Consider the following 57,671-nt stretch of genomic DNA (forward strand, 5'->3'; position numbering starts at 1 on the left):
CTTGCGTGTCGGGCCTGTACTCCTAGGCGGAGCGGGCTTCGACGCGGCGCCTCGCTTCGCTCGGTGCCGGCTCAGCCGGCGGGGGTGGTGGAGGGGGCTTCGACGCGGCGCCTCGCTTCGCTCGGTGCCGGCTCAGCCGGCGGGGGTGGTGTCGGCGCTCTGGGCCTGCTCGTCACTCCCCGGTGCCTCGGCCTGCTTCGCGAGAGCCTGCGCCTTCACCAGCTTGAGCAGGTCGATGAGCGCGTCGATCGTCGCTGGGCACAGTGACCCCAGATCGATACCGGCCAGGTGGCTGCCGGTGACCTCGAGCATCTCGACATAGTTCTGCTGCTGTTTGACGCGCTCGAGATCCTCGTCGGGGTTGGAGAGGAAATAGGTGACGCTCACGTCGAACGCGCGTGAGATGGCCTCGACGGTGCGGAACGACGGAGTACGTGCTTTGCCGGTGCGGAGCTGCGAGATGTACGCGTCCGACAGTGAGTAACCCAACCGGTTCGCCTTCTCGGCGATCTTCTTGCCGGTGTAGCGGACCCCGTTCTCGTCACGGCTGTGCTCGAACAGGTAACCGATCTTGTCGGCGAAGCTCAGGTCGTCATCGGTCGACGCCCCTTGCGGAGATCGTCCGGGGTTCAACGGCGCCTTCTCTCGGATCATCCATCGTGGAGTCGATGATGAGAGGGACGTTACCCTACCCTTGGGTATGTTCTGGTGAGACCCTGAATCGCGTCTCACGATTTCGTATACGAACTCTGGCCCGACGACACGTGTCAGAGTTCGTCGGCCTCGCCGCCGTTGGTGCCGCGCGTGCGATTGTCCAGGTCACGGAGGAAATCGGGGTCGTCATCGGGGCCGACCGGCCCACGGGTGCGACGGCGGTGACCGCCGGAAGGGGAGGCCGTGCCGCCGTCGGATTGCGGTCCGAACGCCCGCCACATCAGGAAACCGATGGCGAGCAAACCGAGAACGGCGAACAGATATGTCATGACAACCTCCCGTCACCAGCGTACGTCAGTTCGCGCGGCGGCCGGTGAGGGTCGCTCGTTGGGTTGACCACCGGGTGGGCAGGGACTGTGGCGCCGGCCCGGACTAGTGGGTGCGACGATTGAGCAGCGCCACCACGTCCTCTTCGCGGAAGCGTCGGTGGCCGCCCGGGGTGCGGATGGAGCCGAGGATGCCCGAGCTGGCCCAGCGTGCGACTGTCTTGGGATTGACGTTGAACATCGCGGCCACCTGACCCGGGGTCAGGGTGTGCTGGCTGGCGAGTCCCGGGGTGATGTAGGTGGACGCGGTTGTTTCGATGCTGGTCACGTTTCCCCCTGAAACGATGGTGCCCTGTCGGTGCGCCGCGGTTTGGCGAATCGGCCCGGCACTTGATGGACGCGTACTCCATGAATACACGCAAATCGCCCAGGTACTCGAACCGTCAGTGGCAGGTAAAGAGCGGGCAAAGGCCCACGACCTGCAGGTCATCAGAGGGCGACAAGTATCCTGTGGGGGTGAGTGAAGCGCAAGACCCTGCCCCCGATACCCCTCAGCCAAGCGGTCGTCCCGCCACCCTGGCGCTTGCCCTGTTCGGCTACACCGTCGCGCGCATGTTGCTCGTCGTCGTGATCGCGGCCGTCATCCTCTTCGGCGGAAAGCTCGTGGGCGTCGATGTGCCGTTCCTCGTCGCCGCCGTCTTCGGCGTGCTGATCGCGCTCCCGCTGGGCATGTACCTGTTCAAGTCGCTCCGCCTGAAGGTCAACAGCGAGATCTCGGCGATCGAGGCCGATCGTCGGGCACGCCACGACGACCTCCAGTCGCGGCTGCGCGGGGACAAGTGAGGTCGCCGGCCAAAGGGACGCTCGCGTGAGGCCGACGCGGGTCGTCGACCATCGGGAAGACCGCGACTGGGCGCAGAACGCGGTGCGGCTCATCGAGGCCGACGCCCGCCGAAGTGCCGACACGCACCTGCTGCGGGTCCCACTGCCGGCGTGGTCACGATGGTCCGGACCCGACGGTGAGGCCGGCGTCGACCTGTACCTGAAGGACGAGTCGACGCATCCGACCGGATCGCTCAAGCACCGCCTGGCGCGGTCGCTGTTCCTCTACGCGATCTGCAACGGCTGGGTCACCGAGGGCACGCCCGTGATCGAGGCGTCGTCGGGCTCGACGGCGGTGAGCGAGGCCTACTTCGCGGAGCTGATCGGGGTGCCGTTCATCGCGGTGATGACGTCGAGTACGTCGCCGGCGAAGACCGCGCTGATCGAACGACACGGTGGCCGATGCCATTTCGTCGAGCGCCCGGGTGAGGTCTACACCGAGGCGTTGCGTCTCGAGCGCGAGCTGGGCGGACACTTCATCGACCAGTTCACGATGGCCGAACGTGCCACCGACTGGCGTGGGAACAACAACATCGCCGAGTCGATCTTCGCGCAGATGGCCGACGAGGAGCACCCCATCCCGACCTGGATCGTCGTGGGTGCCGGTACCGGCGGCACGTCGGCGACGCTCGGACGCTACGTGCGGTACCGGCGGCACGACACCTGGCTCGCGGTTGTCGACCCGGAGAACTCGGTGTTTCTGCCGGCGTACGAGACCGGCGACGGAACGCTGACCGGCGAGGTGGGTTCGCGGATCGAGGGGATCGGCCGTCCGCGTGTCGAGCCGTCGTTCATCTCGCAGGTGATCGACCGGATGATCGGTGTCCCCGACGAGGCCTCCATCGCCACCGCGCACCGGGTGTCGGACATGCTGGGTCGCCGCGTCGGCGGATCCACCGGCACCAACATGTGGGGTGCGTTCTCGCTTGTCGCGGAGATGGCCGCCGAACGCCGGGCGGGCAGCGTCGTGACACTGCTGTGCGATCCGGGTGACCGCTACGCCAACACCTACTTCGACGAGAACTGGCTCGCCGCACAGTCTTTCGATCTCGACCCGGCGAACGCGATCCTCGACGAGTTCTTCGCGACCGGTCGCTGGACGGCCTGATCCTTAGGCCGTACTAACTCGGTGGGCTACCATCCGGGGGTGCCGACCGAAACCGTGCGTCCACTCGTCGAGGCCGTCGACCTGGTGCGTGAGTACCAGATGGGTGAGGAACGTGTCCGCGCCCTCGACGGACTGAATCTGAACATCGACGGAGGGCAGTTCGCGTCCATCGTCGGCCCCTCCGGCGCGGGCAAGTCCACGCTGCTGCACATCCTCGGCGCTCTCGACACGCCGACATCGGGCCGGATTTCCATCGACGGAGTCGATCTCGTCTCACTCGACGACACCGCCGCGTCGGCCTTCCGGCGTCATCGCGTCGGATTCGTCTTCCAGTTCTTCAATCTCGTCCCGACCATGTCGGCGTGGGAGAACGTCGCGCTGCCGCGACTGCTCGACAACCAGTCGCTGCGCAAGGCGAAGCCGCGCGCCGTCGAACTCCTCGAGCAGGTCGGACTCGGCGACCGGGTCGACCATCGGCCGTCGGAGTTGTCGGGCGGACAGATGCAGCGCGTCGCCACCGCGCGGTCGCTCATCATGGACCCGACGATCCTGCTCGCCGACGAACCCACCGGAAACCTCGACTCCAAGACCGGGGAATCGGTGCTGCAGTTGCTCGCCGACGTCGCGCACGCCGCGCCGGACCGCCTGGTGGTCATGGTGACCCATGACCCGAAGGCGGCCGCGTTCGCCGACACCACGATCACGGTGCGCGACGGAAAGATCGCGGAGTGAGCGACACCCCGCCGGTTGGGCAGCCGCGGCGTGTCGAAGCCCTTCTCGCCGGCTTCACCCGTATCCGCTTGCTCAACATTCGGGAGATCCGCACCCACCGGCTGCGGTTGTTCACCTCGCTCGCGGTGGTGATCGTCTCGTCGGCCCTGCTCGTAGCGGTCCTGGGGACCTTCGGTTCGACGTCGGAGTCGGTGCGCGCGTTCAACAATGCGATCTCCGGTTCGGCCGATCTCGAGGTCGCCGCGATCGCCGACAGCGGCGTCGACCAGTCGCTGGCCGGTCAGATCCGCCGCGAGGTCGACGGTGCGAAGGCCGTCGTCCCGATGATCCGCGGGTCGGTCGTGGTCGATGATTCGTCGATACCGCTCATCGGCTCGGATCAGCGGGTGACCTCGCTGTCGGGGAGTCTGCGTTCCGCCGTCCAACAGGAGAACTCCGGCACGATCGACTTCGACCGGCTGCGATCCGGGGTGTTCGTCGGACCGGGACTCGGTCTCGAGGCCGGTCAGAAGCTGACCGTCAACGGCGTCGACGTCGAGGTCCTGGAAGTAATCGACAACGAGCAGGCGGCCGGACTCAACAACGGCCGCTTCATGTTCGCCTACCTCGACCTCGCGCAGCGACTCGTCGGTCTGGAGGGTCGGCTCGATTCGATCCTCATCGTCACCGAGCCGGGGATCGACGTCGGATCGGTGCGATCGCAGGTCGAGGAGATCGTCGGCGGCCGCGCGGTGGTGGTCGATCCGGACTTCCGCGCCAAGCAGGCCGAGGTCGCCAGCTCGGTGACGCGCGATGCGACTCTCCTGGTCTCGCTGGTCTCGCTGGTGATCGCCGCGTTCCTGGTCTTCAACACGATGAACATGGCGGTGGCGTCGCGGCGCGGTTCGCTGGCGATGATCCGGGCATTGGGCGCCAAGCGATCCCACCTGGTCGGCGACATGCTGGGCGAGGCCGCGCTGATGGGTCTGGTCGGCGGCGTCGTCGGTGTCCCGTTCGGAATCCTCGCCGGCCGCGCCGTGATCGCGAGCCTGCCCGATCCGCCGCCCGACACCGTGGGCACGGTCATCAACTATCACCTGCCGTCGTATGCGCCGGTGGTCGCGGTCCTCGCGTGTGTGATCGCCTGTGTCGCAGCCACATCGCTGGCGGCGCGGTCGGTGTTCGCGGTGTCGCCGGTGGAGGCGATGGCGCCCGTCGAGGTGTCCGACGCGTCGAAGCGTCGCGGGCCGGTGGTCGTGATCACCGCGATCCTGGGTGTTGCGGGGGTGATCGCGTCCTGGGTCATCGTGGCGACGGTGCCCGGCCGGCCCGCGATCCTCGCCGGCGTCGTGTTTCTCGTCGGCTCACTGCTCGTGTGCTTCGCGCTGTCGAATCCGTTGACGTGGCTCGTGGTTCGAGTCGCACGCTGGTTCCGCGGGCCGGGGCAGCTGGCATCGGTGAACACCGAACGCGCGCCGCGTCGTGCGTGGGCGACGCTGATGACGGTCGCGGTGGCGATCGCGGTGGGTATGGGAATATCCGGCGCGCTGGACAACCTCGTGTCGTCGATGTCGAAATCGCTGGAAGGCCTGGGAGATCCGGACTTCTACGTCTCGTCCTCGTCGGCGGCGAGTCTGCCGCTCGGCCCGATCTTGCCTCCGTCGATCCGCGGCGAGGTCGCGAAAGTGCCGGGCGTCACCGAGGTCGTCGGTGGCCAGTGGGCGGCGGTCAACATCGGCGAGAGTCGCGCGAATGTGCAGGGGCTGGAGCCCGGGTCGCGGGCGCCGTTCATGCGGAAGGCGACGCCGGAGGCGGTGGCGCAGGTGCTCGCCGGTGACGGCATCCTGTTGTCGAATGTGCTTGCGCGCGTGCTCGATGTCGGTACCGGTGACACCGTGACGCTGGCGACGCCGACCGGGCCGCATGACGTGGTCGTCCGCGACACCGTCGACTACGTGTCCGTGGACTCCGGGGTGGCCGCCCTGTCGCAGCGACAGCTCGGGGAGTGGTTCGGTCGCGAAGGCGACACGTATCTGCAGGTGATCACCGCGCCCGACGCCGATCCGGAGCAGGTGCAGAAGTCCCTCGAGGCGCTCGTCGCCGATGTGCCGACGACCGGCAACAAACCGATCAGCGTCTACACCGGTGCCGAAGCGCTCGCCGCGACCCAGGCGACGGTCCAGCAGGCGGGTTCGTTCACGGTGGCCATCCAGTGGATCGTGGCCGGTGCCGCGGCCATCGCGTTGCTGAACACGCTGCTGCTGTCGGTCATCGAGCGTCGTCGTGAACTCGGGGTGCTGCGCGCGATGGGTGCATCCCGGAAGTTCATCTCACGCATGGTGCTCGCCGAGGCCGCCGCGGTCGCGGTGGTGGGCGCGCTGGTCGGCGTGATCCTCGGTGCGATGATGCACCTGCTGAGCGACCGAATCCTCAGCGTGACAACATCGTTGACCGTGATCTACTCGCCGCGTCCGTCGGCGGCGTTGTTCGTCGGGATCGCGGTGGCGTTGTGCCTGGTGGGTGCGTTCCTGCCGGCAGTGCGTGCGGCGCGGATGAACATCAGCGAGTCGATTCTGAACGAGTAGCGGCGGTACCCCTCCCGATTTCTCGAGGCAGTTTGATCCGGCAGGCGGATCAAACTGCCTCAATGTTTCGGGGGGGGTGACACCCGCATCGCGTCAACAATTCTTGACGAATAGCACGGTGTCAACATAACCTGACACCATGCACGACGACCAGAAGACCGAGACGCCGGACCGCGCCCAGGGCGCTGACCTCGCAGGAGATGCCGCGAGCAGCGACCCGGCGAAGGGCCTGGCGGCGGTGCGGGCCCTGCGCACGCTGGCCGACCGGCTCGAAGAAGTGCAGGTCGCCAATGCTCGCGCCAACGGCTGGAGCTGGCAGTCGATCGCAGAAGTACTGCAGATCAGCCGGCAGGCCGTGCATCAGAAGCACTCGCAACGTGAGGTCCGCGAGAACGGGCCTGAAGGAGAGAACAATGTTCGAACGAATCACTCGTGACGACAAGATGCTGCTGGCTTTCGCCACGCAGGAGGCCGCCGACCTCGGACATCGGCGGCTGGGCAACGACCATCTGATGCTGGGCATGCTCTGCAATGCCCGGAGTCCGCTGTTCACCATCCTGGCCGATCAGGGACTCACCCTGGCATCGGCGCGGGAGGTGGTGCGCAAGTATCACGACGAGCACGCCGACACGACGGACGCCGACGAGGAGTCGGCCCGTCAACGGTATGAGGAAGACCGAGAAGCCCTGCGCAGCATCGGGATCGACCTCGACAAGGTACGCGAGGCGGTCCGCGGACGCTTCGGTGAGGACGTGTCCGAGGGCTGGGGTGACCGCCCCGGACGCAGCGCCGGTCGCAAGGGGCGTCCCGACGGAGGTCGTGGACGGGGCCGAGGACATGGCCGCCGGCACGGACACGGTCATGGTCATGGTCCGCACCGTGCTCGAGGACCCCGCCCCGATTGCGGCCCAGAAGGTTTCGGCCCAGAAGGTTTCGGTGGTTTCGGACCCGAGGGTCCGGGTGGATTCGGACCCGGCGGCTTCGGTCCGGGTCCGTTCGGAACCGGCGGACCGTTCGCCGGTGACGAGGGCCCCTGGGAGCCCGGTCGTGGACGCCGCGGACCGCGCGGACGGGGTAGCCGCCCGCGGTTCGCCTCGGAAACCCGCGCGGTGTTCTCCCGGGCGGTCGAGATCGCCCGCGAACGCGGAGACCGTCACCTCCGCGGCGAGTACCTGCTGCTCGGCATCATCGACACCGCCGACGACGCGTCGCGGGCGCTGATCGAATCGGCTACCACCGCAGACGAACTCAAGGCCGCCGTGTGGGCGAGCCTGCCCGAGGTCGACGCCGAGGTCTGAGCCCCGGACACGAAACACCATGACGACAAAGCCCGCCTCTGAGAACAGAATTCGGGGGCGGGCCCTGTCGCGAGGATCGTCAGGTCAGCGCCAACGCCACCGCGGTGACGACGGCCCAGCCGAGCATCGCCTTGCCGGTGGTCCCGATCGACGGGATGAGTCCCGGGCCCTGTGCGCCGGTGCGGACCGGCTTGTACGCCTGCCACAGCAGCGGGAACGTCAGCAGTCCGACGAGCGCCCACGGGGTCGCGAAGGCCAGCGCCGCGCTCATCATGAGCGGGGTCAGCAGCAGTACGGCGAACAGGGTTCGGGTGCGGGCGTCGCCGAGTCGGACGGCGAGGGTGATCTTGCCGCTCTCGGTGTCGGTGGGGATGTCGCGCAGGTTGTTGACGACCAGCACGCTGCTGGAGACCGCGCCGACGCCCACTGCGCAGGCCAGGCCGACGAGGTCGACCCGGTCCGACGTCACGAACTGCGTTCCGAGGACCGCGACCAGGCCGAAGAACACGAACACCGCGACCTCGCCCCAGCCGGCGTAACCGTAGGGTCGTTTGCCGCCGGTGTAGAACCAGGCACCCGCGATGCAGACCGCGCCCACCACGACCAGCCACCAGGCCGTCGCGATCGCCAGCACGAGACCGCACACCGCGCCGATACCGAAGCAGATGAACGCCGCCGCCTTCACCGAACCCGGTGACGCCAGACCCGCGCCGACGAGGCGCAACGGACCGACACGGTCGTCGTCGGTGCCGCGCACGCCGTCGGAGTAGTCGTTCGCGAAATTGACGCCGATGATGAACGCCACCGCCACGACCAGCGCGAGTACGGCCTTCCACCACGAGATCCCGCCCCACCCCGAGGTGCCGTGCAGCGCCGCTCCGACACCGGCGACCACTGGGGCCACGGCGTTGGGGAGAGTCCGGGGGCGTGCGCCCTGAATCCACTGCGATGCGGTTGCCACGGATCGATCCTGCCACGACCCCGGATGTCCGCCGCCAGGTGTCGCGGATCGTTGCACCGTCCGCCACGACACGCGACATCTGGATTCGGCCGCACGCGGCCGGAACCGCATCGACCCGCGGATACGTCTGAAGAGGGTGCAGACTCCACCGAAACTGCGGGCCGTCGCCCTCGAACACGACGGTGTTGTCACCGCTGCCGAAGCACGTGAGCACGGATTGGATCGCTCGGCGGTGCACCGCCGGGTGGCCATCGGCGATTGGGTGCGTGTGGGGCCTCGGCTGTATCGGCTCGCGGACCATCCCGTCACCGATCGGACCACCACACGGATCGCGACGCTGTCGGTAGGTCCCTCCGCGATCCTGTCGGGATCGGCGGCAGCCTGGTGGCACGGCATCGTCGACGACCGGCCCGGGACGATCACCGTCACCGCTCCCCGCGGGCGGCACGGTCCGCCGGTGAAGGGAGTGCGGATTCTCAACCGGTCCCTCGACGACGCGGATGTCCTCATCCGCCGTGACCTGCGGGTCACCGGGGTCGCGCTGTCGGCGCTCGAAGGGGCCGTCGAACTCGGTGCCGAGGTCATCGACTCGGCGCTGCAACAGCGTCGGATCACCGTCGAACGTCTGGAGGAGGCCTACGGGCGTCGACACCGCTGTGTCGGAGCGGCCGAGATGGGCCCGATGGTGGCACTGCTGGAGTCCGGGGCGCGGTCGGCTGCAGAAAGATTCGCGGTGGCGATCCTCGACGCGGCGGGGATCGATGGTTGGGTCGCGAACCATCCCAGTTGTGGGTACGAGATCGATCTCGCGTTCGTCGCCCACATGCTGGCGGTGGAGATCGACGGTTTCGCATTCCATCGCGACGCCGGCACGTTCCAGCGTGACCGGACCCGCCGGAATGCCCTGATCGCGGCCGGCTGGACCGTTCTCAACTTCACCTGGGCCGATCTGACGGAACGGGCCGACCACGTCGCGTCGTCGATCCGTCAGGCGCTGAGCGTCGCGGCCTGACTGCAGATGTCGCGAATCGTGTTGCAGCCCGCCACCATACGCGACACCTACGGCGAGAAACGACGCCGTAGCGCGCGCCGGTCGGGTTTGCCCGGTCCGCGCAGCGGCAGCTCGTCGACCTCGATGACCTCCCGCGGCGCCGCGTACCGGCCGAGTCGCTCGGCGACCGACCCGCGAATCCGGTTGACGTCGACCGGATCTCCGCGTCGTGCGACGACCACCGCGACGACCTTCTCGCCGAGACGGTCGTCGGGGAGTCCGACGACCACGCATTCGGCGACCGTCGGGTCCTCGGCGATCACCGCCTCGACGACCTGCGGCACCACGGTGAGTCCGCCGGTGAGGATCGCCTCGTCGGCACGCCCGACGATCGACAGGACACCGTCGTCGAGGCGTCCGAGGTCATCGGTGCGGAACCAGCCGGCCTCGGCGAAAGCGGGATGATCCGGCAGGTTGCGGTAGCCGTGCGCCACCATCGGACCACCGAGGACGACGCGCCCCACACCGTCCGGCGACGGCTCATCGATGCGGATCACCACGCCGTCGAGCGGGACGCCGTCGTAGACGCAACCACCGGCGGTCTCACTCATCCCGTAGGTGCGGACGATGGGGAGTCCCGCGTCGACGGCGCGGCGCAACAGGGGAGCGGGGGTCGCCGCACCGCCGACGAGCAACCCGTCGGCGGAGCGGAGCGCGGCGGTGGCACGCGGCGAGTCGAGGACCTTGATCAGCTGCGTCGGCACGAGTGACGTGTAGCGGCGCGGCCCGTCGAGCCGGTCCAGAGCTTCGGCGAAACCCTCGGCGTCGAAGCCCGCGGTCAGGTCGAGCACGGTGGGTGTGAATCCGGAGGCGAAGGCGCGCAACAGGACCTGCAGCCCCGCGATGTGATGCGGGGCGAGGGCGAGGAGCCAGTTGCCCGGGCCACCGAGGCGATCCGCGGTCGCCCGCGCCGATGCGGACAGCGTCGCCGGGGTGTGCTGCGCCCCCTTGGGGACACCGGTCGAACCCGAGGTGGAGACCACCAGCGAGACCTCGTCGGCGATCGGCTCACCGACGGCGAGGGCGGCCCGGAGAAGCGCTGTCTCCCGGGCGTCGTCGGAGGTGGGCACGATCGCGGTCGAACCGTCGAGCACGGCGAGCAGCTCATCGCGCCGGGCGACGACCTCTGGTCGAGCGGGAAGATGAAGGGTACGAAGGGTTTTCAGGACAGGTTCCGGTTCGGGTCGGTGCTGTCCGCGTCGGGTCCGTCGAACGGCCAACCGGACGACTCCAGGTGACGGCGGACGCGGGCGATGTCGTCCTCGTGCGCGAGTTCGTGGGTGACCTTCGTGATCGCGACCGCGGCGTCGATCCTGGAGATCGGCTCGGGCGGCGGCGACTGCCGGACCAGCCGCGACGACACTTCCTGCACCTCGTCCTCGCTGAGCTGACGCCGCAGGAGAGCGACGAGGGGGATGTAGTCGCCTTGCGGCACACCGTCGGGGTAACCGGCACGCAGCCATTCGATGATGCGGTAGAGCAACTGTGGGTGGTCCACGCTCGTCACCCCCTTTCCTCCGACGGGACTCGGCTGGGTCCTCTCGATGCGGCGATGCCGCTGGGTCCTCTCGATGCGGCGACGCGAGCGCGGCCGCTCAGCGCGATTGTAGGTTTCGGCCCGGACCCCGGCAGTCCTCGGCGCGTGCGGGTCGCCGGGTTCACGTTCGGCTGGACACCAACGGCCAGCCGAACGCGGCCAGACGCCCCGCGACCTGGTTGATCTCCTCCGGGGTCGGCGGTTCGTTGGTGACCCGGGTGATGGCGTCGCTGATCTGCTGCTCGGTCACCGGCTCCCGGGGTCCGTACTCCTTGACGAGCCGGAACGCCACCGCGGTGACCTCCTCATCGGTCAGAACACGCGTGAGGAGCGCCATCAGCGGCGGGAAGTCGGTGCGCGAGACACCTTGGGGATAGCCCTTGCGAATCCAGTTGATCACGGATTCGAAGAGGGGGATCTCAGTGCTCATGGTTGATCGCGTCTCCGGCTCGTGCACATCTGTGGTCACCGTTTACCCAGGTGGGCATCACTTGTAACCAAATGGGAAGAGCTTGATTCCGGTGTGGAAGTAGATGGTCTGACGGGTGATCCACAACAGTGCGGTGAGGATGACCAGTAGGACGACGGCGAAGATCGGGTAGCTGAGCACGCGCAACGCCGGCCTGCCCCTGACGAGCGAGCCGTCGACGACCTCGTCGGAACCCTGCTCGTGACATCGCAGGCCGAACGCGAACAGTGCGGGCAGACCGGCGCCGAAGAGCAGGCCGATGATCAGCACCTTGCCGATCGCCTCGACGATGTCCATCTCCGCTGGGTCCTTTCGTGTGTTCGCGCGTGGTCGTTGTGATGCCGGCGGTCAGGCCGAGCGCGCAGGGGTGTCGGGGGTGGTTCCGGGATCGGTCGACAGGTCCGCGGGCAGCACCGATCCGGTGGTCTCGTCCCAGTCGTCGTTGACGTTGCCGGCGTCGACCTTGTTCTGCTGGGCGCGCCAGTACATGTAGGCCGAGCCGGCGATGAGCAGACCGAAGATCGCCACCGCTCCCGCCACGTCGCCGAGCAGGTGAGCGATGTTAGAACGACGCCGCGCCGACGAGCCCCGCCGCCGGCAGGGTGGTGAGCCACGCCACGGCCATCCGGCCGGCGACGCTCCAGCGGACCTGCGCACCGCGCTTGCCGATACCGGAGCCGAGGATCGAACCGGTGGCCACCTGTGTGGTGGACAGCGCCATCCCGGCCGCGCTGGAGGTCAGGATGATCGCGGCCGACGAGGCCTCGGCGGCCATGCCCTGCGGGGAGCTGATCTCCACCAGGCCTTTTCCGAGGGTCCGGATGATGCGCCAGCCACCGAGGTAGGTTCCGATCGCGATGGCGGCGGCGCAACTCGCCACGACCCAGAGCGGCAGGCCGTGACTCACGGTCGAGGCGTCGAGGTGTCCGGTGACGATCAGCGCCATCGCGATCACACCCATGGTCTTTTGTGCGTCTCCGGTGCCGTGGGCGAGGGAGACCAGTGAGGCGCTGGCGATCTGGCCGTACAGGAAGCCCTGTTCCTTGCGGCTCTCCGCGAGACGACGCGTGATGGTGAAGACGAGCCAGGTCCCGCACGCGGCGACGACACAGGCGATCACCGGGGCCAGCAGCGCGGGCACGATGATCTTGCCGAACACACCGTGCCAGTTCACGCCCGAGAGGCCGATGGCCGCGATCCCGGAACCGATGAGCCCGCCGAACAGCGCGTGCGAGGAACTCGACGGGAGGCCGAAGAGCCAGGTGAAGAGGTTCCAGAGGATGCCGCCGATGAGTCCGGCGAAGATGATCAACAGCGCGGTCGCGGGAGTGAGGCCGGTCACGATCTCGCCGGCGTCGGCGCCGGAGGTCTGCTGGATGTTCAGGACGTCTTTGGTGATGGTGGCGGCGACCTCGACCGAGAGGAAGGCGCCGACGAGATTGAGGACGGCGGAGAGCCCGACGGCTGTCTTGGGTTTCAGCGCACCGGTGGCGATCGAGGTTGCCATGGCGTTGCCGGTGTCGTGGAAACCGTTGGTGAAATCGAAGCCGAGGGCCGTGATCACCAACAGCACCAGGATCAGCATCTCGCCGCTCATGGTTTTCATGATGAGGGCTCGGCTCCGAATTTCCTAAACGTTCCGGCGCGGTTCGGCCGGTATTCGCTGTGTCGTCGGTGTGTCGGGCTAGGTCACCGCACTTCAGTGCAGGTGTGGTGGGTATCGCTCCGGGGAGCGATGGAACGTTCGGCTGATCATGGTCCAACGGGTGGTTGCTGTGGAAGAATCCGACGCCATGACATCGATGAAGCTGGGCATGCCGATCAACTACGCAGGCGCCTTCCGCGAGACCATCAACAACCTCGCCGACTTCGAGGCCGCGGGCGTGGAACGCATCGCGGTCCCGGAGGCCTACAGCTTCGACGCCGTCTCCCAGCTCGGTTACATCGCCGCGAAGACCGAGACGATGGAACTGCAGACCGCGATCCTGCCGATGTACTCGCGCACCCCCACCAATCTCGCGATGACCGCGGCCGGTCTCGACTACATCAGTGGCGGCCGTGCGGTACTCGGTATCGGCGCCTCCGGACCGCAGGTCATCGAGGGCTTCCACGGCGTGAAGTACGACTACCCGCTGGGCCGGGCCCGCGAGCACGCAGAGATCTGCCGCATGGTCTGGCGTCGCGAGAAGCTCGATTACCAGGGCAAGCACTACACGCTTCCGCTCGACGAGGAGCACGGCGGTTCCGGACTCGGCAAGTCGCTCAAGATCATCAACCATCCCGTCCGCGACAACATCCCGCTCCTGCTGGCCGCCATCGGCCCCAAGAACATCGAGCTGGCCGCGGAGATGTTCGACGAGCTGCAGCCGATCCTGTTCCACCCGGAGCACATCGACGCCGCGTTCGGTGAGTCGCTCGCCGCCGGCAGGGCCAAGCGCGACCCGTCTCTGGGCGACCTCGGCATCGTCGTCCAGGCCACCGCCCGGATCTCCGACGATCCGGAGCAGATCAACAACTCGAGGGAACTCGTCCGCCATCACGCCGCGCTGTACATCGGCGGCATGGGCGCGCGGGACAAGAACTTCTACAACCAGCTCGCCATCCGGTACGGCTATGCCGACGAGGCGAAGCTCATCCAGGACCTCTACCTCGACGGCAAGAAGGTCGAGGCGGCCGCGGCGGTCCCCGACGACCTGGTGAGCGCCATGTCGCTCATCGGGTCCAGGGCCCAGGTCGCCGAGCGCGTGGCCGCGTTCCGCGAGGCGGGCGTCACCTGCATCCTCGCCTCGCCGACCGCGCCGACCCACGCCGAGCGGGTCGCCGAGGTGGAGGCGTTGCGCGACATCTTCAACGGCTGATCGCAGGTTCCCTCGAGGGACTCAGTCACACCCGAGTACGGCGGCCTTTCCGAGGCCGCCGTACTGGTATGCGTACACCGCACCCCAGAGCACGGGGTTGGGGCTGTAGTCACGTGGTACCGCGTGCATGACGACGTCGCCGTCGAAGCACTGGCCGAAGATGAATCGGGCCCGCACCAGGTGATAGCTCCAGCTGACGACGATGACCTCGCGCCAGTCGTGGCGACGTGCCATCTCCTGGACGAACATCGCCTCGCCGCGGGTCGTGGAGGGATGGGGTTCGAAGCAGGTGACGGTGATGTCCGGGGTGCTCGCCGAGCACACGCGCGGCATCATCGAATCCTGCTCGGTGTAGGGACGATACGGGTCGGAGATCAGCACGTGGTCGGCATAACCCCTGCGTGCCAACTCGATTCCGTAGTCCTCGCGTCCGTCGTGTTCGCCGCCCAGTACGACGATGGCGTCGACCTCGCGCAGCGGATCATCGTGGGTCCGCGTGAACAGCTGGTAGCCGACGGTGCCGCCGACGACCGTGACGACGAGGAAGATGCAGAACAGTAGTCGGACAACACGTCTCACCGTGACACACGCGTCCTGACGGAGAGCGGCGCGGGATGTTCGGCCGGCCGGGTGTGCCGGACGAGGTCGTCGGCTCCGGAACTCTGTAGCGCCACGATGAGGAACACCAGCATCAGCGACAGGTCGGTCACCGAGACCGGGATGGACACGGTGCTGAAGTCGAGCTGCATACCCAGGACGAAGAAAGCGATGAAGCAACCGCCGTACAGGGCGATCTCGGACCGGGAGGACCGCAGGCAGCGGTAGGCGAGGTAGCAGGCGTAGATCATGATCGCGGTGAACACGATTCCGACGAGGAGTCCACCGCGATAGACCGACAGCAGCGGCGCGTTGGCCACGTAGTTGATGGTGAACGCCTTCTCCGGATCCTTGAATTCGGCGATGCCCCAACCGTGTCCGAACAACCAGTGCCCGCTCATCTTCTCGGGGAACTCGCGCAGCGCGTCGGTGCGTGCGGTCGACCCGGTGTCGCTCTCGCCGAAGGACGAGAAGATCCGGCGCCGCGACGCGGGGATCGCCGACAGCAGGGCCATCCCGCCCGCGAGTGTCCCGATGATCGCGGTGCGTCCGCGGGTCGACATGGTGTGGAAGGCGAGCATCAGGAGGAGCGCCAGGACGACGGAGAAGATCGCCGCGCGACTCAGGGTCATCGCGACGGCCGCGAACAGGAGCAGCGCGAGAACCCAGCGCCGGCGGCCCTCGAAGACCAGCAGGCTGATCATCAGGGCCGCCAGGAAGCCGATGCCCGCGGCGTTCGGGTCGATGTAGGTGCCCGACAACCGAGCCGTCACCGAGGCGCCGTCGAAGACGAACCGGCCCGCCGACGACGCGTCATATCCGAAGGGGGACAGCAGATCGAAGGTCCGTGCGGACTTGTCGATCGTCAGCATTGCGAGGCCCGTCGCCGCCGACACGACCGATGCCACGACGAAGACCCTGCCGAAGGTCCTCAGTTGATCGGCGCGCAGCCGCAACAGCGCGACGACGAGGAGGATCGCACCCGACCACTTCGCGTACTCGACGATGTCGTCGACCTTGTGCAGGGTGGCCACCACCGACAGGCCGGCGACGCCGACGAAGGCGATGAGTGCGTACTCGAGCGGCGTACAGCTCACCGTGTCGCGGGGGTGGAGAACGGTGGCGAGCAGCACGGCCATGGTGAGGGTGAAGATCAATGGCACGGGCGTACCGGGGACGTACCCGGCGGGAAGCACGGCGACGACGACGGCGAGTGCCCACCACAACCACGTCGGATGTTGCAGTCCCACATATGCTCCCGCGATCAACGCGATTCCCAGAAAGGCCGCGGTGACGACGGACTCGCCGGCGAGGAGGCAGCCGAAGGTGCCGACCGCCACCGCGGTCACGATCGCAAGTGAACGAACAATCCCCACCGGGGCATCATGACACGATCCGGCGGTGGGCATCGGGTGAGATCTCGACCGAAACGTAAGTGGGCCACGACGAGTCAGAGATCACAGCTCTCGAAGCGCGCGACCGGCCGACAGTGGTTAGAGTTGGCGCGTCGGGGAAAGGCACCAGGTTTCGAACAATCCGCCGTGGAAATGTTTCACAGACATTTCCACGGTTGATCACTCGATCCCTCGGTCTTGCTCCGCCATCGCCGGAAGGAGCAGGTCTCGTGCCATTCAACGAATATGTCCGCACCGCGGTCCGCTATTGGTGGGCCGTCGTGGCGAGCGTTCTCGTCGGCGGACTGGTCGGATTCGGCTACGGCATGTACTTCACGTCCGTCGACTACGTGTCGACGGCCCGCCTCTTCGTCACCGCCGAGGGCGGCACCTCGGTGGGCGAGTCGTACCAGAACAACCTCTTCGCCGAGGGGCGCGTCAACTCGTATGCCCAGATCGCGACCAGTGAGCAGGTGGCCACCCGCGCCTCCCAGGCGCTGGAGGGGGCCATCGGCCCCGCTGACCTGCAATCGCAGACGACGGCGCTACCCGTCGAGGACACCGTCATCCTCACCATCTCGGTATCGGGACCGAGTCCGCAACGGGCCCAGTCGTATGCGTCCGCCGTCGCCCAGCAGACCGTCGAGGTCGTGCAGGAACTCGAGACGTCACGACGCGGCGGGACCTCGGCGGCCTCCGCGGTCCTCTACGACGAACCGGGTCTGCCGGCACCCGCCGGGGCGCCCTGGATGCTCTGGACCGGGATCGGTGTCGGCGCCGGACTCGTCGTCGGTGTCGTGGTCGCGCTGCTGCTCGGGTGGCGGCGTCGCGGAACCGTCGTCGACGAGGCCACCGCCGTCGATTCGACCCACCATCCCGTACTCGCGGTGCTGTCGCCCCACCCGGTGTCAGTCGAGGCGATCGGTGGCGGCGAGTCCGTCGATCCCGACGCGGATGCCCTTCGCGGACTGCACAATCTGATCCGCTTCCTCGGTGGACGGCGCAACGAGCAGGACCGGGCACCGCGGGTGATCGGATTCACCGGCGTCGGGCCTGAGGCCCGGGCAGCCGACATCGCCGCCCGCTTCGCCTCGACCGTGGCCGCCACGGGGAACACCGTCCTGCTCGTCGACGGCGACCTGTCCGGCGGTGGCCTGACCGCGGGTGCCGAGATCTCCGCGGATCACGGACTGTCCACCGTGCTGACCGGGAGTGCCGGCAGCGTCGACCCGTACGTCCGCCACGGTGCGCTCACCATCCTCCCCGCCGGCCCGGTGCCGCCGGAATCCGGTGCCCTCGTGAGCAGTCCGGTCATGGGATCGGTGCTCGACGAACTGCGCGAGCGCTTCGACTACATCGTCATCGCCTGCCCGCCCATGAGGCCGGAGAAGCCGGGATCGACCCAGCGGGGTACGTCGTCGGATTCGATCGTGTACTCGGCTCTTGCCGACGCGATGGTCGTGGTGGTGCGAAGCGGCACGGCGACCCGAAAGGCGCTGAGCGACAGTGTCGCCGCCATCGAGCTCGTCGGATCGGTGATCGGTACGGTACTCGTCGGCGGCAAGCGGGGGCCGATGTCGTCGCCGGATTCGTCCGTCACGGAGTCCGGTGCCGACGAGCAACCGGTCGACGACGCGGTGTACGCCGACGATACTGTCCCCGACGAGAACATCGAGTCCGCTCCGGACAGCGCGACCGGGACGATCCGCGCCACGATCGGCCACTCCTCACCCAACGGTTCCGGCCCGGCCGCGGCGGCCGGTGTCCCGTCGGACGGGCGGGGTCGTTGACGCGGGCGTCGACCCGCGGGCGGTTCGCCGCCTCCCTGATGGCGACGGTGCTCGTGATGAGTGGCTGTGGCACAACAGTGTTCACCGATGGGCCCGAATCGGACCCGGCGGTCCCGCTCGTTCTCCAGCCACCGCCCGACCTGGTCACTCCCTACCCGGAACCGGTCGTCCGGGGTGCCGCCGACACCGGGCGACCCGGAGCGGTGCTCGAGGTCGAGGACCCGCCCCGCGGACCGATTCCGGTGATCACCGAACTCGGTGCGATCGTCAAACGGGTCGAGTACCGGTCGACGTCGGGTCTCGACCGGTCGCCGACGGTGGTCTCGGGGATCGTCGTGACCCCGAAGGGCGAACCGCCGCCCGGTGGCTGGACGACGATCGCCTTCGGGCACGGCACCACCGGTGTCCTCGACGACTGCGGTCCTTCGGAGTACGTCAACCTGATCGGCAGCGACGAGATCATCGCAGCACTGGTGCTCAACGGTTTCGCCGTCGCGATGAGCGACTACGAGGGCCTCGGCATGCGGGACGTCGATCACCCGTTCCTCGACGCGCGCACCTACGGCTACAACATGATCGACGCGGTGCGTGCCGCCCGTGCGGTCTTCCCCGGGCTGGGCGACACCTGGATCTCCTACGGCGTCTCGCTCGGTGGGATGGCGTCGTGGGCGGCGGGCGAACTCGCACCGACCTACGGCGGGGGACTCGACCTCCTGGGCACCGTGGCCCTGGTGCCGGTGTCGGACATGACCGGACTGGTCGAACGAGCCGAGAAGGGCACGCTCACCGCCGATCAGGTCCCGATGATGGCCTACCTGATCGATTCGCTCGCACGCGTGCTGCCCGACGAGTTCGACCGCGACGACTACCGCTCGGAGTTCCTGCGGAAGAACTGGTCCGAGGTACTCCGCTGCATCCCGATCGACGTCCAGCAGACCCAGCGGGTGCTGAACTCCATCGGCGTCGAGGATGTCGCACCGCACACCCCGGAGGCGGCGGCACGACTCCGCGACCACCTCGCCGCCACATCGCTCCCGGTGGGCAGGGCCACTGCGCCGATGCTCATCATGTACGGCACCGAGGACCCACTCATCGCCGCTCCGTGGACCGAGCGGGCGATCCGCCGGTCCTGCGCCGCCGGGTCGCCCATCCAGGCCATGCGCCGGATCGGGGAGACCCATGCCCAGCTCGACTCCGGACAATCGGTGGCCTGGATGAAGTCCCTGGAGTCCGGGTGGAAGCCGCCGCAGAACTGCGGGGACCGCCCATGAGGTCACCGTCGACCCGCCGACCGGCGGACTATCTGGCGATCGTGCGCCGCAACCTCGTCGTGCTCGTGGCGACGGTGATCGCGGCCGCTGCCGTCGGCGTCGGTGCGTACGCCCTGATGCCGAAAACCTATGAGGCGCACTCGAGCGCACTGATCATCGCGCCGGGGCCGGCCAGCGTCGGCGCCGAACGCGCCAGCGACCTCGCCGGTCAGCTGCGGTCGGCATCGTATGTGCAGCTCGCGGTGTCGGACCAGGTGCTGTCGCGGGTGGCCCGTGCGGACGACGCCGGGCTGCTCGGTGACGCCGTCACCCCGGACGGTCTCCGCGAGCGGCTGACCGTCGGCTCGCCTCTCGACAGTGCCGTCCTCGACGTCGTGGCCACCGGCCCGACGGCGGAGGCCGCCGCCCACCTCGCGAATTCGGTGGTCGACGTCCTCCGGGTGCTGGTGACCGAACTCGAGTGGAGCGACGGCCCGGTCGCGGGACCGCTGCACGAGATCGACGTGATCGACGTCGCCTCGGTGCCGGATGCACCTGTGCTGCCCGAGTTCTGGGGCACGATCACGACCGCTGTGCTCCTCGGCCTGCTAATGGGTCTGGTGCTCGTGATCGGCGTGGAGGTCGCGCGCGACCGGGTCGTGGATCCGCGGGAGGCGCGGGTCCCGCGTACGTCAGACGCCGCACATCGGGGTGCGCCTATCGTGGGCGCGATCGGAGGGGGAGCGTGATGGGGAGACGATCGAGCGGGCGCATCAGGATGACGTCGGTGCTGGTGGCCGCGGTGATTGCCGTCGCCGGCTGTTCATCCGACGCCGACGAACAGGCCACTCCGACGACCGGTGCGGGAGGCGTCGAGTATCGCGTCAACACCGACGGAGCTGGACCCGGCGCGTTGCGGGCAGCCGAGACGATGCCGTTGCTCGACCGCCGGGTGCGGGCGAATTCGCAACTGGCGCTGCGCGTCAAGTACGTGTCGACCGACGGCCGGACCGGCGAGGAGACCGAGACGTGGGGAGCGTTCTTCGCTCCCAAGGGTCCGGCGCCGGAAGGCGGCCGGCCGGTCATCGTCCTGCCGCACGGCACGAGCGGTGTACTCGGCGAATGCGGTGTCACGCTCAAGTCCGATCTGGGTGACCTGGCGGTCACCGCCGCGAGCTGGCTCCAGCTGGGCTACGTCGTCGTCGTCCCGGATTACCAGGGCCTCGGCGATCCGGACGAGCAGCGTCCGACCCATCCGTACCTCGATGCGCGCACCTCCGGCCGTAACGTGATCGATGCGGTCCGGGCGGCCCGATATCTCGTGCCGGAGACCGGGACCCGGTGGGGAGCCCTGGGTGGCTCACAGGGCGGGCAGGCGGCGTGGGCCGCCAACGCGCTGGCCGAGACGTACGGAAGTGAACTCGATCTCGTGGGTGTCGCCGCGCTGTCGCCGGCTGCCGACGTCTCCGGGCTCGCCGACCTCGCGGCCTCCGGCGCCATGACCGTCGAACAGTACGGGCTGTACAACTGGCTGCTGCTGGCACTGAACGCCGAGAACTCGGAGCTGGACCTGCGCCGGTTCGTCGGGCCCGAGGTCGTCGCGTCCTGGGATGAGTTGTCGCAGTGTTCGGCGTCCCGTGGGGCACAGCGAGCCGAGGTGCTCGAGTCGCTGAGCGCCGACGAATTCCGACCGACATCGCCCGAGGCCGTGACCGAGCTGCGGGAACTGTTGCGCGAACGCGCTGTTCCCGACCTGCCCGCAGCGGCGCCGACCATCGTGATCTACGGCGGCAAGGACGAACTGATCCGGTCGGAGTGGACCGCGGCGGCCGTGCGGCGCAGTTGCGCACGCGGCGACATCGTCCACACCCAGTTCCAACCCGCGGCCGACCACGGCGGCATCGACGGCCGCCAGGTGGTGGGCTGGCTGACCGCCCGATTCGACGACGAACCGAGCTACAACCGATGCGCAGAGATCGAGAGAGCCGGATGACCGAGAACCTGGAACGGCGGGGAATCCCCGCCGTTGATGTCCCCGCAACCGAGAAGACACCGAACGCCGGTCGGATCCGTGGCCTCGACGGCCCGCGCGGAATCGCGTGCTGGGCGGTGTTGATCGTCCATGTCGCCGTGCAGAATTCGCCGGACACGATGGCCAGTGGCGGACTCCAGCTGCTGGGTCAGGCCCTGATCTTCTTCTTCGCGCTGTCCGGCTTCCTGCTCTACCTCCCGTACGTGAAGGGCCTGGTGAGCGGCCGCGAGTCCCCGCCCGATGTCCGCTCCTACGCGACGCATCGTCTGCTGCGGGTGTTCCCCGCGTACCTGCTGATCTTCCTCATCACCAACTACGTTCTCCAGGCTTGCTTCGTCGTGAACGAGTTCGTCGTGAGTGAGACCGGCAAGGACACCGGGACGGGCATGATCACCGACCCGGTGATGCTCCTGACCAACCTGACCCTGACGCAGACCTACTTCCCGCAGTACCTGCAGACAGGCATCAGCCCATCGTGGTCGCTGACACTGGAATTCGGCTTCTACCTGTCGTTGCCGCTGTTCGGGATGGCCATGTGGTGGCTACGGCGGCGGTTCGGAACGCATGCCGCGATCCTCGTGGTGACACCACCGGTGATCCTGATCGTGGTCGGGACGATCGGCAAGATGGTCGCGAGCCGGGTCGCCGAGGCCCGGGGCATCACCGCGGTGACCGAGCAGAACTGGGGACCCAACGCCGTCGCCGTGATCCTGCGGAGCTTCTTCGCAGCCGCCGACAACTTCGCGTTCGGCATGCTCGCCGTCGCGGCGTTCGTCGCGGTCGGCACCGGCCACATCTCGGTTCGGGGCGCCCGGCGTCTGCGTATCGCGTCGGCGGTGGCGCTCGTACCGTCGATGCTGATCATGCTGGTGCTGATCGCGGCCGGCTCGTCGTATCAGTCGACCTTCACAGCGCTGTCCTCGGCGCTGCTCATCCTGATCATCGTGCTGCCGCTCGCCGCGGGACAGGAGGGCAGGCTCGCCACCGCGCTCGACTGGAAGCCGCTCGACTACAGCGGACGGATCTCGCTGAGCATCTACCTCTGGCATTTCCCGCTGATGATCGTGATCGGCAGACTCGGACTGCTGCAGGGTGATTCGGTGACGGGTCTCATCGTCAACGTCCTGCTCGTCGGATCGGTCAGCCTCGTGTTCGCGAGCATCACCTATCGATACATCGAGCAGCCCGCCATGGTGGTGGCCAGGAGGATGCGTCGGCGATGACCGGCTTCGTCCGCCGGCATCCCCTCCTCATCGCGGCACCGCTCGCGCTGGTGACGCACACGATCATGCTGGTCATGGTGATCTCGGGTGTCCGTCTCGTCAACGTAGTCCGGGACCCCGCGGACGGCCCGGTGCCGTTCGCGATCGTCGAGGGCCCCGGGAAGGTGGTGTCGGCCGAATACACCGGCTCGCTGCCGATCTCGGCACGTCTCGACGACGCCCGCGCGATCCGGGTGACCTATTGGTCCACGGATGCGAACTCGGGAGAACCCACCGTCGTCAGTGGACTGGTGGTCACCGGTCCGGAACCCGACGCCGGTCAGACGAGGCCGGTCGTGGCGTTCGCGCACGGCACCACCGGCATCGACGAGCCGTGCGCACCCTCCGTCGCCGCCGGGATGTACGGTCTCGGCGAACTCGCACACGGGCTCGTCAAGGCGGGTTTCGTGGTGGCACTGCCCGATTACCAGGGCCTCGGGAGTCCGGGAGTGCACCCGTATCTCGACGCCCGGACCGCGGGTATGAACGTGATCGATTCCGTCCGGGCGCTGCGGGCGGTGGTGCCCTACGCCTCCGAGGAGTGGGTCGCCTACGGCGGATCCCAGGGTGGCGGAGCCGTTCTGGCCGCCGCGATGGCGGCACCCGAGTACGGCCGAGGTCTGACGATGCTCGGTGCGGCCGCGATGGTCCCGGCCGCGGACATCGCCGATGTGGTCGAGAAGTCCCGGAACGGCACGATCACCGGTGACCAGCAGCTCATGCTGCAGTGGATCGTCGAGGCGTGGTCACGTCGCGACCCGGCGGTACGGCTCGACGACTACCGGCGAGGGGTGGCGACGTGGGACACGTTGTCCGCCTGTACGGGACCGGCAGTCGCCGGCCGGGCGCAGGCGGCCGAGTCGCTGGCGCCGCGCGACATCGGACCCGGCACGCCGGAGTCCGCGTACAGGTTGTCGGAGGTCCTCGCCGGATATGCCGTACCGGTGGCCCCGACACCGGTGCCGATGTACGTCCTCTACGGCGGCCGCGACACCTTCATCGATGCGGAGTGGACTGCGAGGTTCGTCGAACGCGCCTGTGCCGCCGGCAACTCGGTGACCGTCGACTACCAAGCCGACCGCGGGCACCCAGATGTGGACGCGGCCGCACTGCTGCCGTGGATCTCGGCCCGCTTCGCCGGGGAACCGGCATCGTCGACCTGCGCGGAGAGGTGAACGCCATGCACGAACCCACGACGGGTCAGTCGATCTCGGAGTCCGACGTGCGAATCCACGGGGACGCGCCGGCCAGGGCCCAGCGGATCATCCGCACGAAAGACGCGGTGAAACGTCTACTCGCCGCGGGGACCGCCGTCGAACCGGCCGATCGTTACTCGGTGGTCGCGGTTCTCGGGCAGTCGAATGCGCATGGTGCCGGAATGGCCGGGGTCGATGCGCTTCCCACCCAGCCGGATCGTCGGGTCCACCAGTGGCCGGGATGCGGCCGGCGGCGCGGGCGGATACTGCAGGCCGAGGACCCGCTGCTCCACGAGATCCCCGGTGCCGGGGCCGGATTCGCGACGACGTTCGGTTCCCTGCTGGCCGACCACACCGGTGAGGCAGTGCTGCTGGTCCCGTCGGCTCGCGGCGACACGTCGTTCCATCAGAAGAACGGGTACAGCTGGGACCCGGCGAACCGGTCCGTGCGCGTCAATCTGTACGACCTCGCCGTCCGGCAGATCGGCAACGCTCTCACCGCCGCGGGCGCCGGTTCACGACTCGCGGCGATCCTCTGGCATCAGGGCGAGAGCGATGTCCCGCTGACGCCACCCGACGTCTATCAGGACCGGCTCGACACGTTGATCCGCGGTCTCCGTGACCATTTCGGGGTGGTGCCGTTCATCCTCGGCCAGATGGTGCCCGAGGAGATCGCCACGGGACATCCGCGGTACCCGGGTATCGCGGATGTCCACGCGACCACACCCGACCGGCACGCGGCATGTGCCCACGTACCGGGGCCGGAGGGCATGCACAACCCGGGGGAGACCATCCATTACAGCGCTGCCGGACAGCGCGAGCTGGGACGCGCGATGTTCGAGGCCTATCGGGATCTTGCCGGCCCTTCCCGCAACGAGTGATCGCCACTTCGGTCTCCGAATCGCGGGGTGGAGAACGCAATTCCGGGCCGAAGTGGCGACCGTTCCGGGCGGCGGGTGCCCGGGGCTCAGTACGCTCCGTCCTTCGCGACGACTGCTCGTGCGGTGCGCCACAAGATGGTCAGGTCCTGCATGATGGTCCAGTTCTCCACATAGGAGAGGTCCAGCCGGACCGACTCCTCCCACGACAGGTCCGAGCGCCCGGACACCTGCCACAGTCCCGTCATCCCGGGTTTGACGAGCATCCGCCGTGCGACGCGACCGTCGTACTTCGCGACCTCGTCGGGCAACGGCGGACGCGGACCCACGAGGCTCATCTGGCCCGTGAGAACGTTGAACAACTGGGGGAGTTCGTCGAGGCTGAAGGCGCGGATCACCCTGCCGACCCGGGTGACCCGCGGATCGTCGCGGACCTTGAACAGCAGGCCCGCGCCGTCGTCCCGGTCGCCGAGCCGGTCCCTCATGCGGTCGGCGCCGGCGATCATGGACCGGAACTTCCACATGCGGAAGTTCCTGTTGCCCAGCCCGACCCGGTCGGCCCGATAGAAGACCGGGAAGCCGGAGTCGACGACCACCGCGACCGCAACCGCCAGGAACACGGGTGCCAGTGCCAGCAGGAGAACCGCTGCGCCACAGCGATCGAGAGCGGCCTTGCGGAACCGAGTGGCCGATTCGTAACGCGGGTGATCGATGTGCAGCAGTGGCAGCCCGGCGACCGGACGCACCATCATCCGGGGACCGGTCACATCCGTGACACCTGGTGCGACCACCATGTCGACGTCGAGTCCGTGCAGATTCCACGACAGGTCCTGCATCGCCTGATGCCCCAGGGCGTCAGCCGAGGTGACCGCAACGGTGGTCGCCCCCGACGCCCCGACGGCGGCGAGGACGTCGTCGAAATCTCCGAGGACCGGGATCGCCACCCCGTCGACGTCGATGTCGGTGTCCGTACCACGATGCCCGGGCGGTAGGCACGCGCCGACGACCTGGTATCCCAGTGGGGCGGCGGCCGCCAGTCGCCGGACGGTCGGCCGCACCGACTCCACACCGCCGACCATCAGTACCGACTCACGGTGCCGCCCGGAGACCCGTGCCCGTGCGAGGAGACGGCGGAAGATGTTCCGGCTCAGCAACAGTCCGATGGTTCCCATCGGCAGGGCCAGCGCCAGGTAACCGCGGGCGATGTTCAGTCCGCCCAGGAGATCGACGATCGCCAGTCCGCCGAACACCGCGAAGCATGCGGTGACGACGCGGCTGTACTCCTGCGGACCGGATCCCAGGATCCGGCGGTCGTAGGTCTGGAAGGCGGCGATCGCGACCATCCAGACGGCGACCAGGACCGCGGACACCAGGATCGACGGGAGGTGGACCGCCGCGGCCGAGTGGAGGGCACCGCTGGGACCGAACCGGAGTCGTTGCGCCAGTGCCACCGACGCGACCACCACGACCAGGTCGGTGTACCGGAGGGCTCTCGTGTACCTCGGGACCCAGGACCGTGAGCGGAACTGCCGGCGACGCACCGACATCAGGCGTCGGGCTCCGCCGGGGAATCCGGAACCGGGATCTCCCGGGACCGTGTCGCGGGCCGAGGTCATGCGATTGCCGCTCGCCGGGGTTGGTCCGCGCCGAGGAGGGCGAGGTCGTGCCGGACCATGGCCTCGACCACCTCGGTGAATCCGGTCCTGGGCCGCCAGCCGAACTCATCGCGGATCCTGCGTGGATCGCCCACCAGATCGACGCCGTCCGCCGCCCGGACGAACGACGGATCGGTCGTCACGAGGTGTTCCCACTCCGGAATCCCGGCCACCTCGAAGGCGGTGGCGACGAACTCACCGACACTGTGGGATTCGCCGGTCGCCACCACGTAGTCGTCGTTGGCCCGGTTCACGGCGAGGGTGATCATCGCGGACACATGATCGCCCGCCCACCCCCAGTCCCGGCGTGCATCGAGGTTGCCCAGGACGAGTGGTTCGGTGCTGCCGACCGCGATCGCCGCGACTCCGGCGGTGATCTTCCGGGTCACGAAACGAGTGGAACGCAGCGGGGACTCGTGTGGATAGAGGATGGCGTTGGCGACCTGCAATCCCTTCGACCTCGCCACCCCGGCCATGGTGTGGCCGTACGCTTTCGCCGCCCCGTAGGGAGACGCCGGCGCGATCGGCGTGGTCTCGTCCTGGGGCGTGATCGTGGATCCCGCGAAGATCTCGGCGCTGGAGGCGTTGACGACATGGACACGGTGTCCGAGGTCGGTGAGTGCGGACGCCGCCTCGAGGATCGCGACGGTCGACATCGCGGTCACCCGGGCGGTCGTCAGCGGATCGTGCCAGCTCTCCGACACCGAGGACACGGCGCCGAGGTGGAAGATGTGGTCGGGTGCGTGGTCGGTGATCACGCGGCGCGTCGATTCCGGGTCGGCGAGGTCGACCGGACTCATCACCACATTGCCACCGGACGAGCGACCCACCGCTCGGCCCGGTCGTACGACGGCGACGACATCCCAACCCAGCGTGACCAATTCCTCGATCAGCAGGTGCCCGTCCTGCCCGTTCGCGCCGGTGACAAGGGCACGTGGCGGGGTCATGCGACCTTGCCGGCCAGCTTCTTCGACTCGGTGTCGAGATCGGCCTCGACCATCATCGTGATCAGCTCGGCGAAACCGACCTCGGGCTTCCAGCCGAGGAGCTCACGTGCCTTGGTGCTGTCGCCGATGAGGAGATCGACCTCGGCGGGACGGAAGAAGCGGGGATCGATGCGGACCAGATGATCCCACCGGTCGATGCCCACGACCCCGAACGCGACGTCGAGCAACTCCCGGATGGAATGGGTCTCGCCGGTCGAGATGACGTAGTCGTCGGCGATGTCCTGCTGGAGCATCAACCACATCGCGCGGACGTAGTCACCGGCGAATCCCCAGTCGCGCTGCGCATCGAGGTTCCCGAGGGCGATGGAGTCGTCGATGCCGAGGGCGATGCGGGCGACCGCCTGGGTGACCTTGCGGGTGACGAACTCGGGGCCGCGACGCGGCGACTCGTGGTTGAACAGGATTCCGGAACTTGCGTGCATCCCGTAGGACTCGCGGTAGTTGATCGTCATGTAGTGGCCGAAGACCTTGCTCACGCCGTAGGGCGAGCGCGGCCACAGCAGCGTGGACTCGCGCTGGGGGACCTCCTGCACCTTCCCGAACATCTCGGAGCTGGACGCCTGGTAGTAGCGGATGTCCTTGCCCGTCGTATCCTGATGGAGCCGAACCGCTTCCAGCATGTTCAGTACGCCCGTACCGGTCACATCGCTCGTGAGTCGGGCGTTCTGCCACGAGTAGGCGACGAAGGAGACCGCGCCGAGGTTGTACACCTCATCCGGATTCGCGTAGGTCATGGCCCGCATCAGGCTGGACAGATCGAGCAGATTGCCGCTCACGATGTCGACGTACGGATGTGATTCGGCGAGGCGGGCTGCCTTCGGATTGTTCTGTCCCCGAACGAGTCCCACGACCCGATAACCCTTCGCATGCAGGAGTTCGGCGAGGTAGAGGCCGTCCTGCCCGGTGATACCGGTGATCAACGCAGATTTCATCGACAATTTCTCCCAGCGCGAGGTGAACGACATCGATGTCGTGTCACCGACTTTCGAACACGCACTGATTCCCCGACCAGAGCATGTAAAACCTGCGAACACAGCCGGTTCGGAATCCGCCACCCATATGGGTCCCCGAACTTGGCGGTACTCTCTGCGCCATGACAATACGATCATCCGGGCAATTCCGCCTTTCGAGAACCCACTTCCTCTCCGCCTTTGTGGTGAGCATCTCTCTGGTGCTCGGACTCGTCATCGGCGGGAGCGTGTCGGGTTCGGCGAAAGCGGCTCCCGACACCTCGAGCTGGTTCGGTTCCGGGAGTGCGGCCGGCCCCACCGATGCGGCGGTGCCCGTCACCACGGCCGGATTCGGCTTCGCCGGCGGCGCGGGTCTGCTGTGGCTTAACGATTCCGACCTCGGTCGTGAGCTGGACGCGGTCAAGCGGACCAAGGCGACCTGGCTGCGTGTGACGATCGACTGGAATGCGATCGAGACGACCAGGAACTCCTACAACTGGTCCACCCCCGACCGGATCATCAACGCCGCACGGGCCCGCGGTCTCAAGGTCCTGGCCAATGTGGTGTCGTCGCCGCCGTGGTCGCGTCCGGTGGGGTCCTTCTTCACCGCCCCGCCCACCGAGAACGCCGATCTGGCCGCCTTCCTGAAGAAGTTCATCGCCCGCTACGGCAGCAAGGTCACCAACTACCAGATTTGGAACGAGCCGAACCTGCCCATCTTCTTCGGGTGGACCGTCGACGCCGCGCGATACACCTCCCTGTTGAAGGCCGCCTACAGCGCCATCAAGTCGACGCAGTGGGGCTCCACCGTCATCGCCGCAGGTCTGGCCCGTTCCGGCGGCTGGAACTCGCCGCCGAACTTCGTCACGGCCATGTACAACGCCGGTGCCAAGGGCAGCTTCGACGCCCTTGCGATGCACCCGTACGTGTTCCCCGGCGGCCTGTACGCCAATCCGGAGAACGCCGTCACCGACGTCCCGGCGGTACGCAACCTGATGATCGCGCGCGGCGACGGTCCGAAGAAGATCTGGTTCACCGAGCTCGGCGCTCCGACCGGCACCGCAGCCGACGCCGTCTCGGAATGGGAACAGGCGAAGCAGATCACGGACGTCATGAGCTTCGCCGTCTCCGCCGGATTCGTGGGCCCCACATTCATCTACAGCATCCGTGACAACGGGCCCGACCCGGCTGATCGTGAACAGAACTTCGGTGCCGTCTACAAACACGACTGGACCCCGAAATACGCTGCAGGCGTGCTGGGAGCGGCCTGACCCGCCGCCTGAAGGAGGCACGATCTCGCGCCCGCTCCGCGTTGGCAAGCTCACATACACCGAGCACGCCGCGCGGAGTGGGCGTTTCCACATTACGATTCTTCTCGAGCGGGCATCGGGGTCCGCACGAGTGCGTGCACTCGTATTCACGAGAATTCTTCTCGAAATCAGTCGGGGGAGAAGTGGTTCTGTGGTGCACATGATGGATGCTGGGATCGTCGTGGACAAAGTGCCGAGAGTGGCCATCGCTCACGACTATCTGACTCAGCGGGGCGGGGCGGAACGGGTCGTGTTGTCCCTCAGCAGGGCATTTCCGGATGCCCCGATCTACACGCTGTTGTACGAGCCGGATCAGACCTACGACGAGTTCCGCGGCAAGACGATCATCACCTCACCCGTGAATCGTGTTGCGGCACTGCGGACCGATCACCGCTCCGCGCTGCCCGTGTTGCCGTTCGCCGCGTCGCGGATGCGGATCGACGCCGACGTCGTGGTGGTGAGTTCGAGCGGCTGGGCGCACGGCTTCGACACCACCGGCTACCGGCTCGTCTACTGCTATTCGCCTGCTCGCTGGCTTTACCAGACCGATGTCTACCTCGGCGAATCATCCAGTGCGATCAAGAGACTCGCGATCAGGATGCTCGGCCCCGCACTCCGTCGCTGGGACCGCGCCGCCGCACTGGGCTGTGACCGCTATCTGGCGATATCGAGTGCGGTCCGCGACCGCATCGCGGCGACGTACGGTCTCGATTCCACGGTGGTCTCGGCTCCGGTGATCCCGCCCCCGGCACCGTCCGGGACGGCAGATGCGCCCGCGGGTGTACCGGTACGCCCGTACCACCTGTGTATCTCACGCCTGTTGGCGTACAAGAACGTCGACGCGGTGATCGATGCCTTCCGGGGTACCGACGAGCACCTGGTGGTCGTGGGCCGCGGACCCGAGGCGGACCGCCTGCGCGCGACCGCGCCCGACAACGTGACGATGCTGTGCGACCTGACCGACGCCGAGATGGGGTGGCTGTACGAGCACTGCACCGCCGTGATCGCCGCCAGCTACGAGGACTACGGTCTCACGCCACTCGAGGGCGGTATGCGGGGCAAACCCTGCGCCGTACTGCGCTGGGGCGGCTTCCTCGACACCATCGCGGAGGGCGTGAACGGCGTGTTCTTCGACGCACCCGACCCGATGAGCATCCGGGCCGCCGTCGCCGAGATCGCCACGCGCGACTGGGATGCCGAACAGATCAAGGCACACGTCGCCCATTTCGGCGAGGAGACATTCATCAAGGAGATCAGGAACCTCGTGTCCGAGGCCGTGGTCACGAGGGGAGCGGAGCGCACGTGAGTACCGAGATGACGACACCGCCGGCGGCCGGACCCGCCGGTCCGACCGTCCCGCAGCGCGCGGATTTCCATCCGCGGTACACCTTCACCGAGATCTCGACGATCGCGAAGGCCAGGAACCGGGTCGGAATCCTGCTGTACAACACCATCGTCACCCACCTCCCGTCGCACACCATCCGGCAGGCGTTCCTTCGTGCGTTCGGCGCGAAGATCGGCAAGGACACGTCGATCCTGCGCGGGTGCCAGGTCTTCGACATCGACCAGATCCGCATCGGGGAGGCCTGCTCCATCGGTTTCCGCGTGCTGTTCGACGCGCGGTCGGGCATCTGCATCGGCGACAACGTGGTGATCGCCAGCGACACCCAGATCATCGCCGGTAAACACGACCCGGCGAGTCCGGAGTTCGCGGCCGTCCTCGAACCGGTCCACATCGGCGACTACGCCTGGATCGCCAGCCGCGCCACCATCGTCAGCGGGGTCAGCATCGGCCGAGGCGCCGTGGTCGCCGCCTGCGCGCTCGTCAGCAAGGACGTCGCCGACCTCGACATCGTCGGCGGTGTTCCGGCCACGACGATCTCCCGGCGGCCCGAGTCGGCGTTGCGGTACCGGCCCAAGTACCGGCCGCTCTTCTACTGATGACGGGGCAGTCGACGCCGGGGACGATCGGGCAACCCGGGACGTCCGGGCTGGACGGGCTGGACGGGGCCCGCGTCATCTATGTCGCCGCCGAGCGGAGCGCGGGCGGGGTCGGGGCGTACTCCGAGGTGTTCGCGGACATGCTGCGGCGGCGGCTCACCGACTTCCACGAGGTCCGGCACCCGCGGCCGGGTACCGACACGGTCACCGACCTGCGCGCGCGACGCCGCGAGATCATCGAACTCATCGACGCCGCAGATGGTCGTCCGGTCGTCGTGCACGGTGAGTTCTCCGGCGGATCGGTCGAATCCTTCTGGCCGACTGCCGGACTCGAACGGATTCGACGCGGCGTCCTGGTCAGTGCGACCGTGCACGATCCGCCTGGTCTCGTGTGGTGGCCGGGACGTGTCGCGTTCCTCGAGCGGCGCAGATTCCTCAACCACGCAGTACATTTCCCGCTCCGGCCGCTATCGCGTGCGATCGAGCGGAGAGTGGTCGGAGCCCGGACACTGTTCGCGATGAGCCACGCCGGGGCGCGGTCGTTGCTGCGCGCCTACCCGGACACCACGGTGCGGCATGCACACATGCCCGTCTGGAGCCGCGGTGAGGTCGTTGCCGCACCGGATCGCCCGAAAGCGGTCGGACTGTTCGGGTTGGTCTATCGCGGAAAGGGTTTCGAGCATGTCGAACGGCTTCGGGGTGTCCTTCCCGACGACATCGCGATCCGGATCGCCGGCCGCGGCACCGAAGCCCTACCCGGCCTCGACGGGGTCGAGATCCTCGGCGGGGTCGACGACGCGGATCTTCCCGCGTACTTCTCCTCCGTCCGAGCGCTCGTCGTGCCCTACGGCACGCGGAGCCTCTACGGTGAGGCGTTCCCCGGATCGAGCGTCGTCTCCGACGCGATCGCACACCTCACTCCGGTCGTGTGTACCGGCCACGGTGCGCTCGGCGAGCTCCGGACCGAGGGAGGTGTCCTCGTCGTCGAGGAGGGCGGACGGACGCACGAGGAAACAGTGGACGCGTTGGCCTCGGCCGCGGCGGAACTCGTCACGTCGCGAGATCGGCTGTCCGCGATGGGGGAGGCGCTGAAGGAGATGCGCGAGGTGCGTGAACCCGACGAGGTCGTCAGAACCTACCTCGACACCTGGGCGAGGGCGTTGTGCCGGGCCTGAGCGGCGCCGCCGAGACCGGTGTGGCCGGCACCGATGAGGCGGCGTCGGCGGTCGACAGCCGACGCCACGTCGTCAAGGCGCTCGCGGCCGCCGGCTGGACCTACGGCGGACGAGCGGCCGGTCTCGGCTGGACCGTCGCTCTCACCTTCCACCTCGGCATCGGCGCCTACGGGCAGTACGCGATGGCCTTCGCACTCGGTGCGATCATCGCGGCCCCACTGGACAATCCGTTCGCGGTGCGTGCCATCCGCGAGGCGGAGGATGCCTTCGCAGCCGAGCGCGTGACCCGGGTCCTGTTGGGGCTCGGTCTGATGGTGGTGGGCGCGCTGTGTCTCGGCGCACCGTATCTGGTGTGGTTCGCACTGTCCGTCGCCGGCGGCGAGATCGTGTTCAATGCGGTCAAGAGCCGCGCACTCCGCGACGGCCACCCCGATCGGGTGATGCGATTCGACACCACACGGCAGTTCGTCAGCATCGCACTCGCGATCGGCTATCTGCAGTTCGCGCCGTCGGCCGACCTCGAGACGGCGAGTTTCTGTTATCTCGCACCGTATGTCGTCATCGCCCTCCATGCCGCGACGTTTGCGCCGCGTACCAGACCGGGGGTCCCCGGCTCGGCGCGCCTCATCGCGATCCTGTTCGGTGAGCATCTCGCGAATGCGCTCTACATGCAGGGCGACATCCTGTTGCTGGGGGCGGTGACGGATTCCGATGTCGCTGGATACTTCGCTATCGCCGCCACGGTCGGATGGGCGGCGGGCCAGGTCGGGATGTCGCTTGCCGGGACCTATCACGAGCAGCTGCGTGCGGCCGATGGCGCGGTGGCGGCGGGGCCGCCGGTGAAGCACGTCGTGATCATGGCGGCGGCGACATCGGCGCTCGTGATGGTGTCCGGGTTCGTGATGCTGGCAACCCCGTACTCACATGAGCTCGCCTGGGCGCTGGTGGTGATCTCGCTGTTCGTCGGGTTGCGCGTGATGAACAACGTGCTGACGACGGTGCTCTACGTGCAGCGTCGTGACGTCGTGCGCAGCGCCGCGGCCGCCGTCCTGGTCCCGGTGAAGCTCGGATCGGTCTGCGCGCTGGCGGTTTTCGGTGCGGTCGGGGCGGCGATCGCATCGGTGGTGACCGACGCGATCCTGTTCGCGATCTATGTTCGGTCGGTGCGGCCCGCGAGGCTCGTCACCCGAGAAGAGGAAACCGCATGACAGGGGTGATCGCATGACGACTGTGACCTTCATGATGGCCAAGGACATCGAACACGACCACGGCGGCGACGTCGCGCTGGCCAGGGTGATCTTCGACATCGCGGCAGAGTCGTTCGACCTGCGTGCGGTGTGTCTGTCCAACCATCTCACCACCGGTGACGCTCCGCGGATCTCGGCCGACGGCAGGGTGATCCGGGTGCCGAAGCCGCCCGTACTGCTCCCGGCGCTCATCGGCAGCAGTCTGCGGACCCGGCGCAGTGTCTGCCACGTCCGTTTCGACACCGACGACCTTGTCCGGACCGTCGACGATCTCGACAGCGACGTCTTCCTCGCCGAGCATTCGTACATGGCCGAGTCCTATCTGCGCTCGACACAGGTCGGTCGCAGCGAGCTGGTGATCAACACGGTCAACTCCGAATCACTGGTGTGGCGACTCACGCGCGGACTCCCGGGAACGGTGGAGGCGAGGCGCATCCTGTCCGATGAGCTCCGGGTGGCCCGCGCTGCGTCGGCGATCGGCACCTACGACCTCGAGGAAGCACAGTTCTACCGGAAGCGCGGGTGCCCGAGTGCTCGCTGGATCGATCTCACCCTGCCGCCCGCGACCCGCGCGGGTGGCGGCCTCGAGATCCCGCGGCTCGTGTACATGGGTACCCGGGACTGGCCACCGAATCAGGAAGGCTTCTTGGAGATCCTGCGACTGTGGCCGCGCATCTCGGACGGTATCCCGGATGCCGAGCTGTGCATCGTCGGCGCTCCCAAGCCGGGCGCGACACCACCGCCGTTGCCCGAGGGCGTCCGGGACGTCGGATTCGTGGAGGACCTCGATGCTTTCCTGGGTACCTGTCGCGCCCTCGTCGCACCCATCAGGACCGGCGGCGGTGTCCGGGTGAAACTGCTCGACGCCGCCAGCCGTGGATTGCCCGTCGTGGGCACCACCGCCGCGATCGGGTCACTCGAACCGGTTTTCGGGCTGACCGCCTACGACGATCCCGACGAATTCGTCGAACGTGCGCGTGCATTCCTCCTGGACGTCGATCTGGCGAGAAAAGAGGGCACACGGATTTTCGAGGCGAATGCCGAACGCTGGGAGCAGCGCATTCCGCACCAGGCTGTGGAAGCGCTGCTGAGTCGAGGACCGGTTCCGGTCGACCATTGACGAGCCGGGCCATGCGATGTCGTCTGCGCGGACCACGGGCATCTGCCCGATATTCGCAACACTTCGCGGTTCATACGAGAACGTGAATTGCGCAAAATGACGAAATCCATTTCGATCTTTTCGGTGATTGTCGACCGGGGAATTCGGCGGTATTCATGCGGTGGCCGATTCGATGTGGGTCCCCCGAGTTGTGAGGCGTCAAGCCGTCCCATAGGCTCTTGGGTATCCGCGCGGCGCAGAATGGCATTCGTCCAGGACACACCGGTGTGACCGTTGTCATTCTGGTGGTCGTGAGCTCGGACGATGCCACCGGAGAACGAAATCGGCGAAGACGTCTCGGGGTCGGGCGGTTGCTGGAGAAGACGGTGCCGACGGAACCCGGAGAGCCGGTGTGGTTGACAGCAGTCGGACGTGACGAGGACGGCGCATGGTGAGTGGTGAGGCAGGGCGTTGAACTTCACCGTGTTGAATTTCGGCATGTTGAATCCGTTGGCGATGAATTGTGTCGCGACGCCGCTGTTTCCCGGAATCACGCCCATTCGCTCCACGTCTTTCTCGCGATTCGGTTACCCCTTCGAGGGGTCCGGATTTGCTGATTTGTTTTCGCGCATTCGTCGAGACGGGATCTCGGTGATGGCGCCGCTTCGCAGGCCGGGGGGATCAGACGGTCGGCACGCCCCATGAGGTCCGGGTCCCACGGACCTGGTGAGCGCCGGACGGGCCGACCATGAACGCCCCGACCCCGCCGCCGGTGACTCCGACTGTCGGAATCGCGCGACGATTCCGGCTCAGTGCTGCACAACGAGCGCTGTGGTTCGCCCAACAGACGGCCATGGACGTGCCGATCAACGTCGCGCAGTACGTGGAGATCGACGGACCCATCGACATCGACCTCTTCCTGCGCGTCACCGGGGACGTGGTGCGTCGCGCCCAGTTCCTCCAGGTGAGGTTCGAGGACACCGACGACGGGCTGGTGGGTGTGTACGACCCGTCGTTGCACTACTGGGCCGACGTGATCGATCTCCGGGACCGTCCCGACCCGCGTGCCGCCGCCGAGGCGATCATGCGCGAGGACTGTGCGCGACCACTGGACCCTCGGGTGGATCGCACGGCCCGCGGCTGCCTGTTCCGGCTCGCCGAGAAGAAGTTCATCGTGTACAACCGCGGTCACCACCTGCTCACGGACGGCATGGGCGGCAAGGACCGCATGGTCGAGGCAATCGCCGCCTACCATGCCGCGGTCACCGGCGGCACACCTCCGCCCGCCAAACCGGTGGACCTCGATCTGCCCGCGCGTGCCGACGACGAGTACCGCGCATCGCGTCGCTTCGACACCGACCGCGCGTACTGGCGTCAGTCCATGGCCGGAGTGGGGATCCCCGCGACGCTCGCGCATCGACGCGGCCGGCCCGAGGCACTCTCGCGACGAGTCGCGGCGCCGCTGGACACGGAGACGATGGATCTTCTCCGCCGCGCTGCCGAGGCGAACTCGACGATCCTGCCGAATGTCATCGTCGGCGCGTTCTCGGCCTACCTGTGCCGGGCCGCCGCCGAGGGCGACGAGGTGATCTTCCAGTTCCCGGTCGCCGCCCGCACCATCGCGGCGCTCCGGTCGACACCGCTGCCGGTGGCCAACATCGTTCCCCTGCGGACCGGGGTCGCGGGGCATGGATCGGTCGCCGAAGCGTTGTCCGGCAGCCAGGCGGCGCTCCTCGGTGCACTGCGGCATCAGCGTTATCGTGGCGAGGACATCTGGGCCGACGTCGCCGCCGACGAGACCAGCGGCAGGGTCCGGCGGGCCGCGGCGCAGGAGCGGTCGGGCCCGATGCTCAACCTGATGCTCTTCCAGCGCGAATTCCCCTGTGGGGAGGCGCACGGCACCTTTCACATCCTCACCGTCGGCCCCGCCGAGGACCTGGCCGTCAACATCGTCCCGGTCGCCGGTGAGGACCGGGACTCGGTGCTCATGATCGGCGTCGAGGCCAACCCCAACCGCTACGACGAGGCCGAGGTGGCCGAGCATCATCGGCAGTTCGTCGCCATGCTGCGCACCTTCGCCGACGCCCTGCTGCAGGCACCGGACACCCGCATCGACGATCTCCCGCTGGCGAATCCGGTGACGGTGGTCCGCGGCGCGATCCCCGAACCCGGGCCGGCGACCGTCCCGGAGGCGCTCGCGAGCGCGGCCGCGCGTCACGGGCATTCGCCGGTGTTCGACGAGCCGCGTACCCGTCCACTCACCTTCGGGCAATTGCACGTGCGCGCAACGGATCTCGCTGACCGCCTCCGAACCGTCGGCGTGGTTCCGGGATCCACGGTGGCCCTTGCGCTGCCGCCGGGCGTCGACCGGCTGACCGCGTGGTGGGCGATCGGGGTGAGCGGTGCCGCGGTCCTCCTGCTCGATCCGCTCGCCCCGCGGGCGGCCGTCGCGTCGTTGCCGGAGGCCACTCGTCCCGAGGTCGTCATCGCCGCGCGGTCCGAGGATGCCCCGGCATCCGAGTCCGCTCCGCGCGTGCTGACCCTCGCCGAACTCGGTGGGCTCGAGGCTTCCGGGGCGGCGGCCCGCAGGCCCGCACCGAATGACATCGCCGCATATCTCGCGATCACCGGAGCGACTTCTGAGCTCACCACCCTCGCCGTGCCCCAACGTGCGCTGGCCGCCCTGATCGCGACCGGCGTGTTCGACGCCGCCGCAACCGATCTCGAACACGGCCGGCTGTTCTTCGGCGCCCCCTCGGCGTCGTCGGCGGCCCATCTCGAGATCATCGCGGCAGCCGCGCACGGTCTGCGGCTCGTCGTGCCCGGCGCGGACGCCGTGCCCGCCACGCACGTGATCGCGACACCGGGAGATGTTCCGCGCCTGAGCGTGCAGGGACCGGTGACCTCGCTCGTGGTGGTGGGGGAGGACATCGCACCGGCCGCCCTGGTGCGCCTGGCCTTCGGCCGCGAGGTATCGGCACCGTACTGTCCGCGCGGTGCATTCGGCCCGGTGACGGTCAACCGCCGGATCGCCCGGGACGCCGCCGTCGACCACCGTTTGCCCAGCGGGACACCGCGTCCCGGTGCCGGACTCGCCGTCTTGGACCCGTCGCTGCGTCCGGTTCCGGCCGGGGTGACGGGTGATGTCTACGTGACCGGCCCGCAGGTGGCCACGGTCATCGCCGGAGATCCGGTGCACACCGCATGCACCTTCGTGGCGTGCCCGTGGGAGCGGGGAGCACGAATGCTCCACACCGGCGACCGCGGCCACTTCGATCCGGGCACAGGCTCGTTGGTGATCGACCATCACGAATATGACGTGGTGACCCTCGACGGGGTGCGCATCGACCTCGCCGCGCTCGACCGGGCGGCCGGGCAGGTCGCCGGCGTCGGGTACGCGGTCTCGGTGGTGGCGGCGGGCGGCCTCGATGTGGGCGTCGTGTGCGATTCCGACGAGGTCGACCGGCAACGCGTTCGGGCCGCGGTCCGGCGACGCGTCGACGACGAGGTGCCGGCCTCGACCCGGCCCCGTCGTGTGGTCGTCCTCGACGAGTTGCCGACCGACGTGACCGGAAACCTCGACCGGCGTGCGGCAGCCGAATCGATCGCGGCCGCACCCGAGGCGCAGACGGCGTATCGTCCGCCGTCGACGGCCACCGAGGTGGCGGTGGCCGAAGCGGTGACCGAGGTACTCGGCGTACCGCGTCCGTCGATGGACGACGAGCTCGTCCGATTGGGCGCCACCTCACTGGGATTCATGCAGCTCGCCACCCACCTCGGCAGCACCCTGCGCGTGGTGGTCAACATGCCCGACCTCGCCTCGGTGACGACACTTGCCGAGCTCGCCGCGGTCATCGAGGCCGCTGTCCCGAGGCGGACGACGTCCACCGACGGCGTCGTCGCCTATCGGCCGACCCGAGCCCAGCAGGAGATCTGGCTGCTCAACCGCGCCGACCCTCATGCGACCGTGTACCACCTGCCTGTGCGGCTCACGCTCGCCGAACAGATCTCCGCCGACGCCGTACGGATGGCGCTGATCGACGTGGCCACCCGGCACGAAGCCCTACGGACCGTGTACCCGGAGGTCGACGGGGAGCCCGTCGCGCAGGTTCGCGACCAGGACGAATCGGCTGCTGCCGCACCGGTCACCAGCGCGACCCTGGACGCCTCCGGCGTCGACCACGCGGTCTCGGCGCCGTTCGACCTGCGGACCGAGGTTCCCTGGCGAGCGGTGCTCGACGAGACCGGCGACGCCGTCGAACTGGTTCTCGTCGCCCACCACATCGCCGTCGACGAGTGGTCGCTGCACATCGTGCTGGAGGATTTCGCCCACGCGGTGCGTGCGCGTGCCGCCGGCGCAGGACCCGTCTGGGAGACCGAGGCCGTCTCGTTCAGTGCGGTCCTGGATGCGCGAGCCGCCGGCTCGACGACCGCGTCAACGCCTGCGGCGGAGGTCTTCTGGACCCGATTCCGGCGGGATGCACCGGATCGGCTCGCCTTGCCCGAACCCGCGGCGAGCACTGCGGCGGGGTCCGGACTCACCGCCGGACCGGCGGTCCACACGTGTCGGCGGATCGGGCGCGCGGTCACCGATGCCGCCGCCGCGCAAGCGCGAGAGTGCGGCACCACCGTCAACACGCTTCTGTGCGTGGCCCTCTCGGCAACCCTCGGTGAGTTCACCGACTCCGACGACGTCGTGATGTCGATGCCGGTGTCCGGGCGGTTCACCAGCGAGGAACTCCGCCCGGTCGGCATGTTCGTCGAGACGGTGCCGGTACGGGTGACCGGTGCCCGCGAGACCTCGGTCGCCGATGCGCTCGCGGTCGTCGGGGGAGACCTCGGCACCGCCGTCGCGCTGGCCGACGCCGCGCCGACCGGACTGTCCGACGTCATCTTCGCGTATCACGCGACCGCACCCGATCTCGTCGCATCGGCGGTGTTCACCGACGGTGCGACGCTGCGTACCCGCGACGCCCGAACCGCGTTGGAGTTCACCCTGATCGACGACGGGGACGGGCTGTCCGTCACCCTGACGATCGCCGAGAACCGCGTGGACGTACCGGTGGCCGCGCGACTGCTCGACAGGTTCGTGGAGGCCGTCGCGGCCCTGGCCGCCGCGGCGCCGGATCAGACCGTCGCCGAGTGTCTGTCGCCGGGCCCGGTCACCGAGCCGGGCAGCAGCCGGACCGCCGGCGTCGCTCCCGTCGGTGTCGATCCCATTCGGGCGCTCCTGCGCCACGCCGTCACACACCCCGAGGCGACCGCGGTCATCGTCGGCGACGAGACGCTCGACTACCGCGGTCTCGTCGACCGGGCTCGTGCCCTCGCGACGCGCCTCGTGTCGTTCGGGGTGCGGCCCGGCGATCGCGTGGCCCTGCTCATGGATCGTCGCGCCGACACCGTGGTGGCGATCGTCGCGACCCTGCTGGCCGACGCGGTCTACGTCCCGATCGACCCCGATCACCCGCAGGCGCGGATCGACCTGATCCTGGCCGGGACCGCCCCGGCCGCGGTCATCGACAGCCGCCTCGAGGTGACGGAAGGTCTGGGTCGTCAACGCGCGCAGCCGATGCCGGGTGCCGCCTATGTCATCCACACCTCCGGCTCCACCGGCCTGCCGAAAGCCGTGGTGGTGACCCGGCAGAACGTGGCCGCACTCCTGGGGGCAGGACTCGATCTCGTCGAGGCCTCCTCACGGGACGTCTGGGCCTGGGTGCACTCCTACGCGTTCGACTTCTCGGTCTGGGAGATCCTCGGTGCGCTTGCCTCCGGCGGCAGCGTCGTCGTGGTGGACCGTGCGACCGTGCGGGATCCCCGAGCTCTCGCCGAGACGATCGTACGGCACGGGATCACCATCCTCTCGCAGACCCCGACCGCGTTCAGCGGAATCGTCGACCTGGCAACAACTCCCGCCCCGCCGGAACTGCCGTCACTGCGGGCCGTGGTCTTCGGTGGCGAGACCCTCGCACCGAAGACGTTGCGCGCGTGGGCCGCCGAACATCCCGGTACCCGACTGGTCAACATGTACGGCATCACCGAGACGACCGTCGTCCTCACCGCCACCGACGTCGACCTCGACGACGAGCGCAGCATCATCGGCACGCCGTTCGACGGCGTCGGATGGATGGTTCTCGATCGGCGCCTGCGACCGGTGCCGACCGGCGCGGCCGGCGAGCTGTATCTCGTCGGCGAGCAGGTCGCGCTCGGCTACCTCAACGCTCTCGGCCTGACCGCGACACGGTTCGTCGCGGATCCGTCGGGGACCGGCCGGCGGATGTACCGGACCGGCGACCGGGTCCGTGAGGTGGCGCCGGGCCGACTCGCCTACCTCGGCCGCAACGACGACCAGGTCCAGATCCGTGGCCACCGTGTGGAACTCGGCGAGATCGTCTCCACCCTCCGTGGGATCCCCGGCATCGGCGATGCGCGCGTCCTGGTACGACCGGGCCGTCGCGCAGGCGACGAACAGTTGCTGGCGTTCGTGACCGAGGACGGCCTCGCCGACTTCGACGTCCTCGACGACCTCGACGAGGCGTCGATCCTGGCCGGCTGCGCCGCCCGGTTACCGGGGCACGCCGTCCCGTCCCGGGTCGCGATCGTCGACGGCTGGCCGATGACCAGCACCGGGAAGATCGACCGCGACAAGCTCTTCGCGGCCATCGGTGACGCCGCTCCGCCGGTCGGACGGGCACTCGGCCCGGTCGAGGAGACCGTGGCGTCGGCGATCCGCGCGGTCGTCGGGGAGGACGCGGGTCACCTCGGTGCCGACACGAACTTCTTCGCCGCCGGCGGCACGTCGCTGTCGGCGGCCCGCCTGGCCGCCACGCTCGCCGGGATGGGACACCGCGTCGAGGTGGCCGACATCTTCGAGTACCCCACCGTCGCGGAACTCGCTGCCCGGCTCGCCACACCGGGGACGTCGACCGCCCCGCCGCGGGTGTCCCTGTTGTCGGACGACCGCGAGATTCCTGGAGACCTCCCGCTCACGCCCGAGCAGATGGACGTGTGGTTGCGGTGGCGGACCGAACCGGAGTTCACCGGCTACCTCCTGCCACTGGCGTTGCCGATCGACGCGACACCCGGGGACCTACGTCGTGCACTGGCCGCGATCGTGACCCGGCACGACGCACTGTGCACCGGATTCCCGATGCGCGGCGGGGTCCCGGTGCAACATCGGTGGGACGACGCCGATGTCCTCGATCACCTCGAACGGCAACTCGGTCCCGATGCCCCGGAAGTGTCGGCGTGGGACGCCTCGGTGTCGGAGCCGTCGGTGTCGGACATCTCCGGGCCGGACATCTCCGGTCCGGATGCGACCACCGTCCTCGCGTCGATGGCCACGCCCATCGACCTCGCCTCCGCGCTTCCCTGGCGGGTCCGGATCGTCCGGATCGACGGGGCCACCTGGCTTCTCGGCGTGATCCACCACATCGCCGCCGATGGTGAGTCCTTCGCGATCCTCGCCGGCGAACTCGACACCGCACTCGCCGGTGCGACGCTGCCGACGAGCGGAACGGACTATCGGCGGTACTCGGTCTGGCGGGACGAGACGCTCGAGTCGAGGCGGGCAGAGCTCACCGCGTTCTGGCGGGACGCGTTCGCCCGGCCGGTGGAACAGCTCCGGCTCCCCGAGGTGAACCTGCAGGCGGAAACCGTTGCGCCGGCGGCGGAGACGATCGTGCACCGCGCGCACGCGCATCTCGACGCGACCGTCACCGCGTCGCTCGAGGCGCTGACCGTCGCCCGGGCGTCGACCCCGTTCATCGCGGCCCACACGGCACTCGCCGCGGTACTGGCCAGGCAGTCGGGCGCACGGATGGTGACCATCGGCACCGCCCTGTCGGGTCGTCTGGACCCGGGTCTTGTCGGTGTGCCGGGGCTGTTCGCCCGCGCGGTGCCGCTGCACACGCCGATCGACCCGGAACTCACCTTCGTCGAACTCCTGTCGCGGGTGACGACGGTGGATCTCGGTGCCTTCGCCCATGCCGATCTGCCGCTCACCGAGATCTCCGAGATCGCCGACCCCGGTCGTGCCGGCGCCGGAACCCCGTTGTTCGAGGTGTCGTTCGGCGCGGTGCCGGACGCGATCGTGGAGTGGGTGGAGGCCGAGTTCCCGACCGGGTCGGCCGACAGTGCCGCCGCCGGGGTTCTGGGGATCCCGCTCTTCGGCATCGACGTCTCGATGTACCGGCACGGCGGTGCCCTGCACCTGACGATGTCCTGCACCGATTCGGTCGCGACCGCGGGCCGACTGGAGGCCCTGTGCGAGCTGGTCGTCGAGACGTTGCGACGCGGCGTGCTCGCGCCCGACGAGCCGGTCGTGTCGCTGATGAGCGCGGACGGTGAGGACGCGACGCGCCCGGAGTTCGAGCCGGAGGCCTTCGACGCGCTGCTCACGTCGTACGGTTCCGCGTCCCCGTCCGACATCGCGATCGTCGACTCGCGACATCGCATACCGGGATTCGGGGCCGAGATCACCGAGGCCGACTTCGACCGGCTGTCCACACATCTGGCGCGGCTACTGGTCGAACAGGGGGTCGGCGCGGGCGACGTGGTCGTCGAACTGCTCCCGAGATCGGCGTTCGGCATGGTCGCGACTGCCGCGATCGCCCGCGCGGGAGCGGCTTTCGTCAACATCGACCCCGCCGACCCGGTCGAGCGTCGGAACCTGATCCTCGGTCGGTGCCGTCCGTCGGTGGTGCTCACCCTCTCCGGGACCGACACGGCCGGGATCGGCACCGCGGTCGTCGCGCTCGACGACCTGTTCGCCGAGCTGCCCGCGGTGGTGCCACCCTTCGCCGACACGGAACGTATGCGGGCGGTGACACCGGACGACGTCGCCTACGTGACCTTCACCTCCGGAACGACGGGTGTGCCGAAAGGCGTCGCCGTCACCCATCGCGGTCTGGCCGGGTGGGCTCGTGACACCGTCTCACGGCTGCGTCTGAGCGCTGCTGACCGTGTGATGCACACGTACGCAACGGGTTTCGATGCCCACCTGATGGGCGTCCTGCCGCCGCGGATCGCCGGTGCGACGGTGGTCATGTGCCCGCCCGATGTCATCGCGGCGGACGAACTCGCCGACCTGGTCCAGGACGCCGGTGTGACCGTCCTGCTCACCACCCCGTCGGTGCTGGCGACCCTGCGCCCCGGCGACCTACCGCACGTCCGGCACGTCGCGGTCGGCGGTGAACCGCTCGGGGCCGGTCTGATCCGTGAGTGGACCCGCGGCGGCACCCTCAGCAACGAATACGGGCCGACCGAGGCGACGGTCGCGGTGAGCAGTGCGCGGTACACCGACCCCGTCCTCGGCGCCGTGCACATCGGACGGCCACTCGACGGCGTGACCATGCACGTCCTCGACCCCATGCTGCGTCCGGTTCCGGACCACACCGTCGGAGAGCTCTACCTCTCCGGGAACTGCCTGGCACGTGGGTATCTCGACGATCCGCGGACGACCGCGGCCGCTTTCGTCGCCGGTCGGTCCGGCACGCGAATGTACCGGACCGGAGATCTGGTCCATCGCCGCGGCGACGGGACCTTCGTGATCCACGGCCGCACCGACGACCAGGTCAAGATCCGTGGAGTCCGTCTCGAACCCGCAGAGATCGATGCGGCCCTGTCCCGGCTGCCCGGTGTCGCGACCTCGGTGACCGCGGCCCGCGCCACCGCGGCCGGCGAGAAAGTCCTGGTCTCCTGGGTCGTCGGCGAGCCCGATGCCGTCCTGCGCACCGACGACCTCGCATCTCGGCTCGCGCATGTGTTGCCGCGCACCATGATTCCCGGTTCTTTCATCGAGGTCGAGGAATTGCCGATCGGCCGCAACGGTAAGATCGACGTCGCATCGCTGCCCGCACCGGACTTCGGTGCCGCCGGTGCGGTCACCGCTCGCCGCGCATTGTCGGGGGAGACCGAACTGCTCATCGCATCGGTCTGGGCGGAGGTCCTCGACCGTCCCGCCGACAGCTTCGACGCGGACTCGGATTTCTTCGCCGACGGCGGCACCTCGCTGTCGGCGACACAGGTCACCTCGAGGCTGTCCACCTCCGCCGGCGTCGATGTCGCCGCACGCCTGCTGTTCGAGACGCGGACCATCGGCGAGTTGGCCCGCAGCGTCGACGCCCTGGCCTCACAGTCGTCCGACACCGTCGCCGCACTGTTGCCGACGCCGGCGCGGCTTCCCGTACCCGATCCCTTGCCGCTGGCTTATCCGCAGCGCCGCATGTGGATTCACCACCACTTCGATCCGACCTCGACCGCCTACCACGTACCGGTGGTGATGCGGATCCGTGGTCGTGTCGACGTCGCCCGGCTGCGCAAGGCCGTCGACGAGGTCGTGGGCGCTCACGCGGTGCTCCGCACCGTCTACCCGGACTCGCCGACCGGACCGGTGCAGCGCCAGATCGAACACCGCAGCCCGGTGCTGGCGCACCGCCTCGTCGAGGTCGGTGACGATGACATCGGCACCGTGCTTCGCCAGCAGGTGACGGAATACCTGCGTGCGCCATTCGATCTCGAGAACGAACCCGGATTCCGTGCGACGGTCTTCGAGGCGGACACGTCCGAGGACACCACGGCCGACGCCCCCGAGCTGTACCTCGCGGCCGTCCTCCACCACATCGCCATCGACGGCTGGTCGATCCGCGTGCTGCTCGCCGATCTGATGCGGGCATACGAGGGTGAGCGACTGGCGGTGGCCGCCTACGAGGCCTTCACCTACGCCGACTTCGCCCAGTGGCAGATGGCGCGACTCGGTGACCCGTCCGATCGGGAGAGCCTCTACGCGCGTCAGATCAGCTACTGGACAGCGACTCTCGCCGACGTTCCGGAACCACTACGGTTACCCGGCCACCGCGAGCACGATGCCACAGCCGGCACCGGTCGGATCACCGCGTCGGTGCCGGCACTCGCGATCCATCAGACCGCGAGGACGTTGTCGGCCACGGTCTTCCAGGTCGCGCACGCAGCTCTCTCGGCGACCCTCGGTCAGCTGACCGGCCACTGGGACATGGTGATCGGTGTCCCGGTCCACGGACGATCGGCCCCCGAATGGGAGCCGGTGGTGGGCATGTTCGTCAACACCGTCGCGCTCCGCACCCGACTCCGGCCGGACACACCGGTCCGAGACGCCGTCGAGCAGGTCCGCGACGTCGCGCTGGCCGCGCTGGCGCACAGCGACGTCCCCTATGAGGACGTCGTGCGGGCGGTCCGGCCCGCGGCCCGGAACGGCGACGATCCGCTGATCTCCGTGCTGCTCGTCAGCCAGGACGTCGTCCCCGAGGCGTCCGGTGAGATCGCCCTGGGCGGCGCGGTGGCCTCCCTCATCACCGAGGCCACCGCCACGGTCGATGCGAAGTACGACATCGAGGTGGTCCTCGCGGAGAGCGACGGCGAACTACAGGTCACGCTGGTGCATTCCGGGCAGATCCCGGACGGTGTGGCACACGCGTTGCTCGACGAGTACACGGCGGTGTTGCGCGGTGTGGGCGAGGTCGGGAAACCGTTCCCGCTCGTCGCGGTGACTGCCGGGCCCGACGGGGTCGCGGTGGCCGCACCCGACCACGGAATCGCCGAATCCGGCGACCGCACAGTCGAACTCGATGACCCCGCGCCCGGTACCGCCGATCTCGTCTCGCGAGTCGGAACGATCATGGCCGAGCTGCTCGAGGTCCCGGAGGGCTCGGTCGCGGAGTCTGCCGACTTCTTCGCTCTCGGCGGTACCTCGCTGTCGGCCACCAGGGTGACCTCCGCGCTGGGGCGCCACCTCGGCATCCGCGTGCCCACCCGTCTGCTGTTCGAGCATCCGACACCCGCCGCGCTCGCCGCCGCGGTGTCCGCGCTGGCCGACGCCGATCCGAACCACCCCGTCGATGCGGCCGAGGAGACCTTCGACCCCGCGGACGCGCTGTCGGAGGAGATCCCGTTGGCGCCGACGCAGCGCCGTATGTGGGTCGGGGCCCAGATGCTCGGGCAGGTCCCGATCTACTCGGTACCGGTCGTGGTCGGGATCCCGGCCGGGGTGACGAGCGCGGCCGTCACCGCTGCACTGGACGCACTCGTCGACCGGCACACGGCACTGCGGACCCGCTACCTGGCCACGCCCGACGGGCCGCGGCAGCGGGTCGTCGACGGATGGCGGCCGCTGGTACGGCATCTGAATGCCTCCGCGCTCACCGGCACCGCCATCGCCGACGAGTTCGCCGAACCCTTCGATCTCGCCGGGGATCCGCCGGTGCGGGTGTGGCTGCTGTCGGAGCGCAGCGTCGGAGACGCCGAAACCCCCAGCGTCGGGGACGCACCGCTCGCGGTGGTGCTCGTCGCCCACCACATCGCGATGGACGGCGAATCCGCGGCCATCGTCGAACGCGAACTCACCGCGCTTCTGACCGGGGAGGCCCTCGACCGGCAGCCGGCGGGCTTCGACGTTCTCGCGCGCCGGATGGTCGCCGAGGAACGGAACTCACGCGCCGAACTGATGCATTACTGGCGGGAGGCCCTCGACGGATACAGCGGGGAACTCGACCTCGCCGAGCATCGTCCGTCCACCCGCGACCTGCGCACCTCGGTGATCGAGTTCGCGGTCGACGACGCGCTCGCCCAATCCATCTCGTCGACGGCCCGCCGCGCACAGGCGAGTGACTTCCATCTCCTGCACGCCGCGACCGCGCTCGCGCTCGCGGCCCAGACCGGTGTCGACGACATCGCGGTGGCGACACCGGCCTCCATGCGCCGTGACGGGGACAGCGCCGGAACGGTGGGCATGCTGATCTCGACGGTTGTCCTCCGGACGCGGCTGACCGCCGGGATGACGGTCGGCGGGTTCATCGAAACCGTTCGCGACGCCGACCTCGCCGCGCTGGACCATGCGGCCATCGCCTTCGACGACGTCGTCGCACTCGTCGATCCACCGCGCGTTCCCGGGCGCCACCCCCTCGTGCAGGTGGCCTTCTCGGTGGTCGAGGCCACCGGCGTCGGCCCGGGCCCCGCCGGTTTGCCGTCGGCGCCCGGTGCGGATGCGCCGCCGGATCCCCGTGCGGATGCGCCACGCACCGCGATGGATTCGCACAGCGAGTTCGACGTGCACATCGTCGCCGTCCGTTCCGGCAACAGCTGGCGACTGCAACTTCATCACGCACGGGATCTCTTCGACGACAGCGTGATCCGCGGGCTCGGCGAGCGACTGATGGCCGCCGTCGCGGCGGTGACCGGCGACCCGGCGCGTCGTCTCGCCGCGATCGAACCCCTCACCGCGGCGGAACGCGAATTCGTCAGCCGCCGTGCACGTGTCCCCGCGCCCACCGGGACCGAACCACTGCTCGCCGACCTGTTCGCCGAAGCGGTTGCGTCGCACGGTGATCGTCCGGCGATCGCCGACGGCACGCGCACCCTCACCCATCTCGAGTTCGACGCGTGGGTGTCGGAGACGGCGCGTGCCCTCCGCGCACGCGGCCTCGGGGCGGGCGACGCGGTCGCGGTGGTCGTCCCGCGCTCCATCGAATCGGTGGTCGCCATCTGGGCGGTGAGCCGCATCGGCGGGGTCTGCGTCCCCGTCGACGTCACCTATCCCGCGGCCCGGATCGACCACGTGGTCGCCGGGGCACACGCGACGGCCATCGGTCGCGGTGACATCCCCGAACAACCGACGGGACCGGTTGCCTCGGAACCGATCACACGCGTCTCGCCGGACTCGCTGGCCTACGTCATCACGACGTCGGGCACCACCGGCACGCCGAATGTCGTCGGCGTCACCCATCGGGGCGTGCATCGCGTGGCCGCGCTCGGAGACGTGCAGTCCGGCGACCGGGTGGGGATGGCGATCAGCCCGGGCTTCGACGCGACGTTCCACGACATGCTGCTGCCGCTGGCCTCGGGCGCGACGCTCGTGGTCGTTCCCCCCGAGGTCGTCGGTGGACGCGAACTCGCCGAGTTCCTCGACCGCACCCGGGTCAGCGTGTTCACCGCGACGCCGTCGGTGATGCGGACGATGCGACCGGAATCGATCACGGCGCTGCGGCTGGTCTACATCGGCGGCGAGGCGCTGCCGGCCGACCTCGCGGCGGCCTGGTCGGAGCGGGCGCAGGTTCTGAACATCTACGGCCCGACCGAGACGACGGTGACGGTGTCCACCAGTGCCTACCGTCCGGGCGAGCCGGTGCGGCTGGGGCACCCGCGCCCCGGGATCGGCGCCGAGGTCCTCGACACCCGGCTTCGACACGTGCCGCCCGGCGTGGTCGGCGAGCTCTACGTGAGCGGAACCGGGGTCGCCCGTGGTTATCTCGGGGATCGAGCGCTGACCGCCGCGACCTTCGTCGCCGGGAACGACGGGCGTCGCCGCTACCGGACCGGCGACCTCGTGCGGTGGGATCGCGAGACCGGCGAACTGATCTACGTCGGTCGCGCCGACCGCCAGATGAAGATCCGCGGCCAGCGCGTCGAGCCCGCCGAGATCGACGCCGTCCTGGTGGGAGCCGGGGCCCGGCGCTCCGTCACAGTGCTGCGGCCCGGTCCGGCCGGTCCCGCCCTGGTGTCCTATGTGGTCTCGTCGGTGCCCGCCGACCGGCTCGCCGACACCTGCCGCGCGCTCCTGCCGCGGCACATGGTGCCCAGCCGGATCGTCGAGATGGCCGAGCTGCCCCTGAGTGGTGCGGGCAAGCTCGATCAGCGGCGTCTGCCCGAGCCGGTGTGGTCGGAATCGACCCGGGAGCCCGAGACGCCCACGGAGTCGACGGTCCGCGACGCGTTCCGGGCGGTGCTGGACGAGCACGGCGTCGGCATGGACGACGACTTCTTCGGGATGGGTGGCAATTCCCTCGCCCTTGTGCAGCTGCGCGACGAACTGACCCGCCGCACCGGGATCACCGTCGACGTCGCGGACCTGTTCACGCACCGCACGCCGGCCGAGGTCGCCCGCGTCGTCGGCGCCGTCTCCTCGGGCGGGGGCACCGGGGTCGACCAGCGCGTGGTGCCGCTCTCGCGGGTGGGAGCCCCCGCGCCCGACGCCCCCGACCCCGCTGCCCCGGGGTCCCACGGCCCGCTCGTGTGGTGTGTGCACACCGCCACGGGGATCGTCGAACCGTTCCGCGCCTTCGGCGCATCGCTGGACTCGGCCGTGGCGTACGGCCTGCAACTGCCCGAACTGGTCGTCGCCGACCGTGCCATGCCCGCGACCCTGCCGGAGATCGCGGCCCTGCACGTCGCCGCCGTCCGGAGCCGTCAGCCGGCCGGCCCGTACCACCTGGTCGGCTGGTCACTGGGAGGGGTCATCGCACACGAGATGGCCCGTCAGCTGGTGGCGGCCGGGGAGCAGGTCGCCGTCCTGATGGTCCTCGACTCCCGGACCCCCGACGACCTGCAGGGCGTCACCGACGACGAGCTGCTCGGCGCGGACCACCCACTCCGCGCCGTGGCCGAACGACACGACCCGCAGGCAGTTCGGCGGTTCGAGGACCGGTCACGCACGCTGGCGGCCGCGCTGCGGTCCTACGAATTGGGTCCGGTGCCCGTCGGTAAGGTCATCTACGTTGCCGCCGAGGACAATCCGGACATCCAGAGCTGGGGACGGGCGGTCCGGCACGATGCCGGGACCGCGGTGCCGGAGGTGGACGTGATGCCCGCCGGTGTGACACATGCGCAACTGGGCGATCCCGACGTGATGCGTCGGCTGGCCAGGAGAATCGAGGAGGAATGGTGACCGGATCCGACCGGGACGCGACGTCGACGGGGCTGTCGATCCTGTTCGTCTGCACGGGCAACATCTGCCGCTCGCCGATCGGCGAACGCGTGCTGACCGGTCTGGCCGACCGCATGCGGGCCGCCGGCACGGAACTCGCCGTGACCGCGAGCAGTGCCGGCACCGGCGCACTCAACGGTCAGCCGATCCACCCGCATTCGGCCGCGGTTCTCACCGAACACGGTTACGACGCCTCGGGTTTCGAGTCCCGATACCTGCGTCCGCCGATGCTGGTGCAGGCCGACCTCGTGTTGTGCATGAGCCGCGACCACCGCGCCGCGGCCCAGCAGATGGCGCCCGCGCGCTGGAAGCGGGTGTTCACCCTCACCGAGTTCGCCGCGCTGTCGGAGACCGGCACCCCGGACGAGAACGGCACACTCGCAGCAATCATGGCGGGACGGGGGCGCGTCGATCCCAACTCCTCGCTCCTCGACATCGTCGACCCGATGGGCCGTCCGCGTGAGGACTTCGATCGTGTCTTCGCCGAGATCGAGCCGAAGGTTGAGACCGTCGCCGGATGGCTGGCGGCACAACAGGTCACCGAGACGACAGGGGAGAGCCGATGATCCGCCGCATCGCCGGAAACCGGGCGGTCCAGATCGTCGCCGTGATCGTGGTGCTCGCCGCCGCGCTCGTCGCCTGGCTCGCGTACTCGGCGCTGAAGGTCAAGGGCGACCTGGAGTCGGTCCGGACCGACGCCTCGAAGGCCCGGACCCTGATGCTCGACGGCGATCAGGCCGGAGCCTCGCAGGCCGCCGCGGCTGCTGCCGACAGTGCGCAGGCCGCGTCCGATCGGTCCCACGGCATCATCTGGTCCGCGGTGGCCGCGATCCCGGGGATCGGGTCTCCACTCGAGTCGGTGCAACAGATGAGCGACGCCGTCGAGGCGCTCTCCGCCGACGTCCTCCTCCCGGCCGCGGACCTCGCCGGCGTGCTGAACCCGGATCGGCTCCGGACGGGGAACACCGTCAACCTGAAGCTGCTGCGGGAGGCACAGCCGGACCTCAGCAAGGTCGCCGCACGCTCGACCGAGGTGGCCGGCGAGGTGGCGGCGATCGACCCGAGCTGGCTCGGCGTGGTCGCCGACGCGAGAACCCAACTCGCCGAACAGGTCGACGCAGCCGAGTCCACCCTGGGCGCCACCGACATCGCCGCGAAGCTCATCCCGCCGATGCTGGGTTCGTCGGGGCCGCGCAATTACTTCCTGGCCTTCCAGACGCCGTCGGAAGCCCGCGGAACCGGCGGCCTGGTCGGCGGTTTCGGCCTGCTCAACGCGACCGGGGGGCGCGTGACGGTTCCGGAGCTGGGGGCCAACTCGGAGTTCCGCGACCCGGCGACGCCGAAGATCAACCTGGGGCCGGAGTACGACTCGGTCTATTCGTATTACAAGCCCTACACCGACTTCCGCAACGGAAACCTCAGCGCGCACTTCCCCGACGCCGCGAAGATCTGGCTGGCCAACTGGCGCGCCCAGACCGGCCAGCAGCTCGACGGCGCCATCGCACTCGACCCGATCGCGCTGAAATACGTGCTCGAGGTCGTCGGAGCGGTGACACTGCCCGGTGGGGAGAAGATCACCGCCGACAACGTCGTGCCCATCACGCTGTCGACCTCGTATCAGCGGTTCGCCGATGACAACGAGGCGCGAAAGGCGTACCTACAGTCCATCTCCGAGGCCGTCGTCAAGAAGCTGATCACCTCGGGCGGCAGCACGCGCGGCCTGCTCGAGGCGCTCGGACGCGGCGTCCACGAACGCCGAATCATGGTCTACAGCACCACGCCCGCCGAACAGGAGATCCTCGAGACGACCAAACTCGGTCACCAGATCTCCGACACCGACGCGCCGTACCTGCAGGTGGCCATCGGCAATGCGTCGGGCAGCAAGCTCGACTACTACCTGCGCCGCGAGATCGACTACACCTCAGGCGATTGCAGCGGGGACACCCGAGAGAGCACGATCACCGTCACCCTGACCAACACCCTCGACCAGACCGGGCTCACCGACTACGTCGCCGGTGGCCTCGGCACGGAACTGGCGGTGCAGAAGGGCACCAACCTCGCCAACGTGGAGTTCCTCGCCACCAAGGGCGCGGTCCTCAAGGAGATGACTCTCGGCGACGCCGGTGCCTTCTACGTCGAACAGACCCTGCACGGCCGGCCGTACTACTCGACCCGGGTCGGCGTGGCACCGGGACAGAGCACCACGATCACGTTGAAGATCGACGAGCCGACCTCCGCGGCGGGCGAGGCCGTCGTCCCGGTTCAGCCGCTGGTCGACGACCCGACCGTCACGGTCGACGTGCCCGCGTGCGGGTCGCGGAAGTGACCGTGCCCGCGTGCGGGTCGCCTCAATAGTAGTACGGGAAGTCGTCCCAGCGGGGATCGCGCTTCTCCAGGAACGCGTCCCGGCCTTCCACGGCCTCGTCGGTCATGTAGGCCAGGCGCGTCGCCTCACCGGCGAACACCTGCTGTCCCATGAGCCCGTCATCGGTGAGGTTGAACGCGAACTTCAGCATGCGCTGAGCGGTGGGTGACTTGCCGTTGATCTTGCGGGCCCACTCGATGGCGGTGTTCTCCAGCTCGGTGTGCGGCGCGACGCGGTTGACCGCGCCCATCCGGTGCATGGTCTCCGCATCGTAGGCCTCGCCGAGGAAGAAGATCTCCCGGGCGAACTTCTGGCCGACCTGCTTGGCGAGGTAGGCGCTGCCGTATCCGGCGTCGAAGGAGCCCACGTCGGCGTCGGTCTGCTTGAACCGGGCGTGTTCGGCGGAGGCGAGGGTCAGGTCGCACACCACGTGCAGCGAGTGGCCGCCGCCCGCCGCCCACCCGTTGACCACTGCGATGACCACCTTCGGCATGGTCCGGATGAGCCGCTGGACCTCGAGGATGTGGAGCCGTCCGCCCTCGGCCTTCACCCGCGCCTCGTCGACCGAGCCGGCGCCGGCGCCCACGACGTCGGTGTCGTGGCTGGTGGCGTACTGGTAGCCCGAACGGCCGCGGATGCGCTGGTCGCCGCCGCTGCAGAAAGCCCAGCCGCCGTCCTTGGGGCTCGGGCCGTTGCCGGTCAGCAGGATCGTGCCGATGTCGGGCGAGCGGCGCGCGTGGTCGAGTACCCGGTAGAGCTCGTCGACGGTGTGCGGGCGGAAGGCATTGCGGACCTCCGGCCGGTCGAAAGCCACTCGCACGATGCCGTTCTCGCGGCCCTCACCGACATGCCGGTGGTAGGTGATGTCGGTGAGGTCGGTGAATCCGGGCACCTCGGCCCACTGGGCCGGATCGAACGGCTGGTCGGTGGTCTGGGTGTCGTCGGCGCTCATGCGCTCAGACTAGTGACCGCGGACGGCCGTGGTCGCGGCGGTCCGGAGGAGCCGGAACCCGGTGGAGTGGAACAAATGTCCTGTTGAGTACCGCTTGGTCGCGGACCATATATGATGCGAATTTTCAGTAAATTCCCAGTTCGGGGTGCTTTGCTTTACCTATGAACACGTGGGGGTGGATTCTCGTCGTCGTGGCCGTGTGGTGCGCAGTGGCCGCGGTCGTCGCCGTCATCGTGGGGCGGGCGGTGAAGATGCGGGACGAAAAAGAGCGTGGGCCACGCGGCGTCCCCGACTTCGTTCCCGGCCAGGCACGGGACCTGGCCCGACACGGGACGTGCGTCGATCTGGATGCGCACCGTCGTTCCGATCGGCACCGTCCGGACCCCGGCGGGGAGCACCGGTCCGGCCACTGAACCGGTCTTCTTATACGGTTGACCGATGAGTGAAGTCAACGACCATGCCGTAGAGACCGTCGAGGAAGACCCGCACGAGGGCGGGTTCCGCGCCCACATCGACGTCAGCACCGATCGTGGCGGTTCACGGTACGGCGAGTTCAGCGAACAGGTACGCCTGCTGATGGACAATGCGCGCTACGCCTGCCCCGACGACGAACTGGTCGACGACCTCATCGAGCACCTCACCGCCGTCAACGAGCGCCTCGCGAAGGTCCGCATCGACGAATGGCATTCGCCGGCCGGCACCCGGATCGACCTGCCGTCCCGCGGCAACATCACCCTCCCGCCCTACGAGGTCGTCGAGGTCACCGAGACCGGCGTGATCGCCGACCTCGTCTTCCGCGACTTCCACCTCGGCGGCAACAACGCCGCGCACGGCGGGCACATCGCCGTCGCCTTCGACGACATCGGCGGCTTCGCCTCGGCCGTCGCCGTGCAGCACATCAGCCGCACCGCCTACCTGAACGTGCAGTACCGCTCGATCACCCCGCTGAACACGACCCTGCGCGTACACGCCTGGGCGGAGCGGGTCGAGGGCCGCAAGGTCTTCCTCAAGGGCACCATGCACGACGGTGACCGCCTGTGCGCCGAGATGGACGCGCTGTTCATCAAGCTCAATCCCGGCCAGGCCTAGACGGTCGGCCGGCCTGGCCGGTCAGGCGCGGCTGATCAGACCTCGAGGCGCCGGCTGCGTACCGCCGGCGAATCCGATCGGGACACCCGCAAGGCGATGGTGACGGCCTCGTCGTCGGCGACCGGACACAACTCGTCCATCTCGCGACGCAGACCCGCGAGAAGGTCGCCGTGGTTGTCCGACAGCGTGTGCGCCGTCGCGTCGTCGAGGGCGTACAGGAAGGCCGGCGTCATGGGGTGCACGGTATAGCCGAGTTGCTCGGCGGCCACCCACAGCTGTTCGACGACGAGCCCGGCTCGCATGTAGTCCGCCCGGGTACGCCCGCTCTGGACCAGGAGCAGGATTCCCGACGCCGAGGCGACCCGCGCCGCGGCGTCCGCCCCCAGCGCCGCGCCGCCGCCCCACTCGTCGAGCAGGGACATCACGTCGCCCCGCCGGAGCACGTCGAGCATCCCGGCCATCGCCGGCGGCAGATCGAGAGACGCGATGTCGATCCCGGCACCGGCCGCGGGGTCGGCGGTGAGTTCGGCGAACATCTCGCGGTGCAGCGCGGGGGTCAGGAAGCGCGCCCGGTCGGAGCGATCCGAGATCGTCGCGAAGGTCGCGATCCGCGTGCGGTCGGACAGGGGCACGAGTCGGGTGGTCTCGGTGTCGGCCACAGCGGTGAGTCGGAGCAGGTCCTCGTCGCCGAGCGGTGAGCCGTCGCCGGGTCCACGCCGGGTGCTCCGCGCGAGCAGCGCCTGAAGGTCGCTTTCGTACTCGGGCGCGTGCACTCCCGCACCGAGGCCTTTGAGCCGGACACGTCCGAGAACCGTCTGGTCGTCCTCGACGATCTCGATGTCGTCGAGCACACCGCGACTGGCCGCGGCGACACGGGCGTTGTGCAGGGCGGCACCGACCGCGACCGCGGAGGCGCGGTGCTCGACGTCGAGCGTCGAGGTGCGGTCCCGGTCGAGGGCGATGGTCACGGTGTCGTCGTCGACGCTGATCCGCCACGGCTGCTGGTTGCCCGCCGACGGGGCTCGCGCCGCGGCGTGCGTGATGAGATCGAGGTCGGACATCTCGTCGACCGGGATCTCGTTGTGCGCGAGCGATTCGGCGGTACCTGCGTCCGTGCCGCCGGCACCGTCGAGGGGATCGCTGAGGCCGTCGAGCCAGGTGTCGCGGTCGAAGCGCACGCGCCCGGACGGCAGCGGACGGCCCTGGACGAGGCGGCGGACCGCGGCGGCGACGGTCGCACCGCCGAGCAGCACGTCGCCGGCCAGTTGCGGCCAGGCCGTGACCGTGTGCCCGAGTTCGATCGCCGACGCCGCCATCGGCGCGGTGACCCTCGCCGGTTCGAGGACCTTGACGGCCAGGGGGGTGAGATGTGCCCGGTCCAGACCCACCAGGTCCTCGATGCGGAGATCCCCGGCCAGACCATGGAACAGCGGGCGCTCCGGTTCGAGATCGAATCGCTCCACGTCGAGGGTTCCGCCGTCACTCGTCTCCATCAGCACCGGAATACCCAGTTCGCGGCAACGATGCCGTACCAGCACCTTTACGTCGAATGAATCACATTCTTCGACGACGAGGTCGAGGCCGTCGAGGAATTCGTCGATGTTCTCGTTGGTTATGCCCTCTGTGAACACCGAAGTCGTCAGGTACGGGTCGATTTCGGAAATACGTCGGGAAGCCACGATGGCCTTATTTGTATCGATATCCAGCAATGTTGCCGGAATTCGATTCATATTCGTCAATTCGAGGTCGTCGAAATCCGCCAGACGTAATTCGCCGGCCAGTCCCTCGAGGGCCAGGGTGAGGGCGATGGCGTGGCCGACGCTCAATCCGACGATCCCGACGCGCAGCTTGGCGGCGGCGTCGAGATCGGCCGCGGTCAGCTTATGCCTGTTACGGTCCAGCCGCAGCCGACGATAAGAGATCGGACCGGGGATCTTCACCAGCGATTTGCGCCACGGAAAGTACGCGAATCGACATTCTTCATCCCGGACCGAGGGGTCGACCGGAGGCAGGATCTCGTCGAGTGCACGTCGGGTCTGGGTGGTCATGTCTGTCACGTCGATCGCGTCGTCGTCCAGGAGAGAAACGGGGACTTCGGACTCCGAGTAGACGTTGGCCGCAGTGGCCGGCGTGTAGTGCATACCTCATGGTGGCTTACCCGACTCGGCGTCGCCAACCGGGGCTATATGTGCGGATTTTGGACGAGAAGAACGGTTCTGCACCAGCATAAAATTGCCGCTGTGGCAACATAACACGCGGGGTCGGGGGAGATCTCGCAACGAATTCCTTATTTATGGAAGGCGCAATACTGC

41 protein-coding genes and 1 pseudogene are annotated in these 57,671 nt (G+C 68.6%); 26 read left to right on the forward strand and 16 right to left on the reverse strand.

The features are described 5' to 3' along the window. Positions 1-132: 132 nt before the first annotated feature. From GOAMI_RS04615 to GOAMI_RS04625, 3 genes are all read right to left on the reverse strand, one after another. Positions 133-633 carry a helix-turn-helix domain-containing protein gene (locus tag GOAMI_RS04615; protein ID WP_006435231.1) on the reverse strand — a complete coding sequence of 167 codons (501 nt, stop codon included), beginning with the start codon at positions 631-633 and terminating at the stop codon, positions 133-135. A gap of 134 nt (positions 634-767) precedes the next feature. Next, positions 768-983: a hypothetical protein gene (locus GOAMI_RS04620; protein WP_006435232.1), complete on the reverse strand. Its 216-nt coding sequence runs from the start codon at positions 981-983 to the stop codon at positions 768-770. 103 nt (positions 984-1,086) lie between these two features. Beyond that, positions 1,087-1,308 carry a BldC family transcriptional regulator gene (locus tag GOAMI_RS04625; RefSeq protein ID WP_006435233.1) on the reverse strand — a complete coding sequence of 74 codons (222 nt, stop codon included), beginning with the start codon at positions 1,306-1,308 and terminating at the stop codon, positions 1,087-1,089. Between the two features lie 188 nt (positions 1,309-1,496). Here GOAMI_RS04625 and GOAMI_RS04630 point away from each other — a divergent pair, with 188 nt between their 5' ends. The 6 genes from GOAMI_RS04630 to GOAMI_RS04655 all read left to right on the forward strand — a co-directional run bounded on the left by GOAMI_RS04630 (position 1,497) and on the right by GOAMI_RS04655 (position 7,564). After that, complete coding sequence (locus tag GOAMI_RS04630) at positions 1,497-1,823, forward strand: DUF4229 domain-containing protein (RefSeq protein WP_006435234.1); 327 nt, start codon at positions 1,497-1,499, stop codon at positions 1,821-1,823. Between the two features lie 25 nt (positions 1,824-1,848). Continuing rightward, positions 1,849-2,970: an L-cysteine desulfhydrase Cds1 gene (cds1, locus tag GOAMI_RS04635; protein ID WP_006435235.1), complete on the forward strand. Its 1,122-nt coding sequence runs from the start codon at positions 1,849-1,851 to the stop codon at positions 2,968-2,970. Positions 2,971-3,009: 39 nt separating this feature from the next. Further along, the gene (locus tag GOAMI_RS04640; protein WP_024498675.1) at positions 3,010-3,702 is read left to right on the forward strand and encodes an ABC transporter ATP-binding protein; all 693 of its coding nucleotides are present in this window, start codon (positions 3,010-3,012) and stop codon (positions 3,700-3,702) included. Continuing rightward, positions 3,699-6,266, forward strand: coding sequence for an ABC transporter permease (locus GOAMI_RS04645; RefSeq protein ID WP_006435237.1), 2,568 nt, complete (start codon positions 3,699-3,701; stop codon positions 6,264-6,266). Before GOAMI_RS04640 ends, GOAMI_RS04645 begins: the two co-directional genes overlap by 4 nt. Positions 6,267-6,405: 139 nt before the next feature. Next, complete coding sequence (locus tag GOAMI_RS04650) at positions 6,406-6,702, forward strand: hypothetical protein (protein WP_006435238.1); 297 nt, start codon at positions 6,406-6,408, stop codon at positions 6,700-6,702. Next, a complete protein-coding gene (locus GOAMI_RS04655) occupies positions 6,680-7,564 on the forward strand; it encodes a Clp protease N-terminal domain-containing protein (RefSeq protein ID WP_006435239.1) in 885 nt (294 codons plus the stop codon). The genes GOAMI_RS04650 and GOAMI_RS04655 overlap by 23 nt, the downstream gene beginning before the upstream one ends. A gap of 79 nt (positions 7,565-7,643) precedes the next feature. On the opposite strand, the gene GOAMI_RS04660 is transcribed toward GOAMI_RS04655, so the two are convergent. Next, on the reverse strand, positions 7,644-8,525 hold the full coding sequence (locus GOAMI_RS04660; RefSeq protein ID WP_006435240.1) for a 1,4-dihydroxy-2-naphthoate polyprenyltransferase: 882 nt from the start codon (positions 8,523-8,525) through the stop codon (positions 7,644-7,646). A gap of 136 nt (positions 8,526-8,661) precedes the next feature. Between GOAMI_RS04660 and GOAMI_RS04665 the strand changes: the two genes are divergently transcribed. After that, positions 8,662-9,537, forward strand: a complete 876-nt coding sequence (locus tag GOAMI_RS04665; RefSeq protein ID WP_006435241.1) for a type IV toxin-antitoxin system AbiEi family antitoxin domain-containing protein — start codon at positions 8,662-8,664, stop codon at positions 9,535-9,537. A gap of 47 nt (positions 9,538-9,584) precedes the next feature. Here the strand turns inward: GOAMI_RS04665 and menE are convergent, their stop codons facing one another. The 5 genes and pseudogenes from menE to GOAMI_RS04690 all read right to left on the reverse strand — a co-directional run bounded on the left by menE (position 9,585) and on the right by GOAMI_RS04690 (position 13,179). Continuing rightward, entirely contained in the window at positions 9,585-10,742 is a 1,158-nt protein-coding gene (gene menE, locus GOAMI_RS04670) for an o-succinylbenzoate--CoA ligase (protein ID WP_081598189.1), read from the reverse strand. Continuing rightward, entirely contained in the window at positions 10,739-11,074 is a 336-nt protein-coding gene (locus GOAMI_RS04675) for a DUF3349 domain-containing protein (protein ID WP_024498672.1), read from the reverse strand. The genes menE and GOAMI_RS04675 overlap by 4 nt, the downstream gene beginning before the upstream one ends. Before the next feature lie 160 nt (positions 11,075-11,234). Further along, positions 11,235-11,543 carry a DUF3349 domain-containing protein gene (locus GOAMI_RS04680; protein ID WP_006435244.1) on the reverse strand — a complete coding sequence of 103 codons (309 nt, stop codon included), beginning with the start codon at positions 11,541-11,543 and terminating at the stop codon, positions 11,235-11,237. Positions 11,544-11,600: 57 nt separating this feature from the next. Then, positions 11,601-11,879, reverse strand: coding sequence for a hypothetical protein (locus GOAMI_RS04685; protein ID WP_006435245.1), 279 nt, complete (start codon positions 11,877-11,879; stop codon positions 11,601-11,603). 51 nt (positions 11,880-11,930) lie between these two features. After that, positions 11,931-13,179 (reverse strand): annotated as a pseudogene (locus GOAMI_RS04690) (inorganic phosphate transporter). A gap of 196 nt (positions 13,180-13,375) precedes the next feature. On the opposite strand from GOAMI_RS04690, the gene GOAMI_RS04695 reads away from it, so the two are divergent. Next, a complete protein-coding gene (locus GOAMI_RS04695) occupies positions 13,376-14,440 on the forward strand; it encodes an LLM class F420-dependent oxidoreductase (RefSeq protein ID WP_024498670.1) in 1,065 nt (354 codons plus the stop codon). A 21-nt stretch (positions 14,441-14,461) separates the two neighbouring features. Here GOAMI_RS04695 and GOAMI_RS04700 read toward each other — a convergent pair whose 3' ends face one another. Both GOAMI_RS04700 and GOAMI_RS04705 read right to left on the reverse strand, forming a co-directional pair. After that, positions 14,462-15,019, reverse strand: coding sequence for a YdcF family protein (locus GOAMI_RS04700; RefSeq protein ID WP_006435249.1), 558 nt, complete (start codon positions 15,017-15,019; stop codon positions 14,462-14,464). Beyond that, positions 15,016-16,386 (reverse strand): O-antigen ligase family protein, encoded by a 1,371-nt coding sequence (locus GOAMI_RS04705; protein ID WP_238064150.1) that lies wholly within the window; start codon positions 16,384-16,386, stop codon positions 15,016-15,018. The genes GOAMI_RS04700 and GOAMI_RS04705 overlap by 4 nt, the downstream gene beginning before the upstream one ends. Positions 16,387-16,661: 275 nt before the next feature. Here GOAMI_RS04705 and GOAMI_RS04710 point away from each other — a divergent pair, with 275 nt between their 5' ends. The 7 genes from GOAMI_RS04710 to GOAMI_RS04740 are packed head-to-tail and all read left to right on the forward strand — an operon-like array spanning position 16,662 to position 24,842. After that, entirely contained in the window at positions 16,662-18,221 is a 1,560-nt protein-coding gene (locus tag GOAMI_RS04710; protein WP_006435251.1) for a tyrosine-protein kinase domain-containing protein, read from the forward strand. Beyond that, entirely contained in the window at positions 18,218-19,492 is a 1,275-nt protein-coding gene (locus GOAMI_RS04715) for an alpha/beta hydrolase (RefSeq protein WP_006435252.1), read from the forward strand. Before GOAMI_RS04710 ends, GOAMI_RS04715 begins: the two co-directional genes overlap by 4 nt. Then, a complete protein-coding gene (locus tag GOAMI_RS04720; protein ID WP_006435253.1) occupies positions 19,489-20,220 on the forward strand; it encodes a YveK family protein in 732 nt (243 codons plus the stop codon). Before GOAMI_RS04715 ends, GOAMI_RS04720 begins: the two co-directional genes overlap by 4 nt. Next, the gene (locus tag GOAMI_RS04725; protein WP_051349608.1) at positions 20,220-21,464 is read left to right on the forward strand and encodes an alpha/beta fold hydrolase; all 1,245 of its coding nucleotides are present in this window, start codon (positions 20,220-20,222) and stop codon (positions 21,462-21,464) included. The genes GOAMI_RS04720 and GOAMI_RS04725 overlap by 1 nt, the downstream gene beginning before the upstream one ends. Continuing rightward, positions 21,461-22,726, forward strand: coding sequence for an acyltransferase family protein (locus GOAMI_RS04730; protein ID WP_006435255.1), 1,266 nt, complete (start codon positions 21,461-21,463; stop codon positions 22,724-22,726). Before GOAMI_RS04725 ends, GOAMI_RS04730 begins: the two co-directional genes overlap by 4 nt. Then, on the forward strand, positions 22,723-23,940 hold the full coding sequence (locus tag GOAMI_RS04735) for a lipase family protein (protein WP_006435256.1): 1,218 nt from the start codon (positions 22,723-22,725) through the stop codon (positions 23,938-23,940). The genes GOAMI_RS04730 and GOAMI_RS04735 overlap by 4 nt, the downstream gene beginning before the upstream one ends. Before the next feature lie 5 nt (positions 23,941-23,945). After that, positions 23,946-24,842, forward strand: coding sequence for a sialate O-acetylesterase (locus GOAMI_RS04740; protein ID WP_006435257.1), 897 nt, complete (start codon positions 23,946-23,948; stop codon positions 24,840-24,842). A gap of 86 nt (positions 24,843-24,928) precedes the next feature. Here the strand turns inward: GOAMI_RS04740 and GOAMI_RS04745 are convergent, their stop codons facing one another. From GOAMI_RS04745 to GOAMI_RS04755, 3 genes are read right to left on the reverse strand one after another with little or no spacing between them, the layout of a single operon-like run. Next, the gene (locus GOAMI_RS04745) at positions 24,929-26,455 is read right to left on the reverse strand and encodes a sugar transferase (RefSeq protein WP_006435258.1); all 1,527 of its coding nucleotides are present in this window, start codon (positions 26,453-26,455) and stop codon (positions 24,929-24,931) included. Beyond that, positions 26,452-27,441 (reverse strand): GDP-mannose 4,6-dehydratase, encoded by a 990-nt coding sequence (locus tag GOAMI_RS04750; RefSeq protein ID WP_006435259.1) that lies wholly within the window; start codon positions 27,439-27,441, stop codon positions 26,452-26,454. Before GOAMI_RS04750 ends, GOAMI_RS04745 begins: the two co-directional genes overlap by 4 nt. Beyond that, a complete protein-coding gene (locus GOAMI_RS04755; protein ID WP_006435260.1) occupies positions 27,438-28,433 on the reverse strand; it encodes a GDP-mannose 4,6-dehydratase in 996 nt (331 codons plus the stop codon). The genes GOAMI_RS04750 and GOAMI_RS04755 overlap by 4 nt, the downstream gene beginning before the upstream one ends. A gap of 221 nt (positions 28,434-28,654) precedes the next feature. Between GOAMI_RS04755 and GOAMI_RS04760 the strand changes: the two genes are divergently transcribed. The 9 genes from GOAMI_RS04760 to GOAMI_RS04800 all read left to right on the forward strand — a co-directional run bounded on the left by GOAMI_RS04760 (position 28,655) and on the right by GOAMI_RS04800 (position 53,279). Then, entirely contained in the window at positions 28,655-29,722 is a 1,068-nt protein-coding gene (locus tag GOAMI_RS04760; protein ID WP_040004568.1) for a cellulase family glycosylhydrolase, read from the forward strand. 199 nt (positions 29,723-29,921) lie between these two features. Next, complete coding sequence (locus tag GOAMI_RS04765; RefSeq protein WP_210737933.1) at positions 29,922-31,067, forward strand: glycosyltransferase; 1,146 nt, start codon at positions 29,922-29,924, stop codon at positions 31,065-31,067. Positions 31,068-31,075: 8 nt separating this feature from the next. Next, positions 31,076-31,702, forward strand: a complete 627-nt coding sequence (locus GOAMI_RS04770; protein WP_024498662.1) for an acyltransferase — start codon at positions 31,076-31,078, stop codon at positions 31,700-31,702. After that, a complete protein-coding gene (locus GOAMI_RS04775; protein WP_006435264.1) occupies positions 31,702-32,877 on the forward strand; it encodes a glycosyltransferase in 1,176 nt (391 codons plus the stop codon). Before GOAMI_RS04770 ends, GOAMI_RS04775 begins: the two co-directional genes overlap by 1 nt. Beyond that, positions 32,865-34,085: a lipopolysaccharide biosynthesis protein gene (locus GOAMI_RS04780; protein ID WP_006435265.1), complete on the forward strand. Its 1,221-nt coding sequence runs from the start codon at positions 32,865-32,867 to the stop codon at positions 34,083-34,085. Before GOAMI_RS04775 ends, GOAMI_RS04780 begins: the two co-directional genes overlap by 13 nt. A 13-nt stretch (positions 34,086-34,098) precedes the next feature. Continuing rightward, the gene (locus GOAMI_RS04785; protein WP_006435266.1) at positions 34,099-35,244 is read left to right on the forward strand and encodes a glycosyltransferase; all 1,146 of its coding nucleotides are present in this window, start codon (positions 34,099-34,101) and stop codon (positions 35,242-35,244) included. Between the two features lie 727 nt (positions 35,245-35,971). After that, a complete protein-coding gene (locus GOAMI_RS04790; protein ID WP_006435267.1) occupies positions 35,972-50,914 on the forward strand; it encodes a non-ribosomal peptide synthetase in 14,943 nt (4,980 codons plus the stop codon). Next, positions 50,908-51,519: a low molecular weight protein-tyrosine-phosphatase gene (locus GOAMI_RS04795; RefSeq protein ID WP_006435268.1), complete on the forward strand. Its 612-nt coding sequence runs from the start codon at positions 50,908-50,910 to the stop codon at positions 51,517-51,519. Before GOAMI_RS04790 ends, GOAMI_RS04795 begins: the two co-directional genes overlap by 7 nt. Beyond that, entirely contained in the window at positions 51,516-53,279 is a 1,764-nt protein-coding gene (locus GOAMI_RS04800) for a DUF4012 domain-containing protein (protein WP_006435269.1), read from the forward strand. Before GOAMI_RS04795 ends, GOAMI_RS04800 begins: the two co-directional genes overlap by 4 nt. A gap of 22 nt (positions 53,280-53,301) precedes the next feature. Here the strand turns inward: GOAMI_RS04800 and GOAMI_RS04805 are convergent, their stop codons facing one another. After that, a complete protein-coding gene (locus GOAMI_RS04805; RefSeq protein ID WP_006435270.1) occupies positions 53,302-54,270 on the reverse strand; it encodes a 1,4-dihydroxy-2-naphthoyl-CoA synthase in 969 nt (322 codons plus the stop codon). 161 nt (positions 54,271-54,431) lie between these two features. Between GOAMI_RS04805 and GOAMI_RS04810 the strand changes: the two genes are divergently transcribed. Beyond that, on the forward strand, positions 54,432-54,683 hold the full coding sequence (locus tag GOAMI_RS04810; protein ID WP_006435271.1) for a hypothetical protein: 252 nt from the start codon (positions 54,432-54,434) through the stop codon (positions 54,681-54,683). Positions 54,684-54,708: 25 nt separating this feature from the next. After that, positions 54,709-55,359 carry a PaaI family thioesterase gene (locus tag GOAMI_RS04815; RefSeq protein WP_006435272.1) on the forward strand — a complete coding sequence of 217 codons (651 nt, stop codon included), beginning with the start codon at positions 54,709-54,711 and terminating at the stop codon, positions 55,357-55,359. Between the two features lie 35 nt (positions 55,360-55,394). On the opposite strand, the gene GOAMI_RS04820 is transcribed toward GOAMI_RS04815, so the two are convergent. Then, positions 55,395-57,500 carry an Rv1355c family protein gene (locus GOAMI_RS04820; protein WP_006435273.1) on the reverse strand — a complete coding sequence of 702 codons (2,106 nt, stop codon included), beginning with the start codon at positions 57,498-57,500 and terminating at the stop codon, positions 55,395-55,397. Between the last annotated feature and the right edge of the window lie 171 nt (positions 57,501-57,671).

It is taken from the genome of Gordonia amicalis NBRC 100051 = JCM 11271, from assembly GCF_000332995.1.
GTDB classification, from domain to species: Bacteria; Actinomycetota; Actinomycetes; order Mycobacteriales; family Mycobacteriaceae; genus Gordonia; species Gordonia amicalis.

Excerpts from the sequence above, each read along its gene's own strand:
- GOAMI_RS04695 (WP_024498670.1), top strand. The coding sequence starts at position 13,376 with ATGACATCGATGAAGCTGGGCATGCCGATCAACTACGCAGGCGCCTTC.
- GOAMI_RS04785 (WP_006435266.1), top strand. The coding sequence starts at position 34,099 with ATGACGACTGTGACCTTCATGATGGCCAAGGACATCGAACACGACCAC.
- GOAMI_RS04790 (WP_006435267.1), top strand. The coding sequence starts at position 35,972 with ATGAACGCCCCGACCCCGCCGCCGGTGACTCCGACTGTCGGAATCGCG.
- GOAMI_RS04735 (WP_006435256.1), top strand. The coding sequence starts at position 22,723 with ATGACCGGCTTCGTCCGCCGGCATCCCCTCCTCATCGCGGCACCGCTC.
- GOAMI_RS04750 (WP_006435259.1), bottom strand. The coding sequence starts at position 27,441 with ATGACCCCGCCACGTGCCCTTGTCACCGGCGCGAACGGGCAGGACGGG.
- GOAMI_RS04655 (WP_006435239.1), top strand. The coding sequence starts at position 6,680 with ATGTTCGAACGAATCACTCGTGACGACAAGATGCTGCTGGCTTTCGCC.
- GOAMI_RS04775 (WP_006435264.1), top strand. The coding sequence starts at position 31,702 with ATGACGGGGCAGTCGACGCCGGGGACGATCGGGCAACCCGGGACGTCC.
- GOAMI_RS04755 (WP_006435260.1), bottom strand. The coding sequence starts at position 28,433 with ATGAAATCTGCGTTGATCACCGGTATCACCGGGCAGGACGGCCTCTAC.
- GOAMI_RS04685 (WP_006435245.1), bottom strand. The coding sequence starts at position 11,879 with ATGGACATCGTCGAGGCGATCGGCAAGGTGCTGATCATCGGCCTGCTC.
- GOAMI_RS04800 (WP_006435269.1), top strand. The coding sequence starts at position 51,516 with ATGATCCGCCGCATCGCCGGAAACCGGGCGGTCCAGATCGTCGCCGTG.
- GOAMI_RS04820 (WP_006435273.1), bottom strand. The coding sequence starts at position 57,500 with ATGCACTACACGCCGGCCACTGCGGCCAACGTCTACTCGGAGTCCGAA.
- GOAMI_RS04810 (WP_006435271.1), top strand. The coding sequence starts at position 54,432 with ATGAACACGTGGGGGTGGATTCTCGTCGTCGTGGCCGTGTGGTGCGCA.
- GOAMI_RS04730 (WP_006435255.1), top strand. The coding sequence starts at position 21,461 with ATGACCGAGAACCTGGAACGGCGGGGAATCCCCGCCGTTGATGTCCCC.
- GOAMI_RS04680 (WP_006435244.1), bottom strand. The coding sequence starts at position 11,543 with ATGAGCACTGAGATCCCCCTCTTCGAATCCGTGATCAACTGGATTCGC.
- GOAMI_RS04805 (WP_006435270.1), bottom strand. The coding sequence starts at position 54,270 with ATGAGCGCCGACGACACCCAGACCACCGACCAGCCGTTCGATCCGGCC.
- GOAMI_RS04765 (WP_210737933.1), top strand. The coding sequence starts at position 29,922 with ATGATGGATGCTGGGATCGTCGTGGACAAAGTGCCGAGAGTGGCCATC.
- GOAMI_RS04720 (WP_006435253.1), top strand. The coding sequence starts at position 19,489 with ATGAGGTCACCGTCGACCCGCCGACCGGCGGACTATCTGGCGATCGTG.
- GOAMI_RS04650 (WP_006435238.1), top strand. The coding sequence starts at position 6,406 with ATGCACGACGACCAGAAGACCGAGACGCCGGACCGCGCCCAGGGCGCT.
- GOAMI_RS04745 (WP_006435258.1), bottom strand. The coding sequence starts at position 26,455 with ATGACCTCGGCCCGCGACACGGTCCCGGGAGATCCCGGTTCCGGATTC.
- GOAMI_RS04740 (WP_006435257.1), top strand. The coding sequence starts at position 23,946 with ATGCACGAACCCACGACGGGTCAGTCGATCTCGGAGTCCGACGTGCGA.
- GOAMI_RS04795 (WP_006435268.1), top strand. The coding sequence starts at position 50,908 with ATGGTGACCGGATCCGACCGGGACGCGACGTCGACGGGGCTGTCGATC.
- GOAMI_RS04770 (WP_024498662.1), top strand. The coding sequence starts at position 31,076 with ATGACGACACCGCCGGCGGCCGGACCCGCCGGTCCGACCGTCCCGCAG.
- GOAMI_RS04815 (WP_006435272.1), top strand. The coding sequence starts at position 54,709 with ATGAGTGAAGTCAACGACCATGCCGTAGAGACCGTCGAGGAAGACCCG.
- GOAMI_RS04725 (WP_051349608.1), top strand. The coding sequence starts at position 20,220 with ATGGGGAGACGATCGAGCGGGCGCATCAGGATGACGTCGGTGCTGGTG.
- GOAMI_RS04620 (WP_006435232.1), bottom strand. The coding sequence starts at position 983 with ATGACATATCTGTTCGCCGTTCTCGGTTTGCTCGCCATCGGTTTCCTG.